51 protein-coding genes and 2 pseudogenes (1 of these 53 cut by a window edge) are annotated in these 56,736 nt (G+C 70.6%); 21 read left to right on the plus strand and 32 right to left on the minus strand.

All coding sequences use genetic code 11. From position 1 onward, the window contains the following. The first annotated feature begins 595 nt into the window (after positions 1-595). Complete coding sequence (locus tag AB0I59_RS14820; protein ID WP_061258585.1) at positions 596-871, plus strand: DUF3040 domain-containing protein; 276 nt, start codon at positions 596-598, stop codon at positions 869-871. Between the two features lie 119 nt (positions 872-990). On the opposite strand, the gene AB0I59_RS14825 is transcribed toward AB0I59_RS14820, so the two are convergent. From AB0I59_RS14825 to AB0I59_RS14850, 6 genes are all read right to left on the minus strand, one after another. Next, positions 991-2,739 (minus strand): serine/threonine protein kinase, encoded by a 1,749-nt coding sequence (locus AB0I59_RS14825; RefSeq protein ID WP_358132931.1) that lies wholly within the window; start codon positions 2,737-2,739, stop codon positions 991-993. A 133-nt stretch (positions 2,740-2,872) separates the two neighbouring features. Further along, positions 2,873-4,483 carry a penicillin-binding transpeptidase domain-containing protein gene (locus AB0I59_RS14830; RefSeq protein ID WP_358132933.1) on the minus strand — a complete coding sequence of 537 codons (1,611 nt, stop codon included), beginning with the start codon at positions 4,481-4,483 and terminating at the stop codon, positions 2,873-2,875. Between the two features lie 66 nt (positions 4,484-4,549). Next, positions 4,550-5,200 carry a lysophospholipid acyltransferase family protein gene (locus tag AB0I59_RS14835; protein WP_061258659.1) on the minus strand — a complete coding sequence of 217 codons (651 nt, stop codon included), beginning with the start codon at positions 5,198-5,200 and terminating at the stop codon, positions 4,550-4,552. 480 nt (positions 5,201-5,680) lie between these two features. Continuing rightward, positions 5,681-6,430 carry a patatin-like phospholipase family protein gene (locus tag AB0I59_RS14840; RefSeq protein WP_358132935.1) on the minus strand — a complete coding sequence of 250 codons (750 nt, stop codon included), beginning with the start codon at positions 6,428-6,430 and terminating at the stop codon, positions 5,681-5,683. 88 nt (positions 6,431-6,518) lie between these two features. Continuing rightward, positions 6,519-7,100 carry a hypothetical protein gene (locus tag AB0I59_RS14845; protein WP_358132937.1) on the minus strand — a complete coding sequence of 194 codons (582 nt, stop codon included), beginning with the start codon at positions 7,098-7,100 and terminating at the stop codon, positions 6,519-6,521. Between the two features lie 358 nt (positions 7,101-7,458). Continuing rightward, the gene (locus tag AB0I59_RS14850; RefSeq protein WP_358132940.1) at positions 7,459-8,277 is read right to left on the minus strand and encodes an NAD-dependent epimerase/dehydratase family protein; all 819 of its coding nucleotides are present in this window, start codon (positions 8,275-8,277) and stop codon (positions 7,459-7,461) included. A 301-nt stretch (positions 8,278-8,578) separates the two neighbouring features. Here AB0I59_RS14850 and AB0I59_RS14855 point away from each other — a divergent pair, with 301 nt between their 5' ends. Next, the gene (locus tag AB0I59_RS14855; protein WP_358132943.1) at positions 8,579-9,103 is read left to right on the plus strand and encodes a GNAT family N-acetyltransferase; all 525 of its coding nucleotides are present in this window, start codon (positions 8,579-8,581) and stop codon (positions 9,101-9,103) included. Between the two features lie 60 nt (positions 9,104-9,163). Here the strand turns inward: AB0I59_RS14855 and AB0I59_RS14860 are convergent, their stop codons facing one another. Beyond that, positions 9,164-10,123 (minus strand): tyrosine-type recombinase/integrase, encoded by a 960-nt coding sequence (locus AB0I59_RS14860; RefSeq protein ID WP_358132946.1) that lies wholly within the window; start codon positions 10,121-10,123, stop codon positions 9,164-9,166. A 402-nt stretch (positions 10,124-10,525) separates the two neighbouring features. On the opposite strand from AB0I59_RS14860, the gene AB0I59_RS14865 reads away from it, so the two are divergent. Further along, positions 10,526-11,278, plus strand: coding sequence for an aminotransferase class IV (locus AB0I59_RS14865; RefSeq protein WP_358132949.1), 753 nt, complete (start codon positions 10,526-10,528; stop codon positions 11,276-11,278). 45 nt (positions 11,279-11,323) lie between these two features. Here AB0I59_RS14865 and AB0I59_RS14870 read toward each other — a convergent pair whose 3' ends face one another. Beyond that, positions 11,324-12,505 (minus strand): thiolase family protein, encoded by a 1,182-nt coding sequence (locus tag AB0I59_RS14870; RefSeq protein WP_061258576.1) that lies wholly within the window; start codon positions 12,503-12,505, stop codon positions 11,324-11,326. 106 nt (positions 12,506-12,611) lie between these two features. On the opposite strand from AB0I59_RS14870, the gene AB0I59_RS14875 reads away from it, so the two are divergent. Next, positions 12,612-13,052: a winged helix-turn-helix transcriptional regulator gene (locus AB0I59_RS14875; RefSeq protein ID WP_061258575.1), complete on the plus strand. Its 441-nt coding sequence runs from the start codon at positions 12,612-12,614 to the stop codon at positions 13,050-13,052. On the opposite strand, the gene AB0I59_RS14880 is transcribed toward AB0I59_RS14875, so the two are convergent. The 3 genes from AB0I59_RS14880 to AB0I59_RS14890 all read right to left on the minus strand — a co-directional run bounded on the left by AB0I59_RS14880 (position 13,049) and on the right by AB0I59_RS14890 (position 16,842). Further along, a complete protein-coding gene (locus AB0I59_RS14880) occupies positions 13,049-14,884 on the minus strand; it encodes a SpoIIE family protein phosphatase (RefSeq protein ID WP_358132953.1) in 1,836 nt (611 codons plus the stop codon). The two genes, AB0I59_RS14875 and AB0I59_RS14880, sit on opposite strands and share 4 nt — an antisense overlap. Positions 14,885-15,022: 138 nt before the next feature. Continuing rightward, the gene (locus AB0I59_RS14885; RefSeq protein ID WP_358132956.1) at positions 15,023-15,847 is read right to left on the minus strand and encodes an ABC transporter permease; all 825 of its coding nucleotides are present in this window, start codon (positions 15,845-15,847) and stop codon (positions 15,023-15,025) included. Next, positions 15,844-16,842, minus strand: a complete 999-nt coding sequence (locus AB0I59_RS14890) for an ATP-binding cassette domain-containing protein (protein ID WP_358132959.1) — start codon at positions 16,840-16,842, stop codon at positions 15,844-15,846. The genes AB0I59_RS14885 and AB0I59_RS14890 overlap by 4 nt, the downstream gene beginning before the upstream one ends. Positions 16,843-16,918: 76 nt before the next feature. On the opposite strand from AB0I59_RS14890, the gene AB0I59_RS14895 reads away from it, so the two are divergent. Continuing rightward, positions 16,919-17,707 carry a TetR/AcrR family transcriptional regulator gene (locus AB0I59_RS14895; RefSeq protein WP_358132962.1) on the plus strand — a complete coding sequence of 263 codons (789 nt, stop codon included), beginning with the start codon at positions 16,919-16,921 and terminating at the stop codon, positions 17,705-17,707. Between the two features lie 236 nt (positions 17,708-17,943). Here AB0I59_RS14895 and AB0I59_RS14900 read toward each other — a convergent pair whose 3' ends face one another. After that, positions 17,944-19,173, minus strand: a complete 1,230-nt coding sequence (locus AB0I59_RS14900; protein ID WP_358132965.1) for an FAD-dependent oxidoreductase — start codon at positions 19,171-19,173, stop codon at positions 17,944-17,946. 83 nt (positions 19,174-19,256) lie between these two features. Here AB0I59_RS14900 and AB0I59_RS14905 point away from each other — a divergent pair, with 83 nt between their 5' ends. After that, complete coding sequence (locus tag AB0I59_RS14905) at positions 19,257-19,745, plus strand: MarR family winged helix-turn-helix transcriptional regulator (RefSeq protein WP_061258570.1); 489 nt, start codon at positions 19,257-19,259, stop codon at positions 19,743-19,745. A gap of 104 nt (positions 19,746-19,849) precedes the next feature. Here AB0I59_RS14905 and AB0I59_RS14910 read toward each other — a convergent pair whose 3' ends face one another. Next, entirely contained in the window at positions 19,850-20,464 is a 615-nt protein-coding gene (locus AB0I59_RS14910) for a TetR/AcrR family transcriptional regulator (RefSeq protein ID WP_082777269.1), read from the minus strand. 220 nt (positions 20,465-20,684) lie between these two features. Between AB0I59_RS14910 and AB0I59_RS14915 the strand changes: the two genes are divergently transcribed. Further along, a complete protein-coding gene (locus tag AB0I59_RS14915; protein ID WP_358132969.1) occupies positions 20,685-21,068 on the plus strand; it encodes a nitroreductase family deazaflavin-dependent oxidoreductase in 384 nt (127 codons plus the stop codon). Here the strand turns inward: AB0I59_RS14915 and AB0I59_RS42085 are convergent. Both AB0I59_RS42085 and AB0I59_RS14930 read right to left on the minus strand, forming a co-directional pair. Then, positions 20,995-22,193, minus strand: a pseudogene (locus tag AB0I59_RS42085) (threonine synthase). The gene AB0I59_RS14915 and the pseudogene AB0I59_RS42085 overlap by 74 nt on opposite strands. 149 nt (positions 22,194-22,342) lie before the next feature. Beyond that, entirely contained in the window at positions 22,343-22,669 is a 327-nt protein-coding gene (locus AB0I59_RS14930) for a hypothetical protein (RefSeq protein WP_358132978.1), read from the minus strand. Positions 22,670-22,712: 43 nt separating this feature from the next. Here AB0I59_RS14930 and AB0I59_RS14935 point away from each other — a divergent pair. Further along, positions 22,713-22,985, plus strand: a pseudogene (locus AB0I59_RS14935) (transposase); the annotation flags it as partial. Next, positions 22,958-23,200, plus strand: a complete 243-nt coding sequence (locus tag AB0I59_RS14940; RefSeq protein WP_358132983.1) for a group II intron maturase-specific domain-containing protein — start codon at positions 22,958-22,960, stop codon at positions 23,198-23,200. The pseudogene AB0I59_RS14935 and the gene AB0I59_RS14940, both read left to right, overlap by 28 nt. Positions 23,201-23,449: 249 nt before the next feature. Here the strand turns inward: AB0I59_RS14940 and AB0I59_RS14945 are convergent, their stop codons facing one another. The 8 genes from AB0I59_RS14945 to AB0I59_RS14980 all read right to left on the minus strand — a co-directional run bounded on the left by AB0I59_RS14945 (position 23,450) and on the right by AB0I59_RS14980 (position 35,813). Continuing rightward, a complete protein-coding gene (locus AB0I59_RS14945) occupies positions 23,450-23,731 on the minus strand; it encodes a hypothetical protein (RefSeq protein ID WP_358132986.1) in 282 nt (93 codons plus the stop codon). A 608-nt stretch (positions 23,732-24,339) separates the two neighbouring features. Continuing rightward, a complete protein-coding gene (narI, locus tag AB0I59_RS14950; RefSeq protein WP_358132989.1) occupies positions 24,340-25,086 on the minus strand; it encodes a respiratory nitrate reductase subunit gamma in 747 nt (248 codons plus the stop codon). Then, positions 25,083-25,772, minus strand: a complete 690-nt coding sequence (gene narJ, locus AB0I59_RS14955; RefSeq protein WP_358132992.1) for a nitrate reductase molybdenum cofactor assembly chaperone — start codon at positions 25,770-25,772, stop codon at positions 25,083-25,085. Before narJ ends, narI begins: the two co-directional genes overlap by 4 nt. Then, on the minus strand, positions 25,769-27,424 hold the full coding sequence (gene narH / locus AB0I59_RS14960) for a nitrate reductase subunit beta (RefSeq protein ID WP_358132995.1): 1,656 nt from the start codon (positions 27,422-27,424) through the stop codon (positions 25,769-25,771). Before narH ends, narJ begins: the two co-directional genes overlap by 4 nt. Before the next feature lie 81 nt (positions 27,425-27,505). Beyond that, positions 27,506-31,291 carry a nitrate reductase subunit alpha gene (locus tag AB0I59_RS14965; RefSeq protein ID WP_358132997.1) on the minus strand — a complete coding sequence of 1,262 codons (3,786 nt, stop codon included), beginning with the start codon at positions 31,289-31,291 and terminating at the stop codon, positions 27,506-27,508. Between the two features lie 54 nt (positions 31,292-31,345). Continuing rightward, positions 31,346-32,506, minus strand: coding sequence for an MFS transporter (locus AB0I59_RS14970; RefSeq protein WP_358133000.1), 1,161 nt, complete (start codon positions 32,504-32,506; stop codon positions 31,346-31,348). 308 nt (positions 32,507-32,814) lie between these two features. Beyond that, the gene (locus AB0I59_RS14975) at positions 32,815-33,252 is read right to left on the minus strand and encodes a hypothetical protein (RefSeq protein ID WP_358133002.1); all 438 of its coding nucleotides are present in this window, start codon (positions 33,250-33,252) and stop codon (positions 32,815-32,817) included. Then, a complete protein-coding gene (locus tag AB0I59_RS14980) occupies positions 33,249-35,813 on the minus strand; it encodes a multicopper oxidase domain-containing protein (RefSeq protein WP_358133005.1) in 2,565 nt (854 codons plus the stop codon). Before AB0I59_RS14980 ends, AB0I59_RS14975 begins: the two co-directional genes overlap by 4 nt. A 542-nt stretch (positions 35,814-36,355) precedes the next feature. Here AB0I59_RS14980 and AB0I59_RS14985 point away from each other — a divergent pair. The 4 genes from AB0I59_RS14985 to AB0I59_RS15000 all read left to right on the plus strand — a co-directional run bounded on the left by AB0I59_RS14985 (position 36,356) and on the right by AB0I59_RS15000 (position 42,307). Then, the gene (locus AB0I59_RS14985; RefSeq protein ID WP_358133008.1) at positions 36,356-37,888 is read left to right on the plus strand and encodes a nitronate monooxygenase; all 1,533 of its coding nucleotides are present in this window, start codon (positions 36,356-36,358) and stop codon (positions 37,886-37,888) included. A gap of 225 nt (positions 37,889-38,113) precedes the next feature. Continuing rightward, positions 38,114-39,232, plus strand: a complete 1,119-nt coding sequence (locus tag AB0I59_RS14990; RefSeq protein WP_358133011.1) for a LacI family DNA-binding transcriptional regulator — start codon at positions 38,114-38,116, stop codon at positions 39,230-39,232. A gap of 13 nt (positions 39,233-39,245) precedes the next feature. Then, a complete protein-coding gene (locus tag AB0I59_RS14995; RefSeq protein WP_358133013.1) occupies positions 39,246-40,007 on the plus strand; it encodes a hypothetical protein in 762 nt (253 codons plus the stop codon). Between the two features lie 389 nt (positions 40,008-40,396). Then, positions 40,397-42,307 (plus strand): glycoside hydrolase family 2 protein, encoded by a 1,911-nt coding sequence (locus tag AB0I59_RS15000; RefSeq protein WP_358133015.1) that lies wholly within the window; start codon positions 40,397-40,399, stop codon positions 42,305-42,307. 73 nt (positions 42,308-42,380) lie between these two features. On the opposite strand, the gene AB0I59_RS15005 is transcribed toward AB0I59_RS15000, so the two are convergent. Next, positions 42,381-42,797, minus strand: a complete 417-nt coding sequence (locus AB0I59_RS15005) for a cupin domain-containing protein (protein ID WP_358133018.1) — start codon at positions 42,795-42,797, stop codon at positions 42,381-42,383. A gap of 60 nt (positions 42,798-42,857) precedes the next feature. Next, on the minus strand, positions 42,858-43,232 hold the full coding sequence (locus AB0I59_RS15010; RefSeq protein WP_061258556.1) for a cupin domain-containing protein: 375 nt from the start codon (positions 43,230-43,232) through the stop codon (positions 42,858-42,860). Between the two features lie 59 nt (positions 43,233-43,291). Between AB0I59_RS15010 and AB0I59_RS15015 the strand changes: the two genes are divergently transcribed. Next, positions 43,292-43,756: a MarR family winged helix-turn-helix transcriptional regulator gene (locus AB0I59_RS15015; protein ID WP_358133021.1), complete on the plus strand. Its 465-nt coding sequence runs from the start codon at positions 43,292-43,294 to the stop codon at positions 43,754-43,756. A gap of 281 nt (positions 43,757-44,037) precedes the next feature. On the opposite strand, the gene AB0I59_RS15020 is transcribed toward AB0I59_RS15015, so the two are convergent. Next, the gene (locus AB0I59_RS15020; protein WP_061258553.1) at positions 44,038-44,349 is read right to left on the minus strand and encodes a type II toxin-antitoxin system PemK/MazF family toxin; all 312 of its coding nucleotides are present in this window, start codon (positions 44,347-44,349) and stop codon (positions 44,038-44,040) included. After that, positions 44,346-44,606: a hypothetical protein gene (locus AB0I59_RS15025; protein WP_061258552.1), complete on the minus strand. Its 261-nt coding sequence runs from the start codon at positions 44,604-44,606 to the stop codon at positions 44,346-44,348. Before AB0I59_RS15025 ends, AB0I59_RS15020 begins: the two co-directional genes overlap by 4 nt. A gap of 321 nt (positions 44,607-44,927) precedes the next feature. Between AB0I59_RS15025 and AB0I59_RS15030 the strand changes: the two genes are divergently transcribed. Continuing rightward, positions 44,928-45,650: a VOC family protein gene (locus AB0I59_RS15030; RefSeq protein ID WP_358133024.1), complete on the plus strand. Its 723-nt coding sequence runs from the start codon at positions 44,928-44,930 to the stop codon at positions 45,648-45,650. Between the two features lie 123 nt (positions 45,651-45,773). Then, the gene (locus AB0I59_RS15035) at positions 45,774-46,802 is read left to right on the plus strand and encodes an aminoglycoside phosphotransferase family protein (RefSeq protein WP_358133026.1); all 1,029 of its coding nucleotides are present in this window, start codon (positions 45,774-45,776) and stop codon (positions 46,800-46,802) included. 116 nt (positions 46,803-46,918) lie between these two features. Here AB0I59_RS15035 and AB0I59_RS15040 read toward each other — a convergent pair whose 3' ends face one another. From AB0I59_RS15040 to AB0I59_RS15050, 3 genes are all read right to left on the minus strand, one after another. Then, entirely contained in the window at positions 46,919-47,572 is a 654-nt protein-coding gene (locus tag AB0I59_RS15040; protein ID WP_358133029.1) for a DUF4328 domain-containing protein, read from the minus strand. 208 nt (positions 47,573-47,780) lie between these two features. Continuing rightward, positions 47,781-49,094, minus strand: a complete 1,314-nt coding sequence (locus AB0I59_RS15045; RefSeq protein WP_358133031.1) for an MFS transporter — start codon at positions 49,092-49,094, stop codon at positions 47,781-47,783. Further along, the gene (locus AB0I59_RS15050; RefSeq protein WP_358133034.1) at positions 49,091-49,696 is read right to left on the minus strand and encodes a winged helix-turn-helix domain-containing protein; all 606 of its coding nucleotides are present in this window, start codon (positions 49,694-49,696) and stop codon (positions 49,091-49,093) included. The genes AB0I59_RS15045 and AB0I59_RS15050 overlap by 4 nt, the downstream gene beginning before the upstream one ends. A 134-nt stretch (positions 49,697-49,830) precedes the next feature. Here AB0I59_RS15050 and AB0I59_RS15055 point away from each other — a divergent pair, with 134 nt between their 5' ends. Continuing rightward, complete coding sequence (locus AB0I59_RS15055) at positions 49,831-50,289, plus strand: MarR family winged helix-turn-helix transcriptional regulator (protein WP_061258548.1); 459 nt, start codon at positions 49,831-49,833, stop codon at positions 50,287-50,289. A 72-nt stretch (positions 50,290-50,361) separates the two neighbouring features. Here AB0I59_RS15055 and AB0I59_RS15060 read toward each other — a convergent pair whose 3' ends face one another. Together AB0I59_RS15060 and AB0I59_RS15065 are read right to left on the minus strand one after the other, a co-directional pair. Then, positions 50,362-50,970: a dihydrofolate reductase family protein gene (locus AB0I59_RS15060; protein ID WP_061258547.1), complete on the minus strand. Its 609-nt coding sequence runs from the start codon at positions 50,968-50,970 to the stop codon at positions 50,362-50,364. 256 nt (positions 50,971-51,226) lie between these two features. Further along, positions 51,227-53,182, minus strand: a complete 1,956-nt coding sequence (locus AB0I59_RS15065; protein ID WP_358133038.1) for a heavy metal translocating P-type ATPase — start codon at positions 53,180-53,182, stop codon at positions 51,227-51,229. 111 nt (positions 53,183-53,293) lie between these two features. On the opposite strand from AB0I59_RS15065, the gene AB0I59_RS15070 reads away from it, so the two are divergent. The 4 genes from AB0I59_RS15070 to AB0I59_RS15085 all read left to right on the plus strand — a co-directional run. Beyond that, positions 53,294-53,719 (plus strand): ArsR/SmtB family transcription factor, encoded by a 426-nt coding sequence (locus AB0I59_RS15070; RefSeq protein ID WP_061258545.1) that lies wholly within the window; start codon positions 53,294-53,296, stop codon positions 53,717-53,719. Positions 53,720-54,137: 418 nt separating this feature from the next. Further along, positions 54,138-54,236: an IS3 family transposase gene (locus AB0I59_RS15075; protein ID WP_358133417.1), complete on the plus strand. Its 99-nt coding sequence runs from the start codon at positions 54,138-54,140 to the stop codon at positions 54,234-54,236. Positions 54,237-54,954: 718 nt separating this feature from the next. Beyond that, the gene (locus AB0I59_RS15080) at positions 54,955-56,535 is read left to right on the plus strand and encodes an ABC transporter substrate-binding protein (RefSeq protein WP_082777262.1); all 1,581 of its coding nucleotides are present in this window, start codon (positions 54,955-54,957) and stop codon (positions 56,533-56,535) included. A 22-nt stretch (positions 56,536-56,557) separates the two neighbouring features. Continuing rightward, on the plus strand, positions 56,558-56,736 hold the start of the coding sequence (locus AB0I59_RS15085) for an ABC transporter permease (protein WP_358133042.1). 793 nt of this gene lie beyond the right edge of the window; only the first 179 of its 972 coding nucleotides appear in the window; it begins with the start codon at positions 56,558-56,560; its stop codon lies beyond the right edge, outside the window.

Here is a 56,736-nt window from a genome sequence, read left to right on the forward strand (position 1 = left end):
GTGTATTCTCCGCACCAGCGTCCCCCCCGCGGGGCGCCGGGCGGGGCCGGGCGTACACACCCGGCGCCCCGCGGGCCCCCCCGCGCCGCCGACGGTGTGTCTCGGAGGACATCGTCGAGAGTCGGGGTGACCCGTCCCCATCCGAGAACCAGGGGACGTCGCCCCGGCGGCATCGAGCAGCCTCCACTCTGGCGGCGGAACGAGGACGGGCCGTGCGCGGCGTGGGCCTTCGACGGGTCCTTGCCGCGCCCGTTGGCGTTGCGCTCGACCTGAGCGGGCCTCTTGCGTTCCAGGGTCTCGTGGATCCCGGATCGAGATCGGCGGAGCTGCGAAGGGGGCCTTCTTCGCGCCCGTACGCAAGAGGCATGTGGGGAACATGAGTGCACCAACAGGACTTCGCACAACCAACGGTGACCATAGAGAGGCAACGGAACACTTCGGTTCTGACCTCGGCGACCTTATACAGCCAACGACAACAGTCGGCTGCGAGCGGCCCGCTAAACAGATCTTAAATACCCGCCCAGGAAACGGCTAACGATCTTCATCGTTGGGCAGAACGTCGGCACACACCTTGCGTTCCGGGGAGGTGCGCCATATGGCCTGGTCGCAGGACGAAGAGCGGATGCTGGCGTTGATCGAACAGCACCTCACCGATGAGGATCCGCGGCTCGCCGCTCGTCTCGAATCGTTCAACGAGCGTGTCGAGCGTCGTCGGCGGGGAAGACGACGCGATGATCGCGAGCGGCGGCGGAGCATGCCGCAGCGCTCCACGATCATCATCATCGTCAGCTGGTTGCTGATCGCCACCTTGATCACGACGTTGCTGATCATGGCACTGCACAATGACGCCGCCGCCGCGTTCCCCGCTTGAGCCGCCCCAGGCCCCCTGACGTCCCGAACCCTCCGGACGTCCCGAAGCCCTCGTAAGCCCCCAGCCCGCCGAGAAGGCGGGAGAGGCGGGGGAGGCGGGGGAGGAAGACCGGCGGAGGCTCAGCGTGACGTTCCCGGCGCACCCCGCATGGTGAAGTTGTCGAAGCCCATCTTGAGTGTCGCCGCGCTCTTCTCGCCGACCCGCCCGATGATGCCGACCTGGCCGCCCGGCAACGCCCTGCCGTCCACCACGGACCCGGCCTCGGAGCCGTTGACCCACATGGTCAGCTCCACGCCCTCCTCCGTCGCCTTGCACCGGGCCTGCACGCTGGTCGGCTCGCCCTGCTCGGACGGATCGGTCTGGACCGGAGAGGTCAGGTCGCCGCCCGCGTCGTCCACGACCTTCCGGATCCTGGCGCGCCCGGCGGTGTCGAGGAGGAACTCATAGCGCGTGACCTTGCTTCCCTCGGGCTTCTGCCGGCAGAACAGGCCGTACTCTCCGGCACCCTTCACCTCCCTGACGGTGGCGTCCACGCCCAGCAGGTAGTCGTCCGGAACGGTCGGCGTCGGTGTCGCGCCCGGTGTGGGGCTCTGCGGCTCCGTGGTGAACGGGATCGGGGCGTCCTCCCACAGATCGTTCTTGTCGTCGCCGTAGGCGTCCATGGCGTAGAAGCCGCCGGGCGCGTATCCCTGCCGGTGGTACTCCTCACCGGTGTAGTCGTTGCCCCAGTCGGTGCCGCTGCGGTTGAAGTCGTCCTGGTACAGCAGCGCGAGATCGGTGGGTGGCCCTCCGGGCGACAGCGCGGCGTAGAGTCCGATCCCGCCCGCGACGACGAGCGCGGCGGCGGCCGCACCGATCACCAGCCGGACACGGCGCGCGACGGAGGCGGGGGAAGCGGGGGAGGAGGGATGGGTGGCATCCGCCACCGGACCCCGCTCCATCGGCGGTGTCGCCTGCAGCGTCTGCCGGAGAGTGGCCTGAGGAGTCCCCTGCGCCGCGGCGGCGGGGCCACCGGTCTGCTGCCAGGTCGCCTGCACTGAGTGCGCGGCCTGCTCGGGGCCGGCGGCACGGCCGACCATGTGGTCCAGGAGCTGCTGCGAGGTCGGCCGGCGCCCGGGATCCTTGGACAGCGCGTAGCCGACCAGGTCACGCAGCGCCGGGTCCAGCCCGGTGAGGTCGGGCTCGTTGTTGAGCACCTGGTAGAGCACCGCGTGAAGCGTCTCGCCGTGGAACGGCGGGCGGCCGGTGGCGGCGAAGGCGACCAGGCAGCCCCACGAGAACACGTCACAGGCGGGTGAGACGGGCTCGCCGCGCAGCACCTCGGGCGCCATGTAGCGGGGCGTCCCGATGAGCTCGCCCGTGCCGGTGATCCCGCCAAGTGTGTCGCGGGCCCTGGCGATACCGAAGTCGATCACTCGGGGACCGACGGGGGAGAGCAGCACGTTGGACGGTTTCAGGTCACGGTGGATCACGCCCGCGCCGTGGATGGCGGTGAGCGCGGTCGCGACCCCGACCGCGAGGGCGTCCAGGCTGGAGCCGCGCAACGGGCCCGAGGACTGTACGGCGTGCTCCAGGTTGGGGCCGGGGACGAACTCGGTGACGACGTAGAGCTGGTCACCGTCGAGCGCGGCCTCGATCACGGCGGCGGTGCAGAACCGCCTGACCCGGGACGCCGCGTCGGCCTCACGGCGGAAGCGCATCCTGAACTGCTCGTGCCGGCTGAACTCGGGGTTGATCACCTTGACGGCGACCCGTTGCCCGTCTGGGGACTCGCCCAGGTAGACCGTGCCCATGCCGCCCACGCCCAGGCGGCCGAGCAGGCGATATCCGCCGATCTGAAGGGGATCTCCCGGAGTGAGGTCGTTCACCGCGCCATCCAACCGCCGTACGTAATGTTCCACACATTCAGCGGCAAAGCCTACAGAGATCTTCTCGCGGACCAGCACGTGCGGCGAAAGCGCCCGGGAAGCGCCCGGGAGCGCCCGCGGATGTCGCGGGTTGTCAGAGTCCCCTGAGGAACGCGGCGGCGACCGGTGCGGCGACCTTGCCTCCACCGCCCCCGCCCTCGACGACGACCGCGAAGGCGACGTCGCCGCGGTAGCCGATGAACCACGCGTGGGATTCCAGCTTCTCGCCGGTGCCGAACTCCGCGGTGCCCGTCTTGCCGGCCGTACCGGACGGGAGGCCGGCGGAGTGTGCGGTGCCCTTGCTGACGACGGCCCGCATCATCACGCGGAGCTGCTCGGCGACGCCGTCCGGCAGGTCCTTGGGCGAGGTCTTCTGCTTGATGGAGGGCACCAGTGTCGGCGGCCGCCAGGCACCGTCCGCGACCGCGGCCGCGACCGTGGCCATGACCAGCGGGCTCGCGGTGATCCGGGCCTGGCCGAAGGACTCCGCGCCCAGTTCGGCGTCGCTGGTCGCCTTGGGCATGCTCGCCTTGGTCGCGGGGACGCCGATATTGAGCGTCTGGTTGAAGCCGAGGTCGGAGGCGATGTCGTACAGCTTCTGCGCGCTGAGCTTGGTGGCGGTCAGCGGCGCGAAGGTCGTGTTGCACGAGTGGGCGTAGGAGTCGAGGAACGACAGCGCCCCGAACGCCTCGTGGTCGGAGTTGCGGATCTGCAGCCCGCCGACCGACACCGTCTTGGGGCAGGTGACCTGCGACGACGGTGTCAGGCCCGTCGCGAGCAGACCGGCGGCCGTGATGGTCTTGAACGTGGATCCGGGGGGATAGCGGCCGTCCAGCGCGCGGTTGAAGCCGCCCTTGTTGTTGACGACCGCGAGGACCTCGCCGCTGGACGGGCGCACGGCGACCAGCGACGTGGGCTTCTCGATGTCGCGTACGGCGTCCGCGGCGGCGCGCTGGACGTTCAGGTCCAGGCTGGTCCTGACGTCGCGTCCCGTCGATCCCTTCATGGTGGCCAGGGGCTTCTTCCCGGCGAGGATCTCGGTGGTGGGCGTGCCGGCCAGCGACTTCTGGAAGGTCTCCTGGAGGCCGCCGCGGCCGATCGCGTCGCCCGTCTTGTACGCCGAGCCCAGGGCCTTGACGTCTTTGGCCGTCGCCTTGTCGAGGTACCCGACGAGCTGCTGAACCGAGCCGCCCATGTCGCCGCCGTCGATGCGGTCGCCGTTCACGTCCATGACGGCGCCGCGCCGCGGCCAGGTCGTCTTGAGGGACAGGTGGACGGTGCCGTCGAGCGCGGGATGGACGGCGCGCGGCGCCCAGGAGACCTTCCAGTAGTGGTCCTTGACCGCGAGGTCGATCGTGCCGTCGTAGGTCCACTCGCCGACGTCCTTGAGCGTCGCGGTCGCGGTGTAGGCCGCGGTGGCGCGGTCGTCTCCCGCCGGGGTCACCGCGCCGAGGGTGACGGCGACCGCGGTCGCGCCGAGGTTCTTGGTGAGTTCGGCGTAGGCGGCCTCGAAGCCCGCCGCCTGCGTGGCCAACTCGGCCTTCATCGCGGTCAGATCGCCGCGCGTCCACGCCGAGGTGAAGCGTTGCGCGGTCTCCTGCGGGGTGCCCCTCGTGTGGAGGACGTAGTAGGCGCCTCCCGCGGCGGCGCCGGCCACCAGGACGGTGGCGGCGGTCGTGATCGCGATCGTACGTCCTCGGGGCACGCGTTGCCTCCCAGCCTCGAAACCGGCACAGAGCCTATCGCGGTCAAATCGCCATACAAACCGCGGTCAGGACGCGTTCTTGACGCTCGCGGCGTACTTGTTCACGTATTCCTGGCCGGACAGGTCGCGGATCGCCTCCATGATCTGGTCGGTCACCTGCCGGCGGTCGCGCGCGCTGCCCGGGTCGCCGGTGTAGACGGTCGGCGCGCCGATCCGGATCCCGATGCGGGTGATCCGCGGCACGGACGCTCCCGGGGGCAGCACGCGGTCGACGCCTTCCATGGCGACCGGGACGACCGGGGTGCCCGTGGTCAGCGCGAGCCAGGCCACGCCGATCTTGCCCTTGTACAGGCGCCCGTCGGGGGAGCGGGTGCCCTCGGGGTAGATGCCGAAGAGCTCACCCGCCTTCAGCACGCCCGCGGCGGCGTCGAGCATGGCCTGGGCGGCTCCCGCGCTCTCCCGGTCGATCGCCAGGTTTCCCGTGCTGCGCATGAACATGGCCGTCACCGGGTTGCCCGTGAAGTATTCGTTCTTGGCGACGAACGTGACCTTCCGCGGCAGCAGCGCCGGGAGGAAGAAGGAGTCGAGGATGGAAAGGTGGTTGGACGCCAGGATCGCGGGCCCGGTCTCCGGTACGTGCTCCCTGCCCTGGACCACCGGCCGCCACAGGAGCCGCACGGTGGGCGCAGTGACGATCTTGGCGATGCGGTAGAGCACGGGCACTCCTCAGGATCTCCGCCGGTCCGGCCTCACACCGGCGGCGACGCGATCAACCTTAAGCCAGGGCGGGGTGCGACCACCGTGCGCGCCGCGTCCCAAGGTTTCGTACGACTTGGCCTGATCTTCGGCCAGTAGCCGAAACCCCCGCGAGAGCTGGTCTCGCGGGGGTCTGACACGTTAAGGCCGATGTGGTGGTCGCCTCCTCGGCGAGAGGCACAACACGGCTCCAGCCGAACGGTATTCCGTGAAGGCGGTAATTGCGGCCCGGGGGACACATCCACATCGGCACTACCAAGCCTAACGGACGCCCGGCGGTGGTCATTCCGGTTCCCCGGATCTCGGCGCGTCAGAGCCCATTGTTATATCCAGAAATATCCCTTTTGTGCCAATTTATTGTGACGATTGGGCGGCGTTGGGAGGGCTCGTGTATCTCGTTGGCCCCGCCCTCGGCGCACCACCCCGGAGATCGGGCGGCGCTCAGTCCGTGTCTGATCCGGTCTTCCACGCGAGACGGAGCTGCTCTGCGGCATCGGTGGCTTGGCGAAGGCCCGCCTGGTAGGCCGGTTCCCAGGCCGTCCGGTCGTTCAGGTCCGAGCCGAACGCGCGTATTGATTCCGGATCGGGCTCGATGGTCACCACTGTGTGCGCCCCGGCGACCGCCAGCTCCTGGTGGAGCAACTCGCGGGGAAACAGGTGCGCCTGCGGGTCGATCACGACGAGCGTGCGGGCTCCGGCCGCGAGTCCGGCGTTGGTCGCCGACCGCAGGGAGCCGTCCATGCGTCGGCGGCCGTTGATGGTGATCGGTGGGTGGATGCCCGGGAAGGCGGTGCTCGCCGCCACGGCGGAGGGCAACGGTGCGCCACTGGCACGGTCGAAGACCTCCTGCTCGCCGGTCTCGGCGTCCAGCGCGGTGATGAACAACTGCCGGTCCGGCCATTGCTCTGCGCCGGCCATGGCGCGCATCCGGGCGATATGTGCGTGCTCGGGGCCGGTCTCGGCGGCGAGCGCGAGCTGGCCCACTCGGCGCCGCGCCTCGTCCGGGTTCGAGGCGGCGCTGCCGAGCAGCGCGAACGCCTCGCCCAGCCGGCGCCCGTCCACCAACCTGGAGCGGTCGTTCGCGCTGCCGCGGGACGATGTCGCAGACCTGAAGGCCGGGCAGATCGAGATCCGTAAACTGCTCTCCCGGATCGTGGCCAGGCTCGACGACGTCGCCCGGTAGTCCGACACGAGAGAGGGCCGCCCCTGCGCGGGGACGGCCCTCAGCTCTGGAAGAGGGAACACCTGTGTGACGCCCCGCCGACGGGGCGGGGTTACGTCACTGGGCGAGCGAGTTCGTCTGAACTCGGCACACGCCGTACGGCCCGGTCGACGTGGCCTCGCGGACCACCTTCCCATCCACCTTGATCCGGCACGTCACCGTGCCCTCGCCTTCGGCGTTCTGCACCCACAGAGATATCCCTCCGGGCACCTCGGACGCCTGCACGGTCTTCGAGTACGGCAGCGGCACTCCCGCTTCCTGCTTCAGGTCGAACCCCACCGTGGAGGTGACGTTGCTGGCGGTTTTCGCTCCGCCGTCTCCGGTCGCTTCCAGGACCACCTCGTGCGCCGGCCCGGTGCCCTCGACCGGCATCGATGGGAACGACGGGAACGGCGTGAACTGGTCGAGCGCCTTCTGTACTTCGTCGGCGCTTTTGTTGGCCACGGTGATGACGAGTGCCGTACATCCGCCGATGGCCAGCAGGAGGACGGCGCCGATGATGACCAGGATGAGGGCGACGTTGGTCTTCTTGGGCGGGGTGGGTGGCGGGTAGCCGTAGCCGGGAGGAGGGCCGTAGTTGGGCGGCTGGCCTCCGGGCGGGCCCTGCTGATATGCCATCGTGACTCCGGGGTTGATCATCTCGGTTGTCCTTGGGGACGGATGATTCTCCCGGCGGGGTTACCTGGCCAGAGCCGCGGTGATCGGATCGTTAGCCCGGTCGGGGTTACGGCCATTTCCGGTCAGTATGAGGGACCGAAAATTTCGCGGGCTGAGCTGCGGAAACGCGCTCACCGAAGGCTTGCCGTCGTCCGTCAGGCTAAGGAGTAACCGGCATTACCAATGCCTGACGGACGCCCGGCGGTGGTCATTCCGGTTCCCCGGATCTCGGCGCGTCAGAGCCCAATTGCTATATCGAGAAATATCCCTTTTGTGCCGGTTTATTGTGACGATTGGGCGGTGGGGGCGCGCGCCGCCTGAGAGCGAGAGAGATACGCCGTCAGTGGACGAACTCGAACCCGGCGGCCCGCAGCCTCGCGGAGGTCACCGGTATGGTCGGCGTCTTGATCTCCCCCCGATAGCTCAGCTCGGGCCAGCCCTCGGCCGCGCAGATCTCGCCGAACGCCGAGGCGTTGGTGGGGGGCAGGATCGCGTCGGGGACGGCGTTGAAGATCCCGGTGAGGCCCTCGGACACGACGAAGTCGAGTGCGGCCGCCGCGTCCCGGTAGTCGATTCTGTACAGCAGGGCGTCGGCCGAGAAGGGGACGCTGCCGCCGAGTGCCTCGTGGGCGAACTTCACCCGGGTCGGATAGTCCATGTCGCGCGAGTGTCCGTACACGTCGGGAATGCGGACCACCGCCCCTCGCGGTGTCGCCAGGACGGCCTCCTCCGCGGCGACGAAACTACGCGGCGAGGCGTCCGGGTCATCGGTGGTCGGGGTGGATTCGTCCACCAGGGATCCGGTGCCGGCTCCGTATACGGAGACGGAACTCGTGAAGACGACCCGGGGATGCGCCGCGACGGCGGTCCGCGCGCTGGCGGTGAGAGTGTCCGCGTACTCGGCGACCCGCTGCCGGGCATCGAAGGATCGGGTGATGCGGGGGCTCATCGTCAGCACGACGGCGTCCGCGTCGCTCGTCGCCTGTTCCACGGCCGCCCGGTCGCTGCCGCGCAGCACCACGACGGTGGAGCAGGCCTGCTGGATCTCCCCGATGCGCCTGGCCGAGGTGGTGGTCCCGGTCACCCGGTGACCGGCGGCGGTCCAGCGGCGTGCGAGTTCCATGCCCACGTTGCCGCAGCCGATGATTACATAGTGCACTTGCGCGACCCTCCTTGGGAAACGGTGTTTCACTTTGACCCGTCCGGACGCCCCTTGCCAAGGCCCGGATGGCCGGATCCCGGATGCCGGACCTACGCGTCGGGTCGCGCCGGAGAGACGGTCCGACCGCCTGATCCCGGGCCCGGCGATGTCCCCAGCGATGTCCTGGTCCCCCGACCAGGTGTTCCCCCGATGCGGGAGGCGTGCGAACGGACAGTCGCCCGATATGTGCGGTCAGCACCGCGGTAGGGGCCGGCAGGGCCAGGGGCCCCGGTACCACATCTGCCGGTACCGTGAACGGATGATCGAGACCGAGCGGCTGGTGCTGCGGCGCTGGCAGGAGAAAGACCGCGAGCCGTTCGCGGCGCTGAACGCCGACCCCGAGGTGATGGAGTACTTCCCGGCCACGCTGACGCGGGAGAGGAGCGACGCCCTCGCCGACCGCGTCGCGGCCGAGTTCGACGATTGCGGTTTCGGACTGTGGGCCGTCGAGCTGTCCGGGACGTTCATCGGGTTCACCGGGCTCTCGGTTCCGCGGTTCACCGCGCATTTCACGCCCTGCGTCGAGATCGGCTGGCGGCTGGCCCGGTCCGCGTGGGGTCACGGCTACGCGACCGAGGCGGCTCGGGCCGCGCTGCGGCACGGCTTCGGCGAGCTCGGGCTGAAGGAGATCGTCTCGTTCACGGCGAAGCAGAACATGCGCTCCCAGCGGGTCATGGAGCGCATCGGCATGACCCGTGACCCCGAAGGCGACTTCGATCACCCGGCGCTGGCCGAGGACAGCCCGCTGCGCCGCCACGTCCTCTACCGCGTCGGCCCAGCTTGATCTTCAACCACTAAGGAGTGTTTCGGACCCTCGGCACGGCGGAGATCCACGAAAGACGATTCAGCGCAGTGGTTTGGCCGGGGGCATCTCCAGGCGGTCCACGGCCTCCCTGCGGCGCCGCTCGGGACGCCGGTCGTACCGTGCGGTGGTCGCGGGGGAGGCGTGGCCGACCAGGGCCTGCGTGGTGGCGAGGTCGACGCCCGCGTCGAGCAGCTCGCCGATGAAGGTCCGCCGGAAGTCGTGCGGTGTCCTCTTGGCGGCACCCGCGTCGGAGAGGCGGCGGGCCACGATGTCGGAGACCGCCTGCCCGCTCATGTGGGTGCGGCGCAGCCGGCCGGCCTTGTTGATCGCGCAGAACAGCGGCCCGGCGTCCCGTCCGCGCGCCGAGAGCCACAACTCCAGCCGCGCGACCGCGGGAGCGGTCAGATAGACGAGCCGCTCCTTGTCGCCCTTACCGCGTACGCGAAGCGATCGGGACGCGGAGTCGAAGTCGGCCAGGGCGAGCCCGGCCAGCTCCGCCCGTCGGCAGCCGGTGGAGTACAGCACGGCGAGCATGGCGCCGTCCCGCAGGCCGGTGGGGGAGTCGTCGTCGTCACAGGCCGCGAGTGCGGCTCCCAGCACCTCTGGCGGGACATGCTGCCCCGCGGGCACCCGGGTGTGCTTGTAGGCCGGCAGGTCGGCCGCCCGCTGGTAGTCCTCGCTGGTCATCAGGCCGAGCCGCCAGGCTTCCTTGAGCACCCGCCGCAGGGCGACCAGATGCTTGTTCACGTGCGAGGGGGACCACCCCTGCTCGCGCATCGCCGTACGGAGCCGGATGGTGTGCTCGTAGCGGAGGCGCTCCCACGGCTGCCCCGCCCCGGTGGCGTGGGGATCGCCGGTGATGAGGCGGGCGACACGGTCGAGGCAGCCGCGCATGGTCCGCTTCGACTCGGGGCTGGGGAGGGCGTCCAGGTAGGCGTGGTAAGGATCGGCCCGGGGCCTCGCGGGAGGAAGCGGTTCCGGCACGGCTGGGAAGTTCATCGCTCGCCGATCATATAATGAATCTACAATGTAAAGGCGCCGGGTCGTTCGAAAATCCTCTCAGGCCACCCGAAACCCCATCATCGGCGGCGCGATCGACGGATGACTCGCTGGACGACGGCGGGGATGTCGGCGCGCCGCTCTGCGCGCCCAGCCCGGCCTCGTCTCGCCGCGTCGAGGTTGTCGATCGAGGCTGTTCAGAGGGGCCGACCGGCTGCGGAGCCGGGCGTCGCCACGCGGATGGGGCGGCGACCGGCCGAGTCCCAGGCCGAGTCTCACCTGTCCGCCGTGTCCGTCGCCGCTGTACGAGCGTCCTGACGGCGATCCGCGCCCTCGGTACGGTGGGCATGCGGTCCGAGGATCGTTCCCGGCCGGAAGGGGCTGATCAACATCAAGCGCGTTGTGATCGACGGGCGGGTCGTGGGGGCGGATGTCACCCTCGCGATGTACGCGAGATACGGACATTTCACCGCCATGCAGGTCAGGGACCGGAGAGTGCGCGGGCTCGACCTGCACCTGGCCCGGCTGGAGGCGGCCAGCCGCGAGCTGTTCGATGTCGTGCCCGGCCCTGAGGAGGTACTCGGCTCGATCGCGGCGGTCCTGGGAGAGGACATCCGAGACGCCGGCGTCCGCGTGTACATCCTGTCGGAGGACGACGTCCCGCACGTGTTCGCCACGGCGGGGCCGCCGTACGAGATGGCCCGGACCCCGCAGAGTGTGCGGTCGGTCGTCTACCAGCGGTTTCTCCCGCATATCAAGCATGTCGGCGGTTTCCCGCAGCACTATCTCGGGCTTCGGGTGGAGGCCGAGGGGTTCGACGAGGCGCTGCTGACCACTGCGGACGGTGTGATCGCGGAAGGATCGATCACCAACGTGGGCTGTGTCGTCGGCGACACCGTGGTCTGGCCGCAGGCTCCGATGCTGCGCGGCATCACGATGCAGCTGCTGGAGCGGGCGCTGGAACACGAGGGGGGACGTCAGGAGCGCCGCGTGCTGAGGGTGGCGGATCTGCCCGGATATGACGCGGTCTTCCTCGCCAATTCGCGAGGTGTCGTCGCGGTCGGCCGGGTGGACGACGTGGAGCTGAAAGTGGACGAGCGGGCGATGAACCGAGTGCGTGATCTTTACGAGCGCCTCCCGTGGGATCCGCTCTGATCGTCCGGCTCGGCTCGTCGTGCTGGAGGTTCAGCGGAATCACGGTCACAGGGCCTCAAGGATGACGGCATTGGCCATGCCGCCGCCCTCGCACATGGTCTGCAACGCGTAGCGCGCGCCGTGGCGGGGCATCGCGTTGACCAGGGTGCTCATCAGGCGGGCGCCGCTGGCCCCGAGTGGGTGGCCCAGTGCGATGGCGCCGCCGTGGACGTTGACCTTCGCCGGATCGGCGCCGGTCTCCCGGATCCAGGCGAGGACGACGGCGGCGAACGCCTCGTTCACCTCGAACAGGTCGATGTCGTCCAGGTGTAGTCCCGCTCTGCGCAGGACCTTCTCGGTGGCGGGGATGATCCCGGTGAGCATCAGGAGCGGGTCGGATCCGATGACGGCGAAGCTGTGCAGCCGGGCCTTCGGCCGCAGCCCCAGCCTGGCGGCGTTCTCGCTCGTGGTGATCAGCACCGCCGAGGCGCCGTCGTTGACGGGACACGAGTTGCCCGCGGTGACCGACCAGTCGATCTGCGGGTACCGCTCCGCCATGGCGGGGTCGTAGTAGGCGGGCTTCAGTCCGGACAGCACCTCGGGTGTCGTGCCCGGCCGGATCGACTCGTCGTGACGGACCAGGTCGTCGGCGACGCGGATCGCCGCGATCTCGTCGGTGAACGCTCCGTCGGCGGTGGCCCGTGCGGCGCGCCGATGCGACTCCACCGCGTAGGCGTCCATCTCCTGTCGGCTCAGCGACCATTTCGCGGCGATCAGTTCGGCGCTGATTCCCTGCGGTACCAGCCCGTCCGCGTAGCGGGCGGCCACGCCAGGGCCGAAGGGGTCGGTGCCGGGTGGCACGTTGGACCACATAGGTACCCGGCTCATCGACTCGACGCCGCAGGCGATCACCGTGTCGTACGCGCCGGCGAGAACGCCTTGGGCGGCGAAGTGCACGGCCTGCTGGCCGCTGCCGCACTGGCGGTCCACCGTGGTCGCCGGGACGCTCTCCGGAAGCCCGGCTGACAGCGCCGCCCATCGCGTGGTGTTCTGTGCCTGCTCGCCTACCTGGTCCACGCAGCCGCCGATCACGTCGTCGATCGAGTCAGGGGCGATGCCTGTGCGCTCGACCACCGCGCGAATCGCGTGGGCGAGGAGGTCCACGGGGTGCACCTGGTGCAGCGCTCCGCCCGGTTTTCCCTTGCCGATCGGTGTCCGTGCGACCTCGACGATCACCGCGTCTCGCATGCTTGCCTCCATGCCGAGTGAGTTGGATAATCAAACGCACAATGTCACGGACTAAGTTGGAAATCAAGACCGACCCGACTGTCGCGAAGTCAAGGAGGTAGCCGCCATGCCGTCCCGTCCCCGGGAGTGTTCGATCGCCAACGCGCTCGCGGTCGTCGGCGAGCGATGGAGCATGCTCGCCATGCGTGAGATCTTGCTCGGGGTGCGGCGCTTCGACCAGATCGCCCGCAACACCGGTGCCAGCCGCGACATCCTCGCCGTCCGTCTGCGCAAGCTCGTCGACGTCGGCCTGCTGGAGCGGGAGCAGTACGAAGAGCATCCGCCGCGCTACGAGTACGTTCTCACCGAGGCCGGTCAGGCGCTCCATGCGGTACTGCTCACGCTGATGGCCTGGGGCGACCGCTATGTCACCGAAGGGGATCCGCCCACCGTCTGGGAGCACGAGTGCGGCGAGGTCCTGCGCCCGGTCACGGTCTGCGCGCACTGCCACGAGCCCGTACGTCCCGAGGGGATGTCGGTGCTGCGCATTGACCAGCCCCGGCCCTAGGTCGGCTGCTTACGGACCGGCGAGGCCGGCAGGCGGAGGGCGAGCAGGGCGATGTCGTCCTCGTTGTCGGCCGGGCGGGCCCGGGCGATGAGTTGGTCGCAGAAGGCCCCGAGCGGTCGGCGGGCGAGCGAGGCGGCGTGGCGGCCGAGGTGGGCCATTCCCCGGTCGATCGACTCGTTCGGCGACTCGATCAGGCCGTCCGTGTAGAGCACGAGCGTGGCCTTGGGCGGCAGCGGCGCCGTGGCGTCGGGTCGTTCTGTGGCCACGTCGGTGCCGAGCAGGAGGCCCTGCCCGTCCTCGAGGAAGGACACCTTGCCGTTCTCGGTCACCAGCAACGGCGGCGGATGGCCCGCGCTGGTCCAGTGCAGTCGCCACGGGCCGCCTTCCGGGCCTTCGACGCGGGCGAACACCAGCGTGGCCAAGGTGGCGGTGCTGATGTGCGGGAGTGCCCGGTCGAGGCGGTCGACCACCAGGCTGGGCGGACCCTGATACTCCCAGGCGTACGCGCGGAGCAGGTTGCGCAGCTGGGACATCTGGGCGGCGGCGGTGAGATCGTGGCCGATCACGTCGCCGATCACCAGGGCGCTGACGCCGTCGGGGAGGACGAACACGTCGTACCAGTCGCCGCCGACCTCGGAGGCGTGCGGCGCCGCGATGTAGCGGGCGGACATCTGCAGGTCGTCGACTTCCGGCATCGGGGGGAGCAGGTGGCGTTGCATGGTCTCGACCGACCGCCGTTCCCGCTCGTACAGCCGGGCGTTGTCGACGGCCAGACCGGCGCGGCGGCCGATGTCGTCGACGAGGGAGAGCTCGCCGGGGCCGAACTGCCTGTGCTGGGCGGCGCGGCCCACGGTCAGGGCTCCCAGCACCTGGCCTAGCCGTCCTCTCAACGGCGCGATGACCGCGGAGTGCATGCCGGTCGTCTGGAACAGGTCGCGTTGCACGGCGGCCATTCCGGAGTCGGGTAGTTCGTCGTACATATCCGGGATGACCAGTGTGGAGGGGGCTCCGAGCAGCACCTGGGAGAGGGGTTGCCGGGACTGTTCCGTCACCGGCGGCATCGGGCCTTCGAGTTCCTCCACGTTCACGATGGTGCCGTTCTCGTCGTGCACCACGGTCACGCGCCGCAGTTCTTCGTTGTCGTCGAGGAGGTCGACGACGGCCCAGTCCGCGAGGCGTGGGACCACGAGCCGGACGAGTCGGCGCAGTGCCTCCTCCATGTCGAGGGTGGAGGTGAGGGCCACGGTGGATTCGGCGACGAGGGCCAGGCGGTCGGTCAGGTCGATCAGTTCGGCGTTGTGCGACCTGTTCTCGTCCAGGCTCCGTTCGGAGAAGATCACCACCGTTCCGCTCCGGTCGTCGTCGATGGCGTACGGGGTGCTGACGCAGTAGGCCGGAAGGAGGGTGCCGTCGCCTCGGGCGAACCATTCGGTGTCGGCGTGCATGGTGGTGCCGGACAGTAGTGCCTGGAGCAGCCGGCATTCCGCGCGCTGCGCGACCGTGCCGTCGGCGGTCCGGTGCAGCAGGTCGTGGGCGTCGTGGCCGATGACGTCCGCGGCGGACCGGCGGAGCAGTTCCTCGCCGCGGGGGTTGAGGTAGACCACCCGCGCCCACCGGTTCAGCACGTACAGCCCGGCGTCGACGGTGGGCAGGAGCCGCTGGAGCAGTTCGTCGTGCTCGCTGGAGCGTTGGGGCGGCGGTGGGGCGCCGTCGGCCGGTCCGTCCGGTGGCCTTTCCATGGAGGAGGCGTCCATGGAGGAGGCGTCCACGGGGGCGCGCGTCGCCGATGGCGTGTGGTGTCGTGGTGCCCGCTCGTGCGCCGGGTCTGTCATGGGCGCGCCTCCTCTCTGCGGATCTCACCGTGCCGGTGTCGGGGGGTTCCTTCTCCCATCATCGACCTACGCTGCGGAAACGTGGAGGCGCCCCGGTGTCGGAGACCGGGGCGCCTGTGTGGACGGGGTGTGCGCGGGTCAGCGGTCCAGTCGCCGGTAACACCGTACGGACAGGGGGAAGAAGATCGCGATGAGCAGCGCGGGCCAGGCGACGGCTATCGGGAGGGCGTGCTGGGCGATCCAGGAGTCGCCCGTGCCGGGGTTGCCGAACAGCGCGCGGACGGCGGTCACGGTGGAGGAGAGCGGGTTCCACTCGGCGAGGGTGCCGAGCCAGGCCGGCATGGTGGCGGTCGGGACGAAGGCGTTGGACAGGAAGCCGACCGGCCAGACGAGGATCTGCACGGCCGCGAGGGACTCGGGGCCGCGTGCGAGCAGGCCGAGGTAGATGCCGATCCAGAGGAACGCGAGCCGGAGCAGGAGCAGGAGCGCGATGGCGAGCAGTGTGTCGCCGGCGTCGCCGTGTGACCGCCAGCCGACCGCCAGGCCGCATCCGATCATGACGGCGAGGCCGAGAGTGGAGTGCGTCATGTCGGCGGTGGCGCGGCCGGTGACGACGGCCGACGGTGCCATGGGCAGGGAGCGGAACCGGTCGGTGACGCCTCTGGCGGCGTCGGTGGCGACGGCGGCGAAGGTGGTCTCGATGCCGAAGAGCATGGTCATGGCGAACATGCCGGGCATGAGGAACTCGCGGTAGTCGCCTCCGCCGGGGACCGCGATGCCGCCGCCGAGCAGGTAGCCGAACATCAGCACCATCAGCACGGGGAACAGGAGGGCGACGGCGACGTCGCCGGGGCGGTGGCGCCAGTGGGTGAGGTCTCGCCGGGTGACGGTCCAGCCGTCGGCGAGGGCCCAGCGCAGCCGGGCCGCCGGGGTGCGGGGGATCGGGGGGACGGGGGTCGTCACGCGGCCTCCTCCGTGCCGTTGTGGGAGTGATGGTCGGGTCGGGGTGGATTCTGTGGTGTTCCTGCCGTGCCGGTGAGGTGCAGGAAGACCTCGTCCAGGGTGGGGCGGCGCACGGCGATGTCCTCGGCTGTGACGGCGGCCTCGTCCAGGGCGCGTACCACCTCGGTCAGGGCGGTGATCCGTTGGCGGACGGGCGCGCTGATCCGCCGGGTGTCGGGGTCGAGGTGTGGTTCCGCGGTGGACACCCGGGCGAGGGCGGCCGCGGCGGCGGGCATGTCGCGCGGGTCGCGCAGGGTCAGGTCGATCCGGTCGCCTCCGATCATGCCTTTGAGCTCGTCCGGCGTGCCGTTCGCGATGGTCCGGCCGGAGTCGATGACGGAGACGCGGCCGGCGAGTTGGTCGGCCTCCTCCAGGTACTGGGTGGTGAGCAGCACGGTGGTGCCGGTGGTGACGAGGGCGCGGACGGACTCCCATACCTCGGCTCGGGCGCGGGGGTCCAGGCCGGTGGTGGGTTCGTCGAGGAACAGCACGGCCGGCATCAGGATCATGCCGGCAGCGAGGTCGAGTCGTCGGCGCATGCCTCCCGAGTACTGGCCGACCGGTTTGTTTTCGGCGTCGGTGAGGGCGAACTGTTCCAGCAGGTCCGCGGCTCGGGCGCGGGCCTGGCGGGCGCCGAGGTGGTGGAGCCGGCCGAACATCTCCAGGTTCTGCCGGCCGTTGAGGATCTCGTCGAGTGCCGCGTTCTGGCCGACGAGCCCGATCCGGTGGCGTACCTCGGGGCCGCGGGTCGCGACGTCGAGTCCGGCGACCTCGGCGCGTCCGCTGTCGGCGCGCAGCAGCGTGGTGAGGATGCGCACGGCCGTGCTCTTGCCCGCGCCGTTGGGGCCGAGCAGGCCGTGGACCGTGCCTTCGGGGACGGTCAGGTCGAAGCCTGCGAGGGCCTCGGTGTCGCCGTACCGCTTGCGCAGTTCCTCGGCGACGACGGCGAAGGTCATGTGGCTCCTCCTCGGATCGTTTCCGTACGTTGTACCGTACAGCATACGGTACGCGGCGGAGTAGACTGCGCTGACCATGACGACGGAGTACACCAGCAGGGGAGATCCGGCCCGCAGCCTGGCGCTTCTGTGGCGGACAGGGGAGCGGTCCAGCCGCAAGGGCAAGCCGGACCTGAGCGTGGATCGCATCGTGCGGGCGGCGATCGAGGTGGCCGACGCCGAGGGACTGGCCGCGCTTTCCATGCGGAAGGTCGCCGAGCGGCTCGGGGTCGGCACGATGTCGCTCTACACCTACGTGCCGGGCAAGGCCGAGCTGGTCGACGTCATGCTCGACACCGTGTACGGCGAGTTGCCCAGGCCCGAGGACCTGCCCGCGGACGTGGCGGGGAGCTGGCGGGCGAGGCTGGAGCTCATCGCGCGTGACTACCGGGTGCTCTATCACCGGCACCCGTGGATGCTGCAGGTCGGGACCAGCCGCCCGCCGCTCGGGCCGAATGTGACGGCCGTCTACGACTACACGCTGCGCGCGGTGGACGGCATCGGTCTCGACGACACCGAGATGGACGCGGTGGTCACGCTCCTGACGGGGTTCGTCAACGGGGCGGTCCGGGGTGCGGTGGAGGCGGAGCAGGTCGAGCGGCTCACCGGCATGACCGACGAGCAGTGGTGGTGGGCGCACGCCCCGTTCCTGAGCAAGGTCCTCGATCCCGGGCGCTATCCGACCGCGGCGCGGGTGGGAGCGGCGGCGGGCGAGGCGCACAACGCGGCCTTCGATCCCGAGCACGCCTTCGCGTTCGGTCTGGCCCGGGTGCTGGACGGCGTCGAGGTGTTCGTCCGGTCGAGGTCCGCGTCCGGGCCGTCATAGTGGCGTGGCTCGGAACGTTCTACAGCTATCGGGGTGGGCGTCGGCGGGGTGCCAGTCGCTCCCTTTGTGTTGAGTGTCGGTTCAGTCGGGCAGGCGCCCCTTCTTATCGAGGGCCTGTCCTGCGGCTCGCGATGATCTCTGCGCCAACCCATCGCATATTTCGGCGGCACTCCTGCCCGCTCCACCGCGTACGGCACGCGGTGCGGCGCGTTCCGGAGCAGCTATTTCCGGAGCGGCTATGAGACGGGCGGAGTGAAGGTGCGGCGCGGCGGTGCGAAGGGCTGGGTCAGGGACGCCTCGACGGCGGCGAAGCCGTAGCGCAGCATCTCGGTCTCGTAGCCTCTGATCGTCTCGTCCAGTGGGGCGCCCGCGGCGGCCTCGGTGATCGCGCGGCGCAGCAGCGCCGCGTCCCGTAGCGCGACGTTCGCGCCCTCGCCCCGGCCGGGGGACATGGTGTGGATCGCGTCGCCGAGCAGCGTCACGTTCGTCGTCTCCCAGCGGGGCACGGGGCGGGCGGAGCGCAGGCGCACCGGGAACGTGGCGGGGACGTCGGCGTGCTCGACGATCCGGCGGGCCGAGGGGTGGAAGCCGCCGATCGTGTCCAGTGCGAGACGGTGCAGTGCGGACGCGTCCATGTCGCGGAAGTCCCCGCCACGGGAGCCGCCGTGATGGGAGCGGTCGTGAGGGGAGCCGCCGCCTGCGGGGGGCCATCCCTCGCCGCCCGAGACCGTCCAGGCGAAGTAGTCCGGGATGTCGGTGAGCCGGGCCTGCGGGGCGTGCGCGGCGGCCGCGGTCGAGGGGGAGAGGCGGGCGCGGCAGGTCGCCACCGACATGGCGGCGCCGCCGGGTGCCGTGACCCGGTTGAAGCTGTCGACCAGGACCTCGGGGACCGTGTCCAGCAGGTCCGGTGTGATGGGGGTCCTTCCGTAGACGAATCCGCCGATGCCGTCGATCACGGCGCCGGGGACGAGTGAGTGGCGGACCGCCGAGCCGGTCCCGTCCGCCCCGACGAGCAGGTCCGCGATGGCGGTGGTCCCGTCCGCGAAGTGCGCGCGGACCCGGCCGTCTCCGGTGTGGTCGTAGCTGACGAAGGTCCTGTCGAAGTGCCGGACGTCGTCCAGGCCGGTGAGCAGGATCTCCCGCAGGGTCAGCCGGTTGACGCCGAAGAAGACGTCGCCCGGCTGGGGCGGGATGGGTTTGGCGAACTTCGGGGTGAGCCGGTGGTCCGTGAACGCCATCCGGGTGGCCGGCCGGATGGCGGTGGCCACGCAGAGGTCGAACAGTGCGGCCGGGAGGCAGTCGCGCAGGGCGCCGCTGCCGGCCTCCTTCAGCGAGATGCGCCATCCCTGGTCGCGGATGTGCGGTGAGGCGTCGCGTTCGTACACGGCGACGCTCACGCCGGATCGCTTGAGTCCTTGGGCGAGGCAGAGTCCGCCGACTCCTCCGCCGATGATCACAACGTGCATGAAGTGGTCCTTTCCGCAGGCACTGGGCACCGTAGCATTTAGCTGTCGCGACAGTAAATGGCTGAACAGCTATTCTTTCCCGCATGGACGATCGATCATCCGGAGGCGTTCCCGTCGGGCTCGTGCTCGGCGGCGGCTCGCTCATCAACCAGGTCGGGCGTGACCTGCGTACGGCGGTGGAGGGCCTGCTCACCCCCTACGGCGTCACGTCCCAGCAGGCGGCGCTCCTGCTGCAGGCGGCGCGCGGGGAGACCAGCCCCAACCGGCTCGCGCCGCACCTGGGCACCGACACCGCCGGGATGACCAGGCTGCTCGACAGGCTGGAGGCCAAGGGCCTGATCCGGCGGCGGCGGCACGCGGACGACCGCCGCTCGATCGTCGTGGAGGTGACGGAGGAGGGGCGGGCGCTCGTGCCGAGGCTCGCGCCCGTCTTCGGGCGGGTCAGCGTCCAGCTCCTGTCGGGGTTCTCGGAGGAGGAGGTACGGCAGCTCGCCGGGATGTTGCGCCGCATGCTCGACAACCTGCACGCGGAACCGGAACCGGAACCGGAGTCGGGGAGCGCCGCCCGCTGACCCTGGCTCGCCCCGAAGGCCAGCGGGACGAGCCCGCCGGTCCCCGCTGCGCGCCTTTTTGAGGGGAGGGGCAAGGTGAGTCTCACGTGGCGGTGCCGGGGTCTCTACCTCCGGCGAGCTTCGAGCGCATCCAGAATCAGGTCCAGGCCGTAGCTGAACTCGCTCGTGTGGTCGTAGCCCGGTCGCAGGGCGTGGTCGACGATCATCTCGGTGAGGTACGGCAACTCGTTCGCCGGCAGGTGCTCGAGGATGCCGCCGGCCACTTCCTCGACATCGTCCGGCGTCGTCACCGGCAGGTTCGCCTCCTGGAGGACGAACCCGCCGATGTAGCTGTCGATGAGCGAGACGGCGTGCGCGGCCATCGGCAGCGTGAACCCCGCCTCCCGGAGGACACCGAGGACGGCGTCGTGGTGGCGTAGCGTCGCCGGCCCCGGGTCGCGACGGGAGTCCATGAGGCCGAGGGCCCAGCTGTGCTGCGATAGGACCGCACGCGCGGAGGAAGCGCGCGCGCGGATCGCGTCGCGCCAATCATCGCTCTCGGCACTGGGTAGCTCGATCGCCGCGAACACCATGTCGACCACGCCGTCGAGGATCGCGTCCTTGTTCGGTACGTGGTGGTAGAGCGACATCGCCTCGACGCCCAGTTCCTGCGCCACCCGTCGCATCGTGATCGCCTGTACGCCGCCGCGATCCGCGACCCGGATCGCGGCTTCCAGCACGAGACCTCTGCTGAGCGGTTGTGGTGGTGGTGACACGACGGCTCCATGGCGATTGACAACCTTACAATCGTAAGCCAACCTTACACACGTAAGCCGCCTTACTGGTGTAAGCCCACCCGGGTCGGCATCAGCTGGGGCGCGGTGAACGTCTGACCTGCGACGCGCCCCGCCGGGGCGGGAGAAGGAGATCCCGATGCCGATGCCGAGGTGGTGGGGGCACGTGAACAAACGGGTGTTCAACCCTCGCGCGATCGCGGGCGGGAGGTGGCCGGTGCTGATTCACGTCGGTCGCGTTTCTGGCGCGACGTACCGCACGCCGCTCGATGCGCATCCTGTCGACGGCGGCTACCTGTTCGTTCTGGTGTATGGATCACGCTCGGACTGGGTGCAGAACGTCCTGGCAGCCGACGGGGCGCGGCTCCGGGTCGACGGGAAGGAGGTAGAACTCGCCGCCCCACGCCTCGTCGGGGAAGACGAGGCGTTCCAGGCACTCTCCGATGCGGTCGCACGCCCACCGAAGCTGCTGCGCATCACCGAGTTCCTCCGTATGGACCTGATCGCAGCCGGAGGAGGGGCTCCGCGCTCTCCCATGAACCGTCGATGATCTCCACGGGCTCCCCGCCGACGCCGAGGTCCTTGAAGCCGCTGGAGGTGGCGACGCATACGACCGGTCCGTCGAAGGACGCGCCGAGCTTGTGGTGGGCGGCCAGACCGGCCGCGCTCGACAGCTCGTACCACAGGCCCGCCCGGCCCAGTGCCCGCTGGGCCGAGCGCAGCTCCTCGTCGGTGACCGGCACCGCCTCACCGCCGCTCTCCCGTACGGCGAGCACACCGCGATGTCCCCCCGCCTCGCAGGCGATGCCGTACGCGCGGGTCGGGCCCGTCTCCACGACCGCGGCCGGAACTCCGGCCGCGAGCGCGTGGCCGTGCGGTCCGCCCGCGGCCGGCTCGCACGCGTACATGCGGGGCGCCGAGTCCGCCAGTCCGAGCAGCCGCAGCTCGGTGAAGCCCTTCCAGACGCCGAACAGCAGCTCGGCGTAGCCGGTGGGGACGAACAGCGCGGCCGGCACCCGGCCCAACTGCAGGAAGAGCTCGTAGGCGATGGTCTTGTAGCCCTCGGCGCCGAAGGGATGGCCGGTGTGGGTGACGGTCACGTTGCTGAGCGGGTGGTAGCCGAGCCGTTCGACGATCTGGCGCATCAGCGGCCATCTGGCCTGGACGGGAACGGTGAGCACCCGCGCGCCGTAGACGACTGCACGGCGGGCGGCGACTCGGCGGAGGCCAGGACGATCGCGGGCAGCCCCGCCCGCGCGGCGTAGGCGGCGGCCGAGGCACCGTGGTTGCCGGAGGAGGCGACGACCACACCGGGCGCGCCGACCGCGAGCGCCGCGCTGACCGTGACCCGGTTCAGCCGGTCCTTGTGGCTCCAGGTCGGGTTGCGGGACTCGTCCTTGACGTACACGCCGTCCACCTCCAGCAGCGGCGTGCCACCCTCGCCCAGCGTGGGCGCGTGCAGCGGCGGCAGCAGGGGTGACCACCGGGCCAGGTCGGGGCCGGGCTCCTGCGTGAACAGCGCAGTGTCCACGGCGGCGTAGTCGTAGTCGACCTGGAGGGGGTAGGCCAGATCGGGCGTGCTGGTCGACGGGCAGCCGGTGGTGAGCGGTGGCCACAGCGGATAGCGGATCGCGGGGTCGCCGAGCGAGCGCTGGGAGGTGGCGAGCGAGGTCATGGCGTTCAACCCTAGTCACGCACCCCCTGATCACCCGGCGGCCGGGGAGCCCGGTGATCTCCGGGGGTGTGGAGCCGGTGGACAGCCGTTGGCGCTGACAAGGATCTTGATTGCAGCGAGTGAGGTCGCTCTTGGTTTGTGAAGCTTCCTCAGCTCGTTGCCTGGTTCCGGTGTCGGCGTGCGGCGCGGATCTCGCTGTCGGCGACCTTGTCGTCCAGCAGGGCGTAGAGCTGCGTCGTCTCGGTGGAGGCGTGGCCGAGGCTCGATGGACACCCCGGCGTTGAGTTCGGTGGCGTGTGGCGCCGCTGGTGAGGGTCGATCTCGACGCCGGCGGCGTTCAATCCCGAGCTCAAGGAAATCGACTTCACCACCGTCGAGCCGGCCGCCTGATGACATCTCTCGTTCCCCACCCGATGCTTGAGCCCGCATGGATTGACGTGGTCTTCAGCCCAGTCCCTGGCGCGACGCAGGATCATGCGATTCCGGCGTGCGGCTCATTCCGTGGAAAACGCCGCTGGCGCCGAGGAGAGGGCCGATGAGTTGAGCGACGCTGAGACGTCCGGTGCCGACCGCGAGACCGGCGCCCGCGTGCTCGCCGAACTCGGCGACGACCGCACCCGCTTCGCCGACGCCCGTGCGCTGAAGGCCTACGCCGGATCAGCACCCATCATTCGCGCCTCAGGCGGTAGCCGATCGCGAATGGATTTCAGCGCCGCACAGTCACGTTCACGACGAGACACCGCGTGTCGGGGGTCAAAATCCGGGTGGATCCGAAGGCGGTCAGCCGTCTGAAGGACCGCATCCGGGAGTCGTCCAGCCGCAGGTGGAGCGTGTCGATGCCCTGCGGGATCGGCAGGCTCAACGCCTACGTCACCGGGTGGATGGCCTACTTCCACCTGGCCGACACCCCAGGGTGTTCAAGGATCTGGATGAGTGGTTTCGCCGCCGGATGCGGCAGATCCGCTGGAAGGAACGGAAGAAGCCCAAGACCAGGCGCCGTAACTTGAACAAGCTCGGCATTCCTGACCACAAGGCCAGGGAGTGGGCATCGAGCGGCAAGGGCTACTGGCGTATCGCGGGCTCATCGGTCCTCCAGTGGGCCTTGCCCGATATCCACTGGACCGGCCTTGGCCTGAAGGGTCTTATCCGACCTGGCACAGGCGCAAAATTGCGGCCTGACGAGCCGCCGGATGCGGGCCCGTATGTCCGGTGGTGTGAGAGGGGACGGGTCGACCCCGTCCCCTACTCGATTGCGCTCAGCGGCTACACGAGATGGTGACCGTGGCCAGGTAGAAGCCCAGCCCGTCGGGGAAGACGTTCGAGCTGACCGTCTGGCATCGGGTGGTGCGGAACCCTGCGGCGACGGCCTGCGCGTTGGCGTCGGACCGGGCCATCGTGATCGCTGCGGCCCGGTTGGAACCGACCCCGTCCCCCTGGAACTCCTGGGTCTCCTGGACGCCGGCGATGGACTGGACGGCGGCCGAGGCCGGGGCGGTGGCACCGGCCAGCGCCACGATGGCCAGGACTACCCCGATCATGATTCTTCTGAGTGGCATGTGCTGCTGTTCCCTTCTCCTAGGCGTCTCTCAATAGGGAGGCGTTCCATGCCGTTCCAAGGGAGGCGTTCCATGGCGTTCCATGGGGAGAGGCGGGCTCTTCGTCGTATCTGACGGGCGAGTGCGTGTCCGCGCGTACGGCTGCGCGTGGGCTGCACGCGCTCAGAGCTATTTGATCTTGATCGGGGGTGCAGCATCTCGCTGAACGTCTGGTGGGTCAGTTCGTCGGCCACAAGAAGGGTCCCGGCAGCAATGAAGAAATTTCCAACGAAGTCGCCTCTGACCTGCGGTTATCCTGAATCCTTTGGCTGAAGTCTCGATTCGCTTACGGTGTGGACCATGAGCGACGCTGCCCGCATTCCCGCCCTGGCAGGTCGGACCCCTCGATACGGATCAATACACCGGCATCATCCCCCGGGCTCGTCGTGTTCGGCCTCTAGCTAGGCGCAGAGGGCGTGTCCTCCAGTTGGAGGTACGGTCCGGGGGCGGCGGGCCCGCTCAGTAAGGCGTACGAAGCGGATCTGCTCTGCGGGGCTCGCTCGGAGGTCTGCTCAGCGAGGCTTGATCGATGGTCTGATCGAGGGGCTCACTCAGCGAGGCGGCGGACCGGCCGGCTCCCAGCCGCGCCGGGTAGGCCGGGTGCCGCGCTCACCACCGAGGTCGCGGCTGCGGTACACCACGTACGGCCGGGTCAGGTAGCCGATCGGCGCGGTGAGCATGTGCACCAGGCGGGTGAACGGCCAGATCGCGAACAGCGCGAGCGCCGAGAGGGCGTGCAACTGGAAGAGCAGCGGCGCCGCGGCCATCAGCGACATCTCCGGCTGGAAGGCGAAGATCGACCGGAACCAGGGCGAGATCGTGGTCCGGTAGTCGTAGCCGCCGCCGAGGATGTTGGCGGCGACCGTGGCCGACAGGCCGAGCACGAGGGTCAGGGCCAGCATCGCGTACATGAGCTTGTCGTTGCGGGTGGTCGCCATGAAGACCGGTCCGACGGTGCGGCGGCGGTAGATCAGGATCGCCAGGCCGCCCACGGTGCACACGCCCGCGACGGTGCCGAGCACCACGGCGGTGATGTGGTACGTCTCCTCCGACACGCCCACCGCCTCGGTCCAGCTCTTGGGCACCAGCAGGCCCCCGACGTGCCCGAGCAGCACCATCAGGATGCCGAAATGGAACAGCGGGCTGCCCACGCGCAGCAGCCGCGACTCGTACAGCTGGGAGGAGCGGGTGGTCCAGCCGAACTTGTCGTAGCGGTAGCGCCAGACGTGGCCGAGCACGAAGACCGTGAGGGCCAGGTAGGGGGCGATCCCCCAGAGGATCAGGTCCAGAGCGTTCAACGGTGGTCTCCCGTGACGGCGAAGGGTTCGAGGCCGACTTCCTCGGCGGGCGGGCCCTGTGCGGCCAGTCGCAGCGCGGCCGCGCGCTCGCGCACGCCGAGCGGCGGCAATGTGGCCAGCACAGCGGCGACCACGTGCGCGTACGGCGAGCCCTCGGCGGTGAGCGCATGGTGGAGAACCTCGATGCCGGCCCGGTGCTCGTGCAGCAGCCGGCCGGCCTCGCGGGTCGCGCCGCGCCCGGACAGCTCGCACACCACGGCCAGGTGGTCGGGCAGTTCTCCGGCGGCCGGTTCGAACCCGGCGGCGCGGTAGGCGTGCTTGAACCGCAGCAACGCCATGCCGCGGCGGCGGGTGTCGCCGTAGGTGTAGTAGGTGAGGTACGGGCAGCAGCGGCGCTTGAGGTCGAAGATCGCCACGTAGTGTTCGGCCAGCTCGGGCAGCGGGGTGGCGTCGAGGTGGTCGAGGAAGGCGGTCAGGTGGCGTGCGGCGTCCCCGGTGGGCAGCCGGGACACGGCTCGTGCCAGCACAGGCCGGGCCTCATGCAGCCGCTCGTCGGGATAGTCCAGCAGCACCGAGGCGACCAGGTGGACGGTGCGCAAGTCGGGCTGTCCGGCATCCTGATAGGTGCCGTCGCCGGGGTGGGCTTCCCGGACGTCTTCAGGCGCGGGGGCGTGTCGGCGGATCACCTGTCCTCCTTCTTTCGCGGGAACAGCCCGGTGGGCAGCCCCTTGCCGTCCCAGTTGAGGAGGTTGACCCGTCCTTCCCGGTCGGCGGGGTCGACGAGCGCGCCGCTCTCCTGTCGTTCCTTGAGCGCGTGGAAGGTCTCCACCGCGACCGGTCGTGGTTGCCCTGACGCCTCGCCGAACGGGCCGCTCATGCCGGGGCCGCCGTCGTAGTCGAGGCTGCAGCCGGTGGCGAGTTCCTCCAGTTGGGCCCCTTGCTCGGCGTGGGCCTTGGGGATGACGTACCGCTCGTCGTAGGGGGCGATGGCGAGCAGGCGGTGCATCTGCTCGATCTGCTCGCCGGTCATCCCGACGGCGGCGGCGATGGACTCCCTGGGGGCGCGGCCGAGGTTGACGCGGCGCATGTAGGAGCGCATCGCGGCCAGTCGCCGCAGCACGTCCCGTACGGGCTCGGGGTCGCCCGCGGTGAACAGCTCGGCGAGGTACTCGACGGGGATGCGCAGCGAGTCGATCGCGCCGAAGAGGTTCCCGGCCTCCTCGCCGTCGTGGCCGGTGCCGGCCAGGGCGTCGACCACTGGCGACAGCGGCGGGATGTACCAGACCATCGGCATCGTGCGGAACTCCGGATGCAGCGGCAGCGCCAGGCCGTACTCGAAGATCAGCTTGTGGATGGGGGAGCGGCGGGCGGCCTCCAGCCAGTCCTCGGGGATGCCGTCCCGGCGTGCCGCCGCGATCACCTCCGGGTCGTGCGGGTCGAGGAGGACGCCCTTCTGCGCCTCGAACAGGTCCTTCTCGTCAGGGACGGTCGCGGCGTCGATCACCCGGTCGGCGTCGTAGAGGATCAGGCCGATGTAGCGCAGGCGGCCGACGCAGGTCTCCGAGCAGACGGTCGGGATGCCCACCTCGACGCGGGGATAGCAGAAGGTGCACTTCTCGGCCTTCCCGGTCTTGTGGTTGAAGTAGACCTTCTTGTACGGGCAGCCCGTCACGCACATGCGCCAGCCCCGGCAGCGGTCCTGGTCCACCAGGACGATGCCGTCCTCGCTCCGCTTGTACATCGCCCCGGACGGGCAGGAGGCCACGCACGAGGGGTTCAGGCAGTGCTCGCAGATGCGCGGCAGATAGAACATGAACGCCCGCTCGAACTCCAGCTTGACCTGGTCGGACATCCTTCTCAGGATCGGGTCGGCGGGGGCGAGTTCGGGGGCGCCGGCCAGGTTGTCGTCCCAGTTCGCGCTCCAGGTGATCTTCGTCGGGGCGCCGCTGATGAGGGATCGGGGCCGTGCGACGGGCGTGCTGTCCTGGACGGGCGCGGAGAAGAGCCGGTCGTAGTCGTAGGTCCAGGGTTCGTAGTAGTCCTGGATCGACGGCATGACCGGGTTGGCGAAGATGCTGAGCAGCTTGCGCAGCCGTCCGCCGGCCTTCAGCCGGAGCCGGCCGCGCCCGTTCAGCTCCCAGCCGCCTTGCCACTTCTCCTGGTCCTGGTAGGTGCGGGGGTAGCCCTGGCCGGGGCGGGTCTCGACGTTGTTGAACCAGACGTACTCGGTGCCGGACCTGTTGGTCCACGCCTGTTTGCAGGTGACCGAGCAGGTGTGGCAGCCGATGCACTTGTCGAGGTTCATCACCATGGCGAGCTGGGCCATGACCCTGGTCATCGCTCGTCCACCTGTCCTTCGTATCCGTTGCCGTCGTGTCGCTCGGGCCTCATCGCGGGCTCACCGTTCCTCGTTCGCGCATCAGTAGTCGACCTCCTGGGCGCGGCGCCGGATCACCGTGACCTCGTCGCGCTGGTTCCCGGTCGGGCCGAGGTAGTTGAAGGCGAACGAGAGCTGGGCGTAGCCGCCGATCAGGTGGGTCGGTTTGACGAGCAGCCGGGTCAGGGAGTTGTGGATGCCGCCGCGTTTGCCGGTCGTCTCGCTCTTGGGCACGTCCACGACCCGCTCCTGCGCGTGGTACATGTACACGGTGCCCTGCGGCATGCGGTGGGAGACGACCGCCCGCGCCACGACCACGCCGTTGCGGTTGACCGCCTCCACCCAGTCGTTGTCGCCGACGCCGGCCTTGGCGGCGTCGGCCGGGCTCATCCAGATGGTGGGGCCGCCGCGCGAGAGCGTCAGCATCAGCAGGTTGTCCTGGTACTCGGAGTGGATGGACCACTTCGAGTGCGGGGTCAGGTAGCGCACGACGACGCCGTCGGACACCGACTCCGGCTCGCCGAACATCGCGGTCATGTTCAGCGGCGGCCGGTAGACCGGCAGGGCCTCGCCCGCCTCCTGGATCCAGTCGTGGTCGAGGTAGAAGTGCTGCCGTCCCGTGAGCGTGTGCCAGGGTTTGGCGTGCTCGACGTTGGTGGTGAACGCCGAGTAGCGCCGTCCGCCGGTCTCGCTGCCCGACCACTCGGGCGAGGTGATCACGGGCACCGGGCGGGCCTGGGTGTCGGCGAAGGTGATGCGCCGGTGTTCGTCGGCGAGCCCGTCGAACGAGGTGCCGGTACGGCGGGCCAGCGTGGCGTAGCCCTGCGCCGCCAGATGGCCGTTGGTGGTCCCGGACAGCGCGAGGATCGTCTCGCACATGGCGATGTCGGTCGCCAGCGAGGGGCGGCCGGCGGCGATGCCCGACCTCATGGTGCCGTTCTCCCGGCGGAGCCGGTCGATCTCGCTCTCCACGTCGAAGGTGAGTCCCTTGGTGGTGGCGCCGAGCCGGTCGACCAGGGGGCCGAGGGCGGCCATCTTGGCGGCGATCGCGCCGTAGTCCCGCTCGACGGTGACGATCTTGGGGAAGGTGCGGCCGGGCACGGGGGTCTCACCGGTCTCGCGCCAGTCGCGTACCCGGCCGTGCGGGGTGGCGAGCTCGTCGGGCGTGTCGTGCAGCAGCGGCACCGCGACGATGTCGCGGCGGACGCCGAGATGCCGCTCGGCCAGGGCGCTGAACGCCTCGGCGATGGCGTGGAAGGCGGCGAAGTCGGTGCGGGTCTGCCACGGCGGGTCGATGGCCGGGGTGAAGGCGTGCACGAACGGGTGCATGTCGGTGGAGGACAGGTCGTGCTTCTCGTACCAGGTCGCGGCGGGGAGCACGATGTCGCTGAACAGCGTGGTGGAGGTCATCCGGAAATCGAGCGACAGCAGCAGGTCGAGCTTGCCGCGCGGCCCGCCCGCCTGCTCGCCGGTCTCCGCTCCGGTCTCCGCGAGGGCCCCGTCGCGGGTCTCGTCGTGGGTCTCCCGCCAGACGACGTCGCGGGGGCGCCGGCCGGGTTCGGCCTCGGTGGCGCGGAGCGAGGAGTCGGCGCCGAGCAGGTGGCGCAGGAAGTACTCGTTGCCCTTGGCGGAGGAGCCGAGCAGGTTGGCCCGCCACACGGTCAGGACGCGCGGCCAGTTCTCCGGCGCGTCGGGGTCCTCGCAGGCGAAGCCGAGGTCGCCCGACCGGATCCGCTCCACGATGTACGGCCCGGCCTCCTGGCCGGCCGCCGCGGCCTCGTCGGCGAGGTCGAGGGGGTTGCGGTCGAAAGTGGGATAGGACGGCATCCAGCCCAGGCGGGCCGACTGGGCCAGCAGGTCCGCGGTCGCCTTCCCCGCGAACGTGCCGCTCCCGAGGGGCGAGGCGACCACGTCGGTCGTGTAGGTGTCGTAGCGCCACTGGTCGGTGTGCAGGTACCAGTAGGCGGTGCCGATCATCTGCCGGGGCGGGCGGGCCCAGTCCAGCCCGAAGGCGAGCTGGGCCCAGCCGGTGATCGGCCGGCACTTCTCCTGGCCGACGTAGTGGGCCCAGCCGCCACCGTTGACTCCCTGGCAGCCGGTGATCGTCAGGAGCGCCAGGAAGCAGCGGTACATGGTGTCGGAATGGAACCAGTGGTTGGTCCCCGCCCCCATGATGATCATTGATCGGCCGTGGGACTCCTCGGCGTTGGCGGCGAACTCCCGGGCGATCCTGGCCGCCCTGGTTGCCGGCACCGAGGTGATCTCCTCCTGCCAGGCCGGCGTGTACGGCACGGCGGGGTCGTCGTACCCGTACGGCCAGTCGCCGGGGAGGCCCGGGCGGGCGACGCCGTACTGGGCGAGGAGCAGGTCGAAGACGGTGGTCACGAGGTGGCCGCCCACCCGCCGGACGGGGACGCCCCTGAGCAGCGCGCCGCCGCCCGCCCAGTCGCCGGACGGACCGCCGGAGGGCTGGTCGAACCGGGGCAGCGCCACGACGACGGACTCGCCGCCGACGCCGTCCGTGCCATCGACGCCATGAGCGCCATGAGCGCCACCCGTGCCGATCAGGGTGAGGGCGGGGTCGGTGTCGCCGAGGTCGAGGTTCCAGCGGCCTTCACCCTCCGGCGCGTAGCGGAAGCCGAGCGAGCCGCCCGGGATCACCGGCTCCCCGGTCCGCTCGTCGAGCAGCACGGTCTTGAACGCGGCCTCCTGGCCCTCCTCGCCGAGGTCGGCGGCGGTGAGGAACTTGTCCGGCAGGTACGCGCCGTCGTGCTCGCGCAGCCGTACGAGGAAGGGCAGGTCGGTGAAGCGCTTGGCGTAGCCGGTGAAGTACGGCGTCTCCCGCTCGACGAAGAACTCGTTGAGGATGACGTGGCCCATGGCCATGGCGAGGGCGCCGTCGGTGCCGGGCCGGGGCGCGAGCCACTCGTCGGCGAACTTGGCCGCGTCGCTGTAGTCAGGGGACAGGACGACGACCTTCTGCCCCCGGTAGCGGGCCTCGGCCATGTAGTGGGCGTCCGGGGTGCGGGTGACGGGCACGTTGGAGCCCCACAGCATCAGGTAGGCGGCATCCCACCAATCCGCCGACTCGGGGACGTCGGTCTGGTCGCCGAACACCTGGGGCGAGGCGACGGGCAGATCGGCGTACCAGTCGTAGAACGACAGCATCGACCCGCCGATCAGGGACACGAACCGGGCGCCGACGGCGTGCGAGGCCATCGACATCGCGGGGATGGGCGAGAAGCCCGCCACCCGGTCCGGGCCGTACGTCTTGATCGTGTGTACGTGCGCGGCGGCGATCATCTCGGTCGCCTCGTCCCAGGTGACGCGGACCAGGCCGCCCCTGCCGCGGACGGACTGGTAGCGGCGCCGCTTGCCGGGGTCGGAGACGATCTCGGCCCACGCCTCGACGGGGTCGCCCAGCCGGGCCTTCGCCTCGCGGTACATCTCCACCAGCACGCCCCTGGCGTACGGGAACCTGACCCGGGTGGGGGAGTAGGTGTACCAGGAGAAGGCGGCGCCTCTGGGGCAGCCGCGCGGCTCGTACCCGGGCCGGTCGGCGCCGGCGCTGGGATAGTCGGTCTGCTGCGCCTCCCAGGTGATGACGCCGTCCTTGACGTACACCTTCCAGGAGCAGGATCCGGTGCAGTTCACGCCGTGGGTGGAGCGGACGACCTTGTCGTGGCTCCACCGGTCGCGGTAGAAGGCGTCGCCCCGGCGCCCGCCGACCTGGTACAGGGTCCTCCGGTCGCCGGACGGCTCACCCCTGTGCAGGTGCCGGCCCAGCTTCAGCAGGGCGTCGTCGATGGGCCCGTCCATGCCCGCCATGTGTGTGCTCCTCTTCGTTCGAGTCGTCGATCGATGTGTCGGGGGCGGTGCGGGTCAGGGTTGGTCGGCCACGCGGAGCACGAACCAGCAGTAGACGAACGCGGCCGCCGCCACCACGGCCAGCAGCATCAGGCCGATGGCGTACGTGCCGGTCGCCTGGAAGATCAGGCCCATCACGATGGGCGGCAGGAACCCGCCGAGTCCTCCGGCCGCGCCCACCACGCCGGTCGCCGAGCCCACCATGGTCGCCGGTACGGCCCGGCCGAGCAGAGCGAACACGGCGCCGTTGCCGAGGCCGAGCGCCGCCGCCATGATCAGGAAGCCGGCGGTCGCCAGCGGCATCGGGGGGCCGAAGGCCACGATGACCGCGCACACGACGACGGTCGCGAGCGCACCGCTCAGCACCGGTCGCCCGCCGATCCGGTCGGCCAGCCAGCCGCCCACCGGACGGGCGAGCGTGGCCAGCACGACGAAGCCGGCCGAGCGGGCCGCCGCGTCGGCGGTGGTCAGCCCGTAGGCGTCCTTGAGATAGAGCGGCAGGTAGACGCCGAAGGCAACGAACCCGCCGAAGGTCAGCGCGTACATCGCGGCGAGCTCACCGGTGATCCGCAGCCGCGCGGCGCGGATGAAGCGGGTGAGGAACGGCTCGGTGGACGGGGTGACGCCCGGGGCGTCGCGGCCGACGGTCAGGAAGGCCAGCCCGACGACGACGAGCGCGGCGGCGACGACGAAGAACGGCGTGCGTGCGCCGAAGTCGCGGGCCAGCCAGGGGGTGACGAAGCCGGAGATCGCGGTGCCGATGTTGCCCATCCCGAAGACGCCGAGGGCGAGACCGCGCCGCGCCGGCGGGTACCAGGCGTTGACGTACGGCACGCCGATCGCGAAGGTGGCGCCGGTCAGTCCCAGGAGGAAGCCGCCCACCAGCAGCGAGGGGTAGCTGCCGGCGAAGGCGAGGAAGAGCACGGGCACGATGCCGACCAGGCCGGCGACGCCGAACACCGAACGGCCGCCGAAGCGGTCGGTGAGCCCGCCGAGCACGATCCTGCCGAGCGATCCGACGATGACCGGGACCGCCACCAGCATCGACACCTCGAACGGGGTCAGGGCGAGCAGGTCCTTGTACGTCGGCCCGAGGGGGCTGAGTAGCGCCCAGGCCCAGAAGTTCACCGCGAAGGCCGCCGTCGCGAGGACAAGCGCGCGGGTACGGCCCGCCATGGCCGTGTGTGTTATCAGAGGAGTGACGGTGGTCATTCTCGCCCCAGTTCCCAAAATCGCATCCTGAATGCAAGTTTTGTGGCCCGTTATGGGAGAGCATCAGGGACTTTGGTCCCGGTCGTGGCTGCGTAAGGTCCCGATGATCTTTGGTATCGCGGACCACGCGGCGCGGCAGATGGCCCGGCAAGTGGCGACGTCGGGTGGCAGGTCAGGACGGAGGTGCGGGGCCGACGGCGGCCTCAGGTGCGCGGATGGTCGTTATCGGGGGTGGGATCCGGTGTGTCCGGTCGTCTGGTCAGGACGGCAGGTCAGGTCGCCGGCAGTGCGGCGGCGAGCACGATGATGCCGACCGAGCCGACCAGGGCGGCCACCGCCATGGTGCGGGCCAGGCCGGGCAGCCCCTTGGGGGAGGCCCAGCCGTGCACGGCGGCCGCCGCCATGACCGCGCAGAACAGCGCGAGCTTTGCCGCGAGAATGCGGCCGTAGCCGGGTTCGGCGAGTGAGGCCCAGGTCACGCCCTTGTGCCAGGCGATGGCTACGCCGGTGCCGATCTGGACCGGCAGGAACACCGCGCCGGTGAACATGCCGAAGCGGCGGCCGACGGCGTTCAGCACCGTGGCGCGCCGTTCGGCGTCCAGCAGGCGGCGGGCCAGCGGCAGCACGACGAGCGACACGGTGAGCTGGCCGCCGACCCACAGGGCCGCCGACAGGACATGCAGGAAGCGGACCACCGACCACCAGGTCATGGCGCGCTCACACGGAACACTCCGTGTGCGCCCGCCTCGGCGTGGCGCATGTCGTGGTCGACGATCGGATAGGTGCCCGGCTCGGGGAATCTCAGCTCCACGAAGCCGCCCTGTGCCGGGGCCAGGTCGAGCGCCTGGGCTCCGCCGGGTCCGCCCTTCTTCAGCATGTAGGCGCCCTCCTTGTAGACGGTGTCGTACGGCGCGCCCACGACGTGGAGCGAGGTGCCGTCGCTCGGCCCGGCGGCCACGGCCCAGATCCGCACCCGCTCACCGGCCTTCGCCTCCAGAGGGGCGTGGTCGTAACCGGCGGCGGTGCCGTTGAACATCCAGCCGTCGGGACGCCCCTGGACGATCTTGTCGACCTGGGCCTGGCCGCCCGGTTCCCCGAGGTAGAGCTCGCCCTGCACCAGGACGTACTCCCGGTCGACGCGGGGAAGGTCCGGCGGATCGACGATCACCGCACCGTACATGCCGTTGGCGATGTGCTGCGACATGGGCATCGTGGAGCAGTGGTACAGCCAGGCTCCGGCGAAGTCGGCGCGGAACCGGTAGGTCAGCCGCTCTCCCGGCTGGATCGTGCGCATCGGCCGGTCGGGGGCCAGAGCGCCGGCGTGGAAGTCGAGGCCGTGGCCCATCGCGGCGTCGTTGACGAAGGTGACGGTGAAGACGTCGCCCACACGGCCGCGGAGCATCGGACCGGGAACCGTCCCGTTGAACGTCCACACCCGTTGCCGCACGCCGGGCGCCACCTCCAGCTCGGCCTCCGTGGCGCGGATCTCGACCTGGTGGTCCGTTCCTCCAGGGGCGGGCTCGAGGGTCGCGTCGTACGGTTTCCACCCCGCCGACATCGGCGCGGTCAGGTCCAGGCGGCCCGTGCTCGCGTTCATGTCGTGGCCGCTCATCTGCTGGTCGTGGGCCGCCTGCGCGGTGCTCGCCGTTCCCGCGGACCCAGCGGACGCGGCGGATGCGGTGGACGCGGTGGGCAGGACGCGCATGGACATCCCGGCCACGCGGTGCCCCACGACGGTGCACCAGCCGTCCACCGCCGTCGCGGGCATGTCGAGCACGATGGTGGCGCTCCGGCCGGGATCGAGCATCGGTGTGCTCTGCCCCGTGGACAACCGCAGGTCGTGGCGCTGGCCGTCCCGGTTCGTGACGCGCAGGGTCAGGCGGGTGCCCGGCGGAGCCTCGATCGTGCCCGGCCGGATGCGCATGCCCGACAGGGTCACCTCGACCGTACGGGCCGCGCCCGACACGGCACCCGACACGCTGGTGGCCGCCGACGCTGTAGTACCCGGCGCTGTAGTACCCGGCGCTGTGGTGCCCGGGACGTCCTGGACCGCGACGACGACCGCCGCGGCGGTCAGGACGCAGCCCAGGAGCACCCCCGCGATCCCCGGCACCGCCGGGCGGCCCGCCAGGACGGGCCCGAGCACGACCGCGAGGGCCAGGACCACGAAGGCCGTGACCGAGCCGATGAGCAGCGCCCAGCCCAGCAACCGCAGCGGGCCGGGCACCGGGAGGACCACCAGGGGGACGGCCAGGTTGGCCGCGGCGAGCCGGACCCGCCAGCCGCGTTCGAGCAGCGCCGCGTTCCGCTTCAGGCGGGCGGGGCCGCCGCCCGCGATGGCGGGCAGGAGGTGGCCGAGGGAGCCGAGAAGCGTCTGCGCGACGAAACCGGCGAGCACCAGCGGCAGGAGCGTCTCCAGCGCGCGGCCGGCCTGGGCCGCCGGGCGCACCGCCACCATGACGAGATCCGCGACGAGCGCGACCTCGAACCAGACAACCCCGGCCGCGAGGGTCCAGCCGGCCGGTGTCGTCGGGCGGCGCCGCCGCAGCGTCTCCACCAGCGGAGCCAGCGCCACCGCCGCCGCGGCGGCGTAGAGCGCCATACCCGCCGCCGCGACCTGGCGCCATCCGAGGAGCAGCCCGAGTACGGCGACGGCCAGGCCGGGCACCGCGAGCCGCAGTGCCGTACGGGACGCCTGGCGGGTCAGGGCGGACACCTTCGTGCGCAGGACCGTCGGCCAGAGCGTGAACAGCGTCCCGAGCACGGCCAGGCCGATCCAGCCGAGCACGTTCACCGCGGCGTGCGCCGCGTGCAGCCGCTCGTGCGCGCCTCCGGGCACGACCCGGGAGATCAGGAGGCCGCCCAGCAGGCCGCCCGCCGCCAGCGCGGCGCCCGCGGCGACGTACCAGGGGACGACGTGGGCGAACGGGCCGGGCAGCGCCCGGCGACGCATCCTGACCAGGACGGCGGTGTGCCAGACGACCACCGCGACGATCACGGCCGCTCCCGACGCCGCCGCACACCAGGGGCCCAGCGCGGCGCCCGCCAGCACGGCGGCGGTACCGGCGTTCGCGGTCCCGAGGCGGGCCGCGCTCCAGCGCGGGTCCGGGGGGCGCGCGTGCAGCAGGGTGACCGTGAAGTGCTCGCTCCAGATCAGGATCGCGCTGGTCGCGGCGCCGAGCAGGAAGAGGTGGACCAGCAGCCAGCGGGGAGCGGGCAGCGCGTCCCCGGCCAGGGCCGCGAGGACGGTCAGCCCCAGCCAGGCCACCACGACCGCGTTGGCCTTCAGCAGGCGGCTCGCCCGGCGGCCGGGCCTCGCGGGCGTTCCCGGCGGTTCCTGTGGTCCGGCGGGTGCCGGTCCCGGCGATGCCGATCCCGCAGGTGCTGATGCCGCGGGTGCTGATGGTCGCGGCTGCGCGGGTGATCCTGAGGGTCCGTGCGGCCGTTCGGAACCGGTCGACACCTCGGCCGAGGTCATGGGGGCTGCCTTCCTGCCTGAGGGGCGCGCGACCGCGTGCCCGATCCGGGCGGTGCCCGCCGCGCCCGCCGCGCCCGGCGCGATCCCATGCTGACATGCCCGCCGACGCGGTCACGTGGGACCTTCGGCCCTGTTCGGGGGGACGATCGGCCGTTCTTTGACCGGAAGTTTGTTCGTTTTGTAGGGATTTGTGTGACTGGGGACCCCCGCGCTCGGGACTTTGGTCACTACAGGGAGATCACCGCGAACCGGTTGACTCGTCACGCCATCCACCGGAGTACCTGGCGTCACCGGGACGCGAGAGCCCGATGTCCGCCGAGCAGGAGGTTTTCCCCTTGACGATCGCCGAGCAGCCGGTCCCCGGCCCGGTACGGTCCGCGGCGGCCACGGCCGAGGGCGGGCTTCCCGCGCTCATCCAGGGAGGGATGGGAGTAGGTGTGTCCGGGTGGCGGCTGGCGCGGTCCGTCGCCCGGACCGGACAGCTCGGCGTGGTCTCGGGGGTGGCGCTGGACGTCACGCTGGCCAGGCGGCTCCAGCAGGGTGACCCGGGAGGGCACCTGCGCGGGGCACTGGCCGAGTTCCCCGTGCCCGCGATCAGCGAGCGGATCCTGGCCAGGTACTACGTGCGCGACGGGATCGAGCCCGGCGCGCCGCACCGGCCGGTGCCGCGGCTCGGCCTGCGCCCGAACCGGGCACGGGACGAACTGGCCGTGGTCGCCAACTTCGCCGAGGTGTTCCTCGCGAAGCGGGACGGCGGCACGGTCGGCATCAACTACCTGGAGAAGATCCAGATGGCGACGCCGGCGGCGGCCTACGGGGCGATGCTCGCGGGAGTCGACTTCGTGCTCATGGGGGCGGGCATTCCGTCCCAGATCCCGCGGCTGCTCGACCGGCTCGCCGCGCACCTGCCGGCCGAGGTCACGGTCACGGTCGCGGGGGCGGAAGGCGGGGAACGGCACGCCGTCGGCATCGACCCGGTCGCGCTGCTCGGGCGCACCCCCGAGCCGCTGGTCAGGCCCCGGCTGCTGGCCATCGTCTCCTCCGACGTGCTCGCCGGCTATCTCGCGCGTACGCCCGAGACCCGGCCGGACGGGTTCGTGGTGGAGGCGCCGGTGGCGGGCGGGCACAGCGCGCCGCCGCGCGGCCGGATGCGGCTGGACGAGACCGACCAGCCGGTGTACGGGCCGCGCGACGAGGTCAATCTCGCCAAGGTCGCCGCGCTCGGCCTGCCGTTCTGGCTGGCCGGAGGTTACGCGAGCCGGGACGGGCTGGCGCGGGCACTGGAGGCCGGCGCCGCGGGCGTCCAGGTGGGTACGGCCTTCGCGTTGTGCCGCGAGTCCGGCCTGGACGACAAGCTGCGGCGGAGGCTCCTTGAGCAGGCCAAGGATGGCACGCTGCGGGTGCGCAACGACCCGCACGCCTCACCGGCCGGGTTCCCCTTCAAGGTGGCCGGCCTGCCCGACACCCTGGCCGCCCCGGAGGTGCACGAGCGCCGCCCCAGGCTGTGCGACCTCGGCCATCTGCGCACGCCGTACGTCAAGCCGGACGGCGGTGTCGGCTTCCGGTGCCCGGCCGAGCCGGTCGACGCGTACCTGCGCAAGGGAGGACGTCTCGAGGAGACGGAAGGCCGCAGGTGTCTGTGCAACGGCCTGGTCGCCGCCATCGGTCTCGGGCAGCACCGGCCGGACGGGTACCAGGAGCCGCCGCTGCTCACCCTCGGTCAGGACCTTGATTTCCTCGGCGACCTGCCGGAGGGGTACACCGCCGCCGACGTCGTCGCCCACCTGCTCGGACCGGGCGGTGCCCCCGCCTCCGCCAGAGCCGGCGAGGACCAGCGGGAGGGTGGGCTCCCGCCGGAGGGCTCCTGATCGCCCTCCGGCGGTCAGCCGCCTCTTGAACGGCCGCCCAGTGGACGACCTCCAGATGGACGGCCGCCCGAGCCGGTCGGCCGCCTACCGGATGACGCCCCCGGGGGAGGGCCACGCGGTCGGCCACGCGGTCGGCCACCCGATCGCTCGTCCGTCGGGGCGTCGCGCGGCGCGGGGGCGGCACTAGGCTGTCGCCCCGGAGCACGCGGTTGGGGAGGCGCGAGGATGAGGCCCGCCCGGATTCAGGACGTCGCGCAGCGCGCGGGCGTCTCGTGGAAGACGGTGTCCAACGTGCTGCACGAGCGGGCCAACGTCCGCCCGGAGACCAGGGCACGGGTGCTCGCCGCGATCGAGGAGCTCAACTACCGGCCCAGCGTCGCCGGCAGGCAGCTGCGCATGGGTCGCGCCAACCTGCTCGCCCTGGCCGTGCCCGCGATCGGCAACCCGTACTTCAGCGAGCTGGCGCATGTCATGATCGAAGGCGCGGCACGGTCGGGGTACACGGTGCTCATCGACGAGACGCACGGTGAGGCCGATCGTGAGGGTGTGGTCGCCGAAGGTTTCCGGGTCAGGGTCATCGACGGCATCATCTTCAGCCCGCTGGAGATGACCGGCCCGCAACTCGCCGCACGCAGGGACCGCACGCCCATCGTGCTGATCGGGGAGCACGTCACTTCCGAAGAGTCCGGCCTGGACCACGTGGCGATCGACAACGTCGCCTCGGCCGCGGAGGCGACGCGGCACCTGCTGGAGACCGGACGCGAGCGGATCGGTTTCCTCGGGCACCAGTCCTGGCGGCCGCGCGGCACCGGTGACCTGCGGCTCCAGGGGTACGAGCAGGCGCTTGCCACGGCTGGGCTCCCACTGGATCGCGCGCTGATCCTCCCGGCGGCCGCGTACTCCCGAGAGGAGGGCGACGCCCGGGTGGCCGAGTTCCTGGCGCGGCTCCCCCGCCGGAACACGACAGATCAGCACGTATCCGGCCAGGATCCACCCGTGCTCGACGTTCCTAGTCGCGATGCGCCCGGTCGGAATGCACTCGGGCTCGACGCGCTGGTCTGCGCCAACGACCTGCTCGCGATCGGCGCCATGCGCGCGCTGCGCCGCGCGGGGATCCGCGTTCCCGAGGATGTCGCCGTCCTCGGCTGGGACGACACCCCGGAGGGCGCCTTCTCCCATCCCGCGCTGACGACCGTCGCCCCGGACAAGAAGGAGCTGGCGCGCTTGGCCGTGGAGGCGCTGCTGCGGCGGATCGACGGCGACACCTCGCCGCCCGTCACGTATGTCGTCCCGCACCGGCTCGTCGTCCGGGAGAGCACCCTGCCGCGATACGGCACGGAATGAGAGGACACCGCATTTGAACGGAGAGACGCGCCGGGTCGAGGAGGCGACGCCGGTCGCCGGACACATGGCACACCCGGCGTTGGACTACTACTTGATCTTCCCTGAGGCGTGGGACGGCGACCCGTCGGCACAGCCGTCCGGAATCGCCGTCGAGGAGTTCATGCTCGCGGACGATCACACGGCGACCGGCCTGGCCAACGCCGTGTGGACGGCGGCGGACGGTGACTGGTGGAGTTCGGCGGCCTTCAGTCGCGCGATCCGCGCGGATCCGAGGCTCCGCGTCCGGGTCGTCCCGGTCCGAAGGGGTGACGCGGAGACGGCCTACCGACGGCTGGGGGCAGGTGCGCTGCCTGATGAGGCGACGTTGCGTACCCGCTTCCATGACCACGCGGCCTTGCCCGGCTCGCCCCCGCTGCGGTTCGCTCCTCCCGAGGTCCCCGAGGGATTCCACGAGAAGCGCGTCTACCGGATCCTGTTCGCCGACGCGCCGCGCGAGGACCAGGTGGCCCACCTGCGGCAGGTCTGGGGGATGACGCTCGCCGACCACGTCGCCGGCCCGCAGGCTCGCGTGCTCGGCACAGCTCGTCGGCGCGTGGCCGGAGATGTGTTCACCTGGGATCTTCGCCGGATCGGCGCGGGCGTGGCCTCGAGCATCGACCTGACCGCCTGTCTGGGCGATCCGCCGGGCGACGCCGTCGGGGCTCTGCTGCGGGAGCTGATGACGATCACGCGTTACCAGGGGCTGATTCCCGTGACGATCGAGCGCCTCTCGTGATCCCCGGCGAGAGGTGTCTCCACGTCGAGGTCACGGTGTGTTCCCCGTCCTCGCCGGTCAGGTCGTCGTGAAGAAGCTCCGCGCCGACGGCGTCCCCGCCACCGACGCTGCCGTGTAAGCACGCCTCTCGCCCATCTGCTGCGACCGCGATCGGCCTCCTGGGCCGCTCGCCCCCACCCGCGCCGACCTCGACACCGGCCGCTAGGTCTTCACCCGCGCCGACCTCGGCCCGGTCTTCGTCCCTTCCACGGTCCGCCCCAGGACCAACACGACCAGCATCCTCCCCGAAGCCGTTCAAGGCAGGCGTCGTGGGGTCCTGGTTGGCCGGATTCCCACGTTGTAATACGCTTCGCTCGCAGATCACGACCTCCTTCCCCCGGGAGCATCACATGCCGTCGCCCCACACCCCGGCCGTACCGATGGAGACGCCGCGCCCGGAGCATCCGCGCCCGCAGTTCGTCCGCGAGGAGTGGATGTCACTCAACGGCGAGTGGGAGTTCGAGATCGACCAGGCCGACTCCGGTCTCGAACGCGGGTTGCGCGACCGCGCCCTGAACAGCCGCATCGTCGTGCCGTTCGCTCCTGAGTCGACCCTGTCGGGGGTCGGCATCACCGACTTCCTGGAGGCCGTGTGGTACCGCAGGACGGTCACCGTCCCCGCCGGGTGGGTGGGGCGGCGGGTCCTGCTGCACTTCCAGGCCGTCGATCACGACACGACCGTCTGGGTGAACGGCGTCGAGGTGGCCCGGCACCGCGGCGGCTTCACGCCGTTCACCGCCGACCTGGGCGGGGTGGTCGAGCCCGGTGAGGAGATGACCGTCGTCGTCCGGGCCCGCGACCCGCGCCATGCCGTACAGGCTCGGGGGAAGCAGTCCACGACCTACGCCAACAGCGGCGTGCACTACACCAGGACCACGGGCATCTGGCAGACCGTCTGGCTGGAGGCGGTGCCGGAGGTCCGGCTGCGGCGCCCCCGGATCACCCCCGACGTGGCGGGATCGGCGTTCCACCTCGAGGTGCCGCTCACCGCGAACCGGCCCGGATGGACGGTCCGCGCCGTACTCACCGACGCCCCGCGCGGCGGCGACCCGGGTGAGGACGCGGGTACGGCGGCGGAGGGTGTCGCGGGGGAGACGACCGGACAGGTGGCGGGAGAGGTCGCGCGCGCGAAGGTGCGCGCCGATCTCGATCTCGCGCCCCGGGTGGTCCTGCGGGTTCCCGCCGACCGGGTACGCCTGTGGTGTCCTGAGGATCCGCACCTGTACGGCCTGCGCCTGGAACTACTCGACACCGAAGGCGGCCTCGTCGACGGCGTGGACAGCTACGCGGGCCTGCGTTCGCTGTCGGTCGATGGGCGGGCGCTGCGCCTCAACGGCCGGCCGGTGTTCCAGCGGCTCGTCCTCGACCAGGGGTACTGGCCCGACGGCCTGATGACGGCGCCGAGCGAAGCGGCGCTGGTGGCCGACATCGAGCTCTCCCGCGAGGCGGGGTTCAACGGCGCCCGGTTGCACCAGAAGGTGTTCGAGGAGCGCTTCCTCTACCACGCCGACCGGCTCGGCTATCTGGTGTGGGGCGAGTTCGGCGACTGGGGCGCCTCGACCGGAGCGGGCTGGGAGGACAACCAGCAGCCGACCGCCTCGTTCGTCACCCAGTGGCTGGAGGCGGTGGAGCGCGACTACAGCCACCCTTCGATCGTCGGATGGTGTCCCCTCAACGAGACCCACCAGGTCATCCACGACCGCGTCACCACGCTCGACGACGTGACGCGGGCGATGTTCCTGGCCACCAAGGCGGCCGACACCACGCGTCCGGTCCTCGACGCGTCCGGCTACTCCCACCGGGTGGCCGAGAGTGACGTCTACGACTCCCATCTGTACGAGCAGGATCCGGAGCTGTTCGCCGAGCAGCTGTCCGGTCTGGCGGACGGACGGCCGTACACCAACGTGTTCGGCGCCGATGTCGCCATGTCCCTGCCGTATCGCGGGCAGCCGTACTTCTGCAGCGAGTTCGGCGGGATCTGGTGGGACCCGGACGCGGCGGCCTCGGCCGGGGGTGACGACAACGCCGTCTCCTGGGGATACGGCGCACGCCCGGCGAACGAGGAGGAACTGCAGTCCCGCTTCGCCGGGCTGGTGGGTGCGTTGCTCGACAACCCCGAGATGTTCGGCTACTGCTACACGCAGCTCACCGACACATTCCAGGAGCAGAACGGCGTCTACCGGTTCGACCGCTCCCGCAAGCTCGACGTGGCCCGGCTGCGTGCGGCCCAGTCCCGTCCGGCGGCGTACGAGCGGCCGTGATCTCGGTTCCCCTTGACACCGGACGTGTGATCGCGGCGCCGCCGCGCCCGCCGAGCGACGGCGCCGCCGTACGTCAGGCGACCCAGGGCGGCACGATCCGATCGGTGCCCTTGGGGGCGAGGTCGCACGCGTCGGCGGCCGAGACGCCGCCGGGGTTGTAGACCCGGGCGCCCGCCGGCGCGGTCACGACGGCGGCGAAGCCGTCGTGAGGGTCGGCGAAGATCTGGCGGGTCACGTCGGCGGGCAGCACCATCGTGTCACCGGGAGCGACATGGAGCCGTTCGCCGTCGATCTCGAGGGTGCAACCACCCGTGAGCAGGGTCCAGATCTGTTCGGTGTCGAAGGCGTGCAGCGGGCCCTCGGTGCCGGCCGGCATGTCCACGCGCCACATGGCCCGCTCCGCGCCGCCCTGGGTGGGCGAGGCGAGCGTGGTCATGACGCCGTTGGGCGTGGTGGTCCTGCGGGCGTCGCCGGAATGGATGACGGGCATCAGGGATCTCCTCAGTGGTCGGGCGAACCGGTTCTCGATGTGGTGACGGGGGTGTGCGGGTCAGGCGATCCACGGCGGCACGCCGTGCACGGTGCCGTCGGCGAGCAGGGCCGTCGCTCCGGCGGCGGCGGTCACCACGGCGGAGTAGCCCTCGGGCCCGGCGGTGACCCGACGCGGGGTCGAAGGGGGCATGACGACCGTGTCGCCCGGGGCGACCTCGAAGGTCTCGCCGCCCAGCTCGACCGTCGCGGCGCCGGCCGTGAAGGCCCACACCTGCTCGGTGTCGAAGTCGTGCGGCGGGCCCGCCACGTCGGGGTTCGCGTCCACGCGCCACAGCGCTGCCGCCGTACCGCCCTGGGTGGGCGAGGCGAAGGTGGTCATGACGCCGCCGGGGGTCTCAGACCGGCGGGCTTGGTCGGCACGGATGACAGGCATGTCCGCGTCTCCTAAACTAGGCAACTACGTTGTCTAAATAGTGAACCAGGTTGTCTATCGTGTCAAACGACCCTCCCGGCTTCGAGCTGCCCCTGCGGCTCTTCCTGGGATTTCGCACCCTCATCGACGCGCTGCACGCCGAGCTCGCCCGGCAGGGGCATCCGGAGGTACGGCCGATGCACGGGTTCGTCATGCAGGCGATCGGTATGCGCGGCACGACCGCGGTCGAGCTGGGCCGGGCGCTCGGGGTCTCCAAGCAGGCCGCCGGAAAGACCGTCGAGACGCTGGAACGCCTCGGCTACGTCGAGCGCGCCCGCGACCCGCACGACACCCGCCGCAAGATCGTACGGCTGACGCCGCGCGGCCTGGACGCGCTGACCAGGTCGGCGCGGATCTTCGAAGAGCTGCGGGCGGGCTGGGCCGCGAAACTGGGGGAGGAACGGCTCCGCGCGCTGGAGGCCGACCTACGCGCGGTCACCCCGCAGGACGTGTTCCGCCTCGACGTCCCCGGCTGGTTCGGCTGACTTCCACCCTCGATCTGGCGTGAGCTCGGCCCGGACCAGCTCCGCTTCGCCCGGGTCACCCGGGACGCGCGTCCGGCGGCCGTGGCTGCCCGAGCCGGTGACCACGGGCCCGTCCGGGCCGAGCGACGCGTATGTGACGATCGGCTCGGGCTGAAGGACGGGCAGGCCGGTGCCGTACATGGTCGGGAGAACGTGCGGGCCATCGCCGACATCGAGGCCCTGCTCACCGCCCGCCGAGGCGAGACCCCTGGAGCTTCGAAGCGGGCGGCCCCCTCACGGCCTCAGTTGGCGAATCCGAAAATCGCCGCGAGCATCCCGCGTACATCGACGAGCTTGGGCTCGGGAATGTCGCCGACCTTCTCTTGCAACCGGCCGGCGTGGACGGTCGTGATCCGGTCGATCATCGCGGCGCGGCCGCCGCCCACGTCGACCGAGAAGGCCGTGAGCGCGCCCGCCATGTCGGCGGCTTCGACGTACGCGGTCAGCACGTTGTCGCCGTACAACGTGTGGTAGAAGTCGCCGGACACGACGAGCCTGACCTCCTCGCGGTCGGCCAGCCGTACCGTCCAGAGCTCCCCGAAGCGGTGGGTCACGCCGCGGCCCCGCCCTGCTTGTCCTTCAGCGCGAGGCGCATGTCGTCGGCCATCGCGGCCTCGTCGGCCTCCTGCCCGGCGGTCGCCGGGGAGCCGTAGAACGCGGCGCGCGTCATCTGGTCGTGGTGTGCCGTGATCTCGCGGAGCAGCCCGCGCTCGATGACGGCGGACAGGCTGAGGCCGTTCGCCTCCGCGTGGGCTCGTGCCTTCTCGAGGATCCACGGCGCGATGCTGATCGACGTCTTCTCCTTGGCCATGCCTTGACTATAGGCGCCTGGCAATACCAGCGGTAGGAACCGAAGTATTAACCCCGTTTGGTATGGCTCGCGGGCGAGGGATTTTCGAAGTTTGGCGGCCCCTGGCCTGTCGGTTAACGGCATCCCAACAAGCTCTGCCGCCGGTGGCGCCGGTCTTGGGGTCAATCGTCCACTGTCCTGATCGCGGATCGTGCGGAAGCGTCACCGTCTGACCCAAATGCGTTGGCGTCGCCGTCCTCGAGCTGGTTAGCGTTGGCTTCCGTCATGCGTGGGAGGACGTGCCCTGTCTACGCCTGTGAGTCAATAGATTGGAGATGCGGGATGACTGCTCAGCTCGTCGCGCTCTGCTTCGATGCGAACGACCCGCTCCGTCTCGCCCGCTTCTGGGCCGGAGTCCTGGGCTGGGAGACGGTGAACGACCCCCACGATGGCATCACGCTCCTGCCGAGCGATGACACCGGGTTCCGGATCCGATGTCTTCCGTCCCAGGAGAAGAAGACCGGCCCGAACCAGATGCACTTCGATCTGACGAGCACGTCCCTCGAAGACCAGCAGCAGACGGTGGCGAGGTCGCTCGAACTCGGTGCGCGGCACATCGACGTCGGGCAACGCCCGGAAGAGGATCATGTGGTGCTCGCCGACCCCGAAGGCAACGAGTTCTGCGTCATCGGGCCGGACAACAAGTTCCTCGCTGACTGCGGATTCATCGGAGCGCTCTCGTGCGACGGTTCGCAGGAGGTCGGGTACTTCTGGAGCGAGGCGCTGGGGTGGCCGTTGGTCTGGGACCAGAACCAGGAGACCGCCATCCGCTCGCCGCACGGCGGTCCGAAGATCACGTGGGGCGGTCCGCCAGTGGCGCCGAAGACCGGGAAGAACAGACTGCACTTCGACCTCGCTCCACCTACGCACGGTGATCAGCAAGCGGAGGTCGACCGTCTCATCTCCCTCGGAGCGACTCGAATCGACATCGGCCAGGGCGAGGTCGGTCAGGTAGTGATGGCCGATCCCGATGGCAATGAGTTCTGTGTGTCGACCTCCCGATAGCGTGACCAGACCCGGGGTGACGCGCCTCCAATCCACCCCGCGGCACGATGTGATGCCGGAGGTGCCCCATCCTGAAGGCGGCGCGTCGCCGCCCGCCGCCCGGAAACCGCCTAGGTTGCGATCATGAGCGCGGAGTGCCGTCCAGGGATCGATGTCGGTGGACCGGTAGCACAGGGGTGTCCCGGCCCACCGGGACCGCACGGCTCGGCCGGGTCCGGGATCGAGGTTCCGGCCGCCCTGGCCGCCTCCCACGACAGGTATCGCGGCGCGGCGGGCCGTGCCTGGATCGCCGCGCTGCCGGATCTGGCCGCCGACTTCATGGACCGATGGCAGTTGCGCGCCGACGGTCCGCCATCGCACGGAGCCGTGGCACTCGTGCTGCCGGTCGTCCGCGCGGACGGCGCCCCGGCGGCCCTCAAGCTCCAGCCCGTCGACGAGGAGACCCGTGGCGAGCCGGTCGCCCTGCGTGCCTGGGATGGGGACGGGGCGGTCCGGCTCCTGCACGACGCGACAGAATCGGGGGTGATGCTGCTGGAACGGCTGGACGCGTCCCGATCGCTCTCGACCGTCCACGACGACATGGCCGCCATCCGGATCCTGTCCGAACTCCTGGCCCGGCTGGTCGCCCTCCCCGCGCCGGAGGGGCTGCGGCGCCTGGCGGACGTCGCCGCCGCGATGCTCGAACAGCTCCCGTGGGCCCTCGCCCGCCTTCCCGACCCTTCCGACCGTCGCCTGCTCGACACCTGCGCGGGCGCCGTACGGGACCTGCTCGGGGGGGCCGGCGACCGGCTCCTGCACTGGGACCTGCACTACGACAACGTCCTGGCTCCCCACCCGTCGTCATCCGCGCGGGAGCCGTGGCTGGCGATCGACCCCAAGCCGCTCGCCGGTGACCCGGGGTTCGAGCTGCTCCCCGCACTGGGTGACCGATGGGACGAGGTCGTCGCCAGTGGCGATGTGGCCCGTGCCGTACGGCGCCGCTTCGACCTGATGACGGAGATTCTCGGCCTGGACCGGCGGCGCGCGACGGGATGGACGCTCGGCCGTGTGTTGCAGAACGCGCTCTGGGACGTCGAGGACGGCGAGACCGCTGTCGCACCGGAGCAGAAGACGATCGCCGGGGCACTGCTCGACGGCCCCCGGTCACCGTAGCTCCCGACGCGCGCCCGGGACCGAGCGCCCGAGAGCCCGCCAACGGCTTCACCCGACGCGCAGGGATGCGCAGCGCGGATCCCGGTGACAGGAGCCCGGCGGCTCGGCGGCGGTGGTCAGGCGACCGGTTCCGCCTCGGGTACGCGGGCGATCTCCTGAAATGCGGTGATCTTCAGGACGACCGCGATGGCGAGCGCGCCCGCGACCAGCGCCAGCACGACATGAGCGGCGAGAACCGCGGGGGCGAGGACATCCTTGCTCACCAGAGTGATGGAGCCGAGCGGCTTCCTGCTGGACATGACGCGGGCCGCCGCTCCTCCGGCCGCGATCATCGCCAGGTAGGCGAGCCACCACGTCCAGACGAGAGCCGGCCGGAGGGCCGTACGGAGGTCGCCGCCGAAGCCGCGCGGACCGTGGCCCGGCCTCGATGCGGCCCAGATGTCGTCGATGATGCCTTTGGGGACGAACAGGTTGGCGACGGGCAGGAACCAGCCCGCCATCATGAACAGCGCGGCGTACCGGTGGAAGCACTCCGGGGAGATGGCGTACGCGTTGGCGCGGGCGCGCGACAGCCAGCCGAGGACGGCGATCCCCGCCGGGACATGGGCGAGCGCGTACAGACCGATCAGAAGCCAGGACCGCCGGTCGTGGGGCTCGCCGCCGACGAGGTACGCCGTGGACATCCCGGCGGACGCGACGGCCGACACTGCGAGCAGGACCACGGCCGTGGTTCCCAAGGCGCGGATCGGGCGCAGGGAGCGTACCGGCACCCAGCACACATTCATACGGGGTCCTTCAGGGGAAAGATCACGAAAGATCGAGTCGCGCCAGTATGCCGGATCTTCGGCCTCGTCTGCCCTTCGCGCTTCACGCCGGGAGCGGGAGTTCGCGGCGCGGGCCGAGGTGGTCGACGGCCGGGTGCGTCGACCGGTGAGGACGCCGCGAGCGGGCGGTCCGGCCTTCCACCGGCGACGCCGGTCAGCGAGGTGGCAGAACCGGCTCCGCATCGGGAAGCGGCAGCCCCGGCTCGCCGTACGCCCGGCGGGAGGCCGGTAGGTCCCGCGAGCGCCGGATCGGGGAGAAGAGCAGGATCAGCGCGGCGGCCGGGACCCCGGCGGTCATGATCCACATGGCCGGGCGAACACCGAGCACGGCGCCCAGTCCTCCGGCGAGCAGAGCTCCCAGCGGGATCGTTCCGTAATTCAGGAAGGAGATGCTCGCCGTCAGGCGACCGAGGAGCTCCGGCGGACAGTAACGCTGCTGGAAGCTCGCCTTGATCACATTGCCGGCCACCACGCCCGCCGAGACGCAGAATCCGCCGATCACGTAGAGCGAGAGCCCGGCTCCGGCGAAAGAGAGCGGGATGAGCAGCGCGAACACCGCGAGCCCGAGTTCGAACACCAGCGTCGCCCGGGCCGTACCGATCCGCTCGGCGACCCCACGTGCCACGAGGGCCCCCGCGACGCCACCGCTGCTGGTGGCGGCGATGAGTCCGCCGATCGCGCCGGGAGCCAGGCCGACGCTCTCGGCGAGGAAGACGACCTGGATCGACTGGTAGCCCATGAGGGCCAGGTTGGAGGCGGATCCGAAGAGCGTCAGCGTACGAAGCCAGGGATCGCGGACGACCAGCCGCAGGCCGTCCCCGACGTCGCCGAGCAGCGCCCCGGAACGGAGGCCGATCCTGTCGGCGGGTGGTTCCCGGTGCCGGATGCCCGTCAGGCACAGGACGGAGACGAGGAACGTCCCCGCGTTGACGAGCATCCCGTTCACCGCACCCGCCACCTGCGCGACCAGGCCCGCGGCTCCGAGCCCGGCGATCTGTGCGGCTGACGCGCTGCCGTGCAGCTTGGCGTTGCCCTCGGGTTGGTCGCGGGCGTCGAGAATGCTGGGGAGGTAGGCGGTGTAGGCGGTCTGGAAGAACACCGCGGCCGCGCCTGTCAGCAGCGCCACGACCAGCAGCAGGCCCACGTTCAGATGGCCGGTCCATCCCGCCACCGGAACGGCGGCGAACAGCACGAGGGATACCGCGGCGGCGGCCAGCATGATCGGCTTGCGGCGCGTCCGGTCCACCCAGACGCCGGCGGGGAGGCCGATGACCAGCCAGGGCAACCAGGCGGAGGCGCTCAGCAGGCCGACCTCGAACGTACCGGCGTGCAACGTGGAGACGGCGATCAGCGGCATGGTCACGCGCGTGACCGAGGCGCCGAACTTGCCCGAGGTCTCACCGCACCACAGCAGCCGGAAGTCGCGATGGCGGCGCAGGAGGCCACCGCCGCGCGTGTCGCGACTCATGCGCCGCCCCGCCTCCCGCGGGGGAACGACTGGATCTGCACGATGATCGGCAGCGCGCCCGGGGCGGGTTCGGCGTCCTGCGGAAGGGTGTGGCGGGCGATGACGGCCATCAGTTCGGCGTTGAGCGTCTTGAGCTGGGCGGGCGTCATCCGCAGGTCTCGCCAGTCGGAGATGGTGCCGGCTCGCTGCCAGTCGTCGTCCCAGTCCTCGTTCAGGTAGGTCACGACCCGGTTGAAGTACTGCTGCACCAGCTCGTGCATATAGACCGAGAGGGCGCCCCTGGCGTCGGGATCGTCGCGGAAGTCGGCCGTTGAAAGGATCTTGGGTTCGTCGACCACCCGCCACCAGCGCTCACGCTTGGTTCCGCGCCCCACCTCCTCCTCGATGAAGCCGTGCTGGGCGAGGTGCCGCAGATGCCAGCTCACCGTGCCGGTGTTCTCGTCGAGACGCGCGGCGAGCCCCGTGGCGGTGGCGGGGCCGTCGATCGTCAGCAGCTCCAGGATGCTCATCCGCAGAGGGTGAGCCAGCCCGCGCAGGCTTCGGGAGTCGAGCCGCCGCCTGGGCTTGGTGGGAGGCAGGCCGTGTTCGGACTCGTGGGTCATCCCGGCACCCTACATCTTGCAGCGTGTCCTCTGCATAGTGTCCTCTGCGAAGAACTCTCTGCATCCTTTGCGCTGTCGGCGAGGGCCGGGCAGGCGATCGTGGGTTATGCCAACAAACTTGCTAGACTCGCGAGATGGTGGACGAGACGGCCGACAGCGCCGCCCCCGCGCGGTTGATGACCACGCCGAGCTGGCTGATCACGCAGACCGCGACACATGCCCATCGTTTTGTCTCCGAAGGGCTCGCCGCCGTGGACGCGCGCGCCTACCACTACCGGCTGCTGGCCGCGCTGGAGGAGTTCGGGCCGGCCAGCCAGGCGGCGCTGGGCCGCCGGTGCGGTGTCGACCGCAGCGACATGGTCGCGATGATCAATGAGCTCGCCGACAGGAAGCTGCTCGAACGCGCTCCCGACCCCAGCGACCGGCGCAGGAACATCATCACGATCACACCGGCCGGGGTGCGGCAGCTCCGGCGGCTCGACGACGTGCTGGCCGAGGTCCAGGACGTCCTGCTCGCTCCGCTCGCCGCCGAGGAGCGGGACCAGCTGGCCGGCCTGCTCGCCCGGGTCCTGCGCCACCACCAGTACGGATGACCCCGGCCGACGCCGCCGAAGCGACCCACCCGCGACGCCGCCGGGCTCGGCCTCGCGGCGCCGGAGAGGGCGTTATACGACAGAACCGTACGAGGGCTTGCCCGCCCACTCGTACGTCATGTACACGACGCCGGCGTCGGTGACGGTCGACCCGGTGAGCTTCAGCCCGGCCGGAGCGGTCCCCTCGGCGAACAGCCGCTTTCCCTGGCCGAGGACGACGGGGAAGGTCAGCAGACGGTACTCGTCGACCAGTTCGGCCTTCTGCAACGAATGAATGAGGTCGCTGCTGCCCTGGACGAGGATCTCGCCGTCGGTGCTCCGCTTGAGATCGGCGACCGTCTGAGCCGCCTCGCCCACCAGGACCTGAGTGTTGCGCCACTCGGCGTTCATCGGCGTCCTGGTGGTGACGTACTTCGGCATGCTGTTGATCTTGGCGCCGCCCTCCTCGTCGGGCACGCCGGGCCAGTGCGAAGCGAGGATGTCGTACGACCTGCGCCCCAGAAGCATGCCGTCCGCGCGGTCGAACTGCTCGCCCATGATGCGGCCGAACCCCTCGTCCACGTGCGGGGGCAGCCATCCGCTGTGCTGGAAGTCGTTGGAATCGTCCTCGCCGGGCCCGCCGGGAGCCTGCATGACACCGTCCAGCGACACGAAGGTCGAAACCACCAGTCTGCTCGCCATCTGCCGTTCCTTCTCTCGCGTTGGGGGAAGAGCGGATCCGTCCGGCCCGCTGCGTTCATGTTCCTTCAGCCTGGCGGAGCCCGCTTACGGATTCCTTAAGGTCCCCTTCGACACGGCAGCCGACACTGATGGCTTGATACGGATGGCTTGATACGGATGGCTTGATACGGATGGCTTGATACGGATGGCGACCAGCGTCCACGCACCGAGGGGACGCACGGGATTCCAGACGTCCTCTCGCGCGACGTCCTCACCCTCAAGCCGGCGCCTCCACGTCCGCGCGGGCGCGCAGCCAGGCTGCCTCGCGCAGCAGCCGCAGGCCGTTGAGGCCCACGATCACGGTCGAGCCCTCGTGCCCGAGGACGCCGAGCGGCAGTGGCAGGGTGCCGGCCAGATCCCAGATCACCAGGCCCGAGATGAACACCGACGCGATCACCAGGTTCTGCACGACCAGCCGCCTGGCCCGCCGCGACAGCGCGACGACGGTGGGGATGGTGATCAGCTCGTCGCGCACGACCACGGCGTCGGCCGTCTCCAGGGCGAGATCGGACCCGGCCCGGCCCATCGCGACCCCCGTGTGCGCGGCGGCGAGCGCCGGCGCGTCGTTGACGCCGTCGCCGACCACCAGCACCTTGCGGCCGGTCGACTGCAGGTCGCGGACGACGGCCACCTTGTCCTGGGGGAGCAGCCCGGCACGGACGTCGGCGATGCCCGCCTCGCTCGCCAGGCGCTCCGCCGCGCGCGGGTTGTCGCCGGTGATCAGGACCGGGGACGTTCCGGTCAGTGAGGCCAGCGCGGTCACGGTCGCGGCCGCCTCGGGGCGCGCCTGGTCGGCGATGCCGATCACCCCGGCGGGGCTGCCGTCGACCTCCACCAGCACCGCGGTGCGGCCCTCCGTCTCCAGCTCGGCGACCAGGGCCGCGGCGTCCGGGCTGCGGGTCTGGTCCAGCATCCGGATCGGGCTGCCGACCGCGACCTTGCGACCCCGCACGGTGGCGGCCACCCCGGTGCCGGGTGTGGAGGTGAAGTCCTCCGCCACGGGCACGCCGACACCGCGGGCGCGGGCGGCGTCGACGACCGCGCGGGCCAGCGGGTGCTCGCTGGGGTGCTCGGCCGCCGAGGCGAGGGCGAGCAGGCCGTGGTCGTCCAGGCCGGATCCGCGCAGCACCCGCACCTCCGTGACGTACGGGGTGCCCTCGGTCAGTGTGCCGGTCTTGTCCAGCGCGGCCGCGTCCACCTGTCCGAGGCGTTCCATCACGGCGGCGGACTTGACCAGCACGCCGTGCCGTCCCGCGTTGGCGATGGCGGACAGCAGCGGCGGCATGGTGGCCAGGACGACCGCGCAGGGTGAGGCGACGATCATGAAGGTCATGGCGCGCAGCAGGGCCCCGGTGAGATCGGCGCCCAGGGCCAGCGGCACGGCGAAGACGGCGAGCGTGGCGACGACGATCCCGGCGGAGTAGCGCTGCTCGACCTTCTCGATGAAGAGTTGCGTCCTGGCCTTGGTCCTGGACGCCTCCTCGACCATGGCCACGATCCGGGCGATGACCGACTCCGAGGCGTCCCGGTCCACCCGCACGCGCATGGCGCCGGTGCCGTTCACGGTGCCGGCGAAGACCTCGTCGCCGACCTCCTTGACCACCGGCAGCGGCTCGCCCGTGATGGTGGCCTGGTCCACCTCGCCGGCTCCGGACAACACGCGGCCGTCGGCGCCCACCCGCTCGCCGGGCCGGATCAGGATCACGTCGCCGACCGCCAGATCGGTCGTGGGGACGACCGCCTCGCGGCCGTCGGCGAGTAGCCGGGTGGCGGTGGCCGGCGCGAGGTCGAGCAGGCCGCGCACCGAGTCCGCGGTGCGGGCGGTGGCCAGCGCCTCCAGCGCGCCGGAGGTGGCGAAGATGACGATGAGCAGGCCGCCGTCCATGACCTGCCCGATGCAGGCCGCTCCGATCGCCGCCACGATCATCAGCAGGTCCACGTCCAGGGTCTTGTCACGCAGCGCCAGCAGCCCGGACCTGGCCGGCTCCCAGCCCCCGGCGATGTAGGCCAGGCCGTACAGCGGGCCCCATGCCCACGCGGGCGCGCCCAGCAGCTGCAGGGGCAGCGCGAGCAGGAAGAACACCGTCGCGGCGGCGGCCCAGCGGGCCTCCGGAAGCGCGAAGACGCGCGTTCTGCGTCTGGGCGTGTCGCGCGCGCCGGGCGCTGTGTTCACGGCGGAGGACATGGTGGAGGGCCCTTTCGTACGGGCGGGGGTGTACCGACCCCATCCACCATACAGGAATACATGAACACCCTTTCATCTATCGCGGGTAGACTGTCCGCCATGGGCCACAAGACCGTCCCCGTCACGCGAACCGCCGTTCCCCGTGCCCGCCTGGACGCGGCCAGCGCACCGAAGGTGGCGGCCACACTGCAGGCCCTCGCCACCCCGTCCCGCCTGCTGATCCTGGCCCGGTTGCGGGAAGGGCCCCTGCCCGCGACCGAGCTGGCCACGGCGGTCGGGATGGAGCAGTCCGCCTGCTCCCACCAGCTTCGCCTGCTGCGCAACCTCGGCCTCGTGGTGGGGGAGCGGCGTGGCCGGTCGGTGGTCTACGGGCTGTACGACCATCACGTCGCCGAGCTCCTCGACCAGGCTCTCTACCACGTCGAGCATCTCCAGCTCGGCCTCAGCGAGACCCCGGAGCGGGACGCCGATGAGGGCATGGACCAGGCCGTCGCGCAGGTCGCGGGCGCCTCGGCCCTTGAGTAGCGACCCGAACGGCCAACGGCGTTAGCGAGGAGAGCGGGGCGCGGTTTCCGCCGCCCGGCGTTCTCTCGGGCGTTAGGGGAGGGTCAGGATGACCGGTCCGTCGTCGGTGACGATCCGGCCCCGGCCTCGTGCATGATCTGGCGGGTCGGCCCGTCGAGTGAAGTCGGCCCGGTTTGGCGGACTCCTGACCTCTGGGTAACCCTGGTTCCCGGAAGGAGTCCACTGTGCCGAACAACTATCCGCCGCAATTCCGCCGGCAGATGGTGGAACTGGCGCGTGCGGGACAGTCACCGGAGGGGCTCGCCAAGGAGTTCGAGTCCTCCGCGCAGTCGATCCGTACCTGGGTGCGTCAGGCCGACCTCGATGACGGCTGCCGCCAAGAAGGCCTGACCAGCGCCGAGAAGGACGAGCTGGCCCGATCCACCGGCACCATACGACCTCCGACGAGGTGTATGGGGCGCCACGCATCCACGCCGACCTGCGCGCGATCGACGGGAAGAAGGTGGGCCGCAAGTGAGTGGCCCGGCTTATGCGCGCGCCCGGCCGGCCGGTGTCTCCCGGCGTAAGGGCTGCCGCCCGGTGATCGCGGATGGCGGGCTGCGGCCGCGTCGGAGCTGGTGAAGCGGAAGTTCGAAGCGAGCGACCCGGGCGGTCAGCCCAGTACGCCTCGATCGCCTTCGGCCGGCGGTGCGAGCAGGCGGGAGTTCGCCTCTCGACGGGCAGGACCGGCGCGTCGTGATCACGCAGGTCACACATGGTTGCCATGAATCATTGTAACGAATACAGTGTTTCGCCATCAGCGGGGGGAGGGGTCCGATGAAGGAACAGGCCGATAGTGATCTGCTCGCCGACGCGCCCAGCGTCCATGGGGTCCCGCGCGGCTTCTCCATCCCCGGCGTCCGGTTCGATGTCGCCTCCCATGCGCTGTGCTCGTGTGCCGACCGGATCGACTCCATTGCCATCGGCGGCGATTCCCGGAGCGCCGCATGGGGATCTCGGATCAGGCCGGCGCGACGCCGGCGTCCCGTATGGCGGCTCTGGGCGGTGCAGGCTCGGCCGCGGAGGGGGAGGGGTGCGGGTCGGGCGGTTCATTGAGCGCGCGTGGGTCATGGCGGTCTCGCGCGCCTGAGGTTCGTGTCACGAATCGTTACACCGTCGAAACATCAGTATCTACATAATTCATAACATTCATTTAGTGCCGGGCGTGTGCTCCGCGCCTGTGTTGAAGGACCACCATGAAACGAAGCATTGTTACCCTCGTCGGTGCCGTAGGTGCGAGCGTGCTCGCGCTGACCGGCTGCAGCGCGACCGGCAATGGCGACGCAGCGTCGGACGGCGTCACCTACGCGCTCGCCGGCGACCCGGGCCAGCTCAACCCCATAAAGAACGCGACCGTGGCGGCCCAGAACCTCGCCGCGTTCGGCTACGAGTCTCTCGTGTCCTTCACGGCTGGCGCCGACCCGCAGGGACTGCTCGCCGAGAAGTGGGAGGAGTCGACCACCGAGCTGCGCTTCACCCTCAAGAACGGCATCGTCTGCGCCGACGGATCCCCGCTGACCGCAAGCGACGTCAAGGCGAGCTTCGACTATGCCGGCCTCAAGGAGACCGGATCCCCGTACCGCGGCGTGTACTTCCCGGCCACCGGACTCAAGATCGACGCCGATGACGCGAGCCGCACTGTCACGTTCCACAGTGACACCCCGCAGAGCTTCCTGCTCGCGACGATCGGCCTCATGCCGGTCGTCTGCCACGCAGGCTCGGCCGACCCCAGCAAGCTCGACAAGGAGTGGATCGGCACCGGCCCGTACAAGCTCGCCGAGTCGTCGCCCGGCCAGAGTTACACGCTCAAGCTCCGCCCCGAGTACGGATGGGGCGCCGGTGGAGTGACCGCCAAGACGCAAGGACTGCCCGCCACCGTGACCGTCCAGGTCGTCGAGAGCGAGTCGACGATCGCCAACATGCTCCAGTCGGGTGAGGTGAACCTCGGGCTCATCGCCGGCGACGATCGCCAGCGTCTCGACTCGCTCGGCCTCAACAAGATCGACGTGCCGGCTCGCCCGGGCCTGGTGTTCTTCAACCAGGCCAAGGGTCGCGCGACCCACGACCTCGCCGTGCGCCAGGCGCTCGCCGGCGCCATCGACCGCGACGCGGTCGGCAAGGTGAGCACGGGCGGTCGCGGCACGCCGATGAAGAGCCTCACGACGTCGTACAGCAACGTCTGCAAGACGACCGACATCACTCCGGCGCTCACGGCGTTCGACAAGGACGCCGCGGCGGCCGCGCTCGACAAGGGCGGCTGGGTGAAGGGCGCGAACGGCACCCGGGAGAAGGACGGCAAGCCGCTGTCGCTCGTGCTGCTCTATCCCGCGAACTCCGACAAGTCGGCCGTCTCGGGTATCGAACTCATCCAGCAGCAGCTCGCCGAGATCGGGGTGAAGGCGACCCCGACGCCGTCGCCGTCGTACACCGACGTCATCTTCCAGGGTGGCGACTGGGACATGTTGTGGGCTCCCATCTCGACGACCCTGCCGAACACGTGGCAGGGCATCCTCTCGGGTGACTTCCCCCCGAAGGGCGGCAACTGGACGTACAACACCAACCAGGAGTTCTTCGACCTGGCCGCCACGGCCCAGGGCCAGGCCGGCGAAAAGAGCTGCGGCAGCTGGGAGGCCGCGCAGCGGTCGCTGGTCAAGGACCTCGAAGTGCTGCCGCTGTACGAGTCGACCGAGACCGCCTACGGCAACGGCGTCAAGTTCAACCTGAACTCGAACACGCTCGTAGTGCCCACCAGCCTGCGCGTGTCGGAGTCGAAGTAGTCTGATGACGCCCTCGACATCCGTGTCCGGTAGCCGCCGCGGCGGCTACCGGTGGCTCGGCTTCCTTCTGCGCCGCACGGGGCGCATGCTCGTCGCGATGTGGGTGATCATCACGGTCGCGTTCCTCGTGCTGCGGATGGCGGGGGGCGACCCCGTCCGTTCCGCGCTCGGCGCGACCGCCGACGAGAGCGTGGTGCAGGC

It is taken from the genome of Microtetraspora glauca, from assembly GCF_040656155.1.
GTDB classification, from domain to species: Bacteria; Actinomycetota; Actinomycetes; order Streptosporangiales; family Streptosporangiaceae; genus Microtetraspora; species Microtetraspora glauca.

Bases quoted from the DNA above. Each gene is read 5' to 3' on its own strand.
- AB0I59_RS15025 (WP_061258552.1), bottom strand. From the start codon at position 44,606: ATGGCCAAGGAGAAGACGTCGATCAGCATCGCGCCGTGGATCCTCGAG.
- AB0I59_RS14855 (WP_358132943.1), top strand. From the start codon at position 8,579: ATGATCGAGACCGAGCGGCTGGTGCTGCGGCGCTGGCAGGAGAAAGAC.
- AB0I59_RS14820 (WP_061258585.1), top strand. From the start codon at position 596: ATGGCCTGGTCGCAGGACGAAGAGCGGATGCTGGCGTTGATCGAACAG.
- AB0I59_RS14880 (WP_358132953.1), bottom strand. From the start codon at position 14,884: ATGACAGACCCGGCGCACGAGCGGGCACCACGACACCACACGCCATCG.
- AB0I59_RS14870 (WP_061258576.1), bottom strand. From the start codon at position 12,505: ATGCGAGACGCGGTGATCGTCGAGGTCGCACGGACACCGATCGGCAAG.
- AB0I59_RS15070 (WP_061258545.1), top strand. From the start codon at position 53,294: ATGGGCCACAAGACCGTCCCCGTCACGCGAACCGCCGTTCCCCGTGCC.
- AB0I59_RS14990 (WP_358133011.1), top strand. From the start codon at position 38,114: ATGAGGCCCGCCCGGATTCAGGACGTCGCGCAGCGCGCGGGCGTCTCG.
- AB0I59_RS14975 (WP_358133002.1), bottom strand. From the start codon at position 33,252: ATGACCTGGTGGTCGGTGGTCCGCTTCCTGCATGTCCTGTCGGCGGCC.
- narH (WP_358132995.1), bottom strand. From the start codon at position 27,424: ATGACCAGGGTCATGGCCCAGCTCGCCATGGTGATGAACCTCGACAAG.
- AB0I59_RS15005 (WP_358133018.1), bottom strand. From the start codon at position 42,797: ATGCCCGTCATCCATTCCGGCGACGCCCGCAGGACCACCACGCCCAAC.
- AB0I59_RS14890 (WP_358132959.1), bottom strand. From the start codon at position 16,842: ATGACCTTCGCCGTCGTCGCCGAGGAACTGCGCAAGCGGTACGGCGAC.
- AB0I59_RS15060 (WP_061258547.1), bottom strand. From the start codon at position 50,970: ATGGCGAGCAGACTGGTGGTTTCGACCTTCGTGTCGCTGGACGGTGTC.
- AB0I59_RS15010 (WP_061258556.1), bottom strand. From the start codon at position 43,232: ATGCCTGTCATCCGTGCCGACCAAGCCCGCCGGTCTGAGACCCCCGGC.
- AB0I59_RS15050 (WP_358133034.1), bottom strand. From the start codon at position 49,696: ATGACCCACGAGTCCGAACACGGCCTGCCTCCCACCAAGCCCAGGCGG.
- AB0I59_RS15035 (WP_358133026.1), top strand. From the start codon at position 45,774: ATGAGCGCGGAGTGCCGTCCAGGGATCGATGTCGGTGGACCGGTAGCA.
- AB0I59_RS14905 (WP_061258570.1), top strand. From the start codon at position 19,257: ATGGACGATCGATCATCCGGAGGCGTTCCCGTCGGGCTCGTGCTCGGC.
- AB0I59_RS15045 (WP_358133031.1), bottom strand. From the start codon at position 49,094: ATGAGTCGCGACACGCGCGGCGGTGGCCTCCTGCGCCGCCATCGCGAC.
- AB0I59_RS14945 (WP_358132986.1), bottom strand. From the start codon at position 23,731: ATGATCGGGGTAGTCCTGGCCATCGTGGCGCTGGCCGGTGCCACCGCC.
- AB0I59_RS14965 (WP_358132997.1), bottom strand. From the start codon at position 31,291: ATGGCGGGCATGGACGGGCCCATCGACGACGCCCTGCTGAAGCTGGGC.
- AB0I59_RS15055 (WP_061258548.1), top strand. From the start codon at position 49,831: ATGGTGGACGAGACGGCCGACAGCGCCGCCCCCGCGCGGTTGATGACC.
- AB0I59_RS14845 (WP_358132937.1), bottom strand. From the start codon at position 7,100: ATGATCAACCCCGGAGTCACGATGGCATATCAGCAGGGCCCGCCCGGA.
- AB0I59_RS14970 (WP_358133000.1), bottom strand. From the start codon at position 32,506: ATGGCGGGCCGTACCCGCGCGCTTGTCCTCGCGACGGCGGCCTTCGCG.
- AB0I59_RS14875 (WP_061258575.1), top strand. From the start codon at position 12,612: ATGCCGTCCCGTCCCCGGGAGTGTTCGATCGCCAACGCGCTCGCGGTC.
- AB0I59_RS14900 (WP_358132965.1), bottom strand. From the start codon at position 19,173: ATGCACGTTGTGATCATCGGCGGAGGAGTCGGCGGACTCTGCCTCGCC.
- AB0I59_RS15080 (WP_082777262.1), top strand. From the start codon at position 54,955: ATGAAACGAAGCATTGTTACCCTCGTCGGTGCCGTAGGTGCGAGCGTG.
- AB0I59_RS14930 (WP_358132978.1), bottom strand. From the start codon at position 22,669: ATGATCCTGCGTCGCGCCAGGGACTGGGCTGAAGACCACGTCAATCCA.
- AB0I59_RS14895 (WP_358132962.1), top strand. From the start codon at position 16,919: ATGACGACGGAGTACACCAGCAGGGGAGATCCGGCCCGCAGCCTGGCG.
- AB0I59_RS15000 (WP_358133015.1), top strand. From the start codon at position 40,397: ATGCCGTCGCCCCACACCCCGGCCGTACCGATGGAGACGCCGCGCCCG.
- AB0I59_RS14860 (WP_358132946.1), bottom strand. From the start codon at position 10,123: ATGAACTTCCCAGCCGTGCCGGAACCGCTTCCTCCCGCGAGGCCCCGG.
- AB0I59_RS15030 (WP_358133024.1), top strand. From the start codon at position 44,928: ATGACTGCTCAGCTCGTCGCGCTCTGCTTCGATGCGAACGACCCGCTC.